General features: G+C 65.8%; 53 protein-coding genes and 1 tRNA gene (2 of these 54 running past the window's edge). 21 read left to right on the forward strand and 33 right to left on the reverse strand.

Translation table 11 applies throughout. From position 1 onward, the window contains the following. Positions 1-39: the 5' portion of an ACP S-malonyltransferase gene (gene fabD, locus IFR23_RS03100; RefSeq protein WP_192974685.1), read on the reverse strand. 921 nt of this gene lie to the left of the window's left edge; the window shows 39 of its 960 coding nt (coding positions 1-39); its start codon is at positions 37-39; its stop codon lies off the left edge, out of view. A gap of 200 nt (positions 40-239) precedes the next feature. Here fabD and IFR23_RS03105 point away from each other — a divergent pair, with 200 nt between their 5' ends. The 4 genes from IFR23_RS03105 to rplI all read left to right on the forward strand — a co-directional run bounded on the left by IFR23_RS03105 (position 240) and on the right by rplI (position 2,133). Then, the gene (locus IFR23_RS03105) at positions 240-599 is read left to right on the forward strand and encodes an RcnB family protein (protein ID WP_136189698.1); all 360 of its coding nucleotides are present in this window, start codon (positions 240-242) and stop codon (positions 597-599) included. A gap of 264 nt (positions 600-863) precedes the next feature. Then, on the forward strand, positions 864-1,298 hold the full coding sequence (gene rpsF / locus IFR23_RS03110; protein WP_056050884.1) for a 30S ribosomal protein S6: 435 nt from the start codon (positions 864-866) through the stop codon (positions 1,296-1,298). 2 nt (positions 1,299-1,300) lie between these two features. Further along, entirely contained in the window at positions 1,301-1,525 is a 225-nt protein-coding gene (rpsR, locus tag IFR23_RS03115) for a 30S ribosomal protein S18 (RefSeq protein WP_031393978.1), read from the forward strand. An 11-nt stretch (positions 1,526-1,536) separates the two neighbouring features. Next, on the forward strand, positions 1,537-2,133 hold the full coding sequence (gene rplI / locus IFR23_RS03120) for a 50S ribosomal protein L9 (protein ID WP_107952437.1): 597 nt from the start codon (positions 1,537-1,539) through the stop codon (positions 2,131-2,133). Between the two features lie 692 nt (positions 2,134-2,825). On the opposite strand, the gene rmuC is transcribed toward rplI, so the two are convergent. The 3 genes from rmuC to recR form a co-directional block, all read right to left on the reverse strand. Then, positions 2,826-4,277: a DNA recombination protein RmuC gene (rmuC, locus tag IFR23_RS03125; RefSeq protein ID WP_192974686.1), complete on the reverse strand. Its 1,452-nt coding sequence runs from the start codon at positions 4,275-4,277 to the stop codon at positions 2,826-2,828. Positions 4,278-4,730: 453 nt separating this feature from the next. Continuing rightward, complete coding sequence (gene def / locus IFR23_RS03130; protein WP_192974687.1) at positions 4,731-5,255, reverse strand: peptide deformylase; 525 nt, start codon at positions 5,253-5,255, stop codon at positions 4,731-4,733. Between the two features lie 48 nt (positions 5,256-5,303). Then, positions 5,304-5,900 carry a recombination mediator RecR gene (recR, locus tag IFR23_RS03135; protein WP_056052820.1) on the reverse strand — a complete coding sequence of 199 codons (597 nt, stop codon included), beginning with the start codon at positions 5,898-5,900 and terminating at the stop codon, positions 5,304-5,306. Positions 5,901-5,952: 52 nt separating this feature from the next. Between recR and fmt the strand changes: the two genes are divergently transcribed. Together fmt and truA are read left to right on the forward strand one after the other, a co-directional pair. Beyond that, positions 5,953-6,879, forward strand: coding sequence for a methionyl-tRNA formyltransferase (gene fmt / locus IFR23_RS03140; protein ID WP_192974688.1), 927 nt, complete (start codon positions 5,953-5,955; stop codon positions 6,877-6,879). Further along, positions 6,876-7,616, forward strand: coding sequence for a tRNA pseudouridine(38-40) synthase TruA (gene truA, locus IFR23_RS03145; RefSeq protein ID WP_192974689.1), 741 nt, complete (start codon positions 6,876-6,878; stop codon positions 7,614-7,616). The genes fmt and truA overlap by 4 nt, the downstream gene beginning before the upstream one ends. Positions 7,617-7,682: 66 nt before the next feature. On the opposite strand, the gene IFR23_RS03150 is transcribed toward truA, so the two are convergent. The 11 genes from IFR23_RS03150 to dapA form a co-directional block, all read right to left on the reverse strand. Continuing rightward, complete coding sequence (locus tag IFR23_RS03150; protein ID WP_192974690.1) at positions 7,683-8,879, reverse strand: class I SAM-dependent RNA methyltransferase; 1,197 nt, start codon at positions 8,877-8,879, stop codon at positions 7,683-7,685. Continuing rightward, entirely contained in the window at positions 8,876-10,369 is a 1,494-nt protein-coding gene (locus tag IFR23_RS03155; RefSeq protein ID WP_192974691.1) for an NAD(P)H-hydrate dehydratase, read from the reverse strand. Before IFR23_RS03155 ends, IFR23_RS03150 begins: the two co-directional genes overlap by 4 nt. After that, positions 10,366-10,773 (reverse strand): hypothetical protein, encoded by a 408-nt coding sequence (locus tag IFR23_RS03160; RefSeq protein WP_192974692.1) that lies wholly within the window; start codon positions 10,771-10,773, stop codon positions 10,366-10,368. Before IFR23_RS03160 ends, IFR23_RS03155 begins: the two co-directional genes overlap by 4 nt. Next, a complete protein-coding gene (gene ilvD, locus IFR23_RS03165) occupies positions 10,754-12,475 on the reverse strand; it encodes a dihydroxy-acid dehydratase (RefSeq protein ID WP_192974693.1) in 1,722 nt (573 codons plus the stop codon). The genes IFR23_RS03160 and ilvD overlap by 20 nt, the downstream gene beginning before the upstream one ends. A 321-nt stretch (positions 12,476-12,796) precedes the next feature. Continuing rightward, complete coding sequence (locus IFR23_RS03170) at positions 12,797-13,147, reverse strand: response regulator (protein ID WP_093399563.1); 351 nt, start codon at positions 13,145-13,147, stop codon at positions 12,797-12,799. Between the two features lie 59 nt (positions 13,148-13,206). After that, a complete protein-coding gene (locus IFR23_RS03175) occupies positions 13,207-15,588 on the reverse strand; it encodes a hybrid sensor histidine kinase/response regulator (protein WP_192974694.1) in 2,382 nt (793 codons plus the stop codon). Between the two features lie 337 nt (positions 15,589-15,925). Beyond that, positions 15,926-17,962, reverse strand: coding sequence for a M13 family metallopeptidase (locus IFR23_RS03180; protein WP_192974695.1), 2,037 nt, complete (start codon positions 17,960-17,962; stop codon positions 15,926-15,928). Between the two features lie 129 nt (positions 17,963-18,091). Then, the gene (locus tag IFR23_RS03185; protein ID WP_192974696.1) at positions 18,092-20,170 is read right to left on the reverse strand and encodes a M13 family metallopeptidase; all 2,079 of its coding nucleotides are present in this window, start codon (positions 20,168-20,170) and stop codon (positions 18,092-18,094) included. A 93-nt stretch (positions 20,171-20,263) separates the two neighbouring features. After that, a complete protein-coding gene (locus tag IFR23_RS03190; RefSeq protein WP_107963017.1) occupies positions 20,264-20,749 on the reverse strand; it encodes a DUF2062 domain-containing protein in 486 nt (161 codons plus the stop codon). 78 nt (positions 20,750-20,827) lie between these two features. Further along, on the reverse strand, positions 20,828-21,310 hold the full coding sequence (gene smpB / locus IFR23_RS03195) for an SsrA-binding protein SmpB (RefSeq protein ID WP_055879372.1): 483 nt from the start codon (positions 21,308-21,310) through the stop codon (positions 20,828-20,830). 159 nt (positions 21,311-21,469) lie between these two features. Then, positions 21,470-22,354, reverse strand: coding sequence for a 4-hydroxy-tetrahydrodipicolinate synthase (gene dapA, locus IFR23_RS03200; RefSeq protein ID WP_192974697.1), 885 nt, complete (start codon positions 22,352-22,354; stop codon positions 21,470-21,472). Positions 22,355-22,444: 90 nt separating this feature from the next. Between dapA and IFR23_RS03205 the strand changes: the two genes are divergently transcribed. The 4 genes from IFR23_RS03205 (at position 22,445) to IFR23_RS03220 (ending at position 26,401) form a co-directional block, all read left to right on the forward strand. Beyond that, positions 22,445-24,442: a lytic transglycosylase domain-containing protein gene (locus IFR23_RS03205; RefSeq protein ID WP_192974698.1), complete on the forward strand. Its 1,998-nt coding sequence runs from the start codon at positions 22,445-22,447 to the stop codon at positions 24,440-24,442. Positions 24,443-24,532: 90 nt separating this feature from the next. After that, positions 24,533-25,009 carry a transcription elongation factor GreB gene (gene greB / locus IFR23_RS03210; protein WP_192974999.1) on the forward strand — a complete coding sequence of 159 codons (477 nt, stop codon included), beginning with the start codon at positions 24,533-24,535 and terminating at the stop codon, positions 25,007-25,009. Between the two features lie 236 nt (positions 25,010-25,245). Continuing rightward, the gene (locus IFR23_RS03215; protein ID WP_192974699.1) at positions 25,246-25,626 is read left to right on the forward strand and encodes a DoxX family protein; all 381 of its coding nucleotides are present in this window, start codon (positions 25,246-25,248) and stop codon (positions 25,624-25,626) included. Positions 25,627-25,636: 10 nt separating this feature from the next. Beyond that, complete coding sequence (locus IFR23_RS03220; protein WP_192974700.1) at positions 25,637-26,401, forward strand: NYN domain-containing protein; 765 nt, start codon at positions 25,637-25,639, stop codon at positions 26,399-26,401. A gap of 152 nt (positions 26,402-26,553) precedes the next feature. Here the strand turns inward: IFR23_RS03220 and IFR23_RS03225 are convergent, their stop codons facing one another. The 6 genes from IFR23_RS03225 to IFR23_RS03250 all read right to left on the reverse strand — a co-directional run bounded on the left by IFR23_RS03225 (position 26,554) and on the right by IFR23_RS03250 (position 35,671). Then, the gene (locus IFR23_RS03225; RefSeq protein ID WP_192974701.1) at positions 26,554-28,065 is read right to left on the reverse strand and encodes an MATE family efflux transporter; all 1,512 of its coding nucleotides are present in this window, start codon (positions 28,063-28,065) and stop codon (positions 26,554-26,556) included. Positions 28,066-28,535: 470 nt separating this feature from the next. Then, complete coding sequence (locus tag IFR23_RS03230; RefSeq protein WP_192974702.1) at positions 28,536-31,469, reverse strand: valine--tRNA ligase; 2,934 nt, start codon at positions 31,467-31,469, stop codon at positions 28,536-28,538. 66 nt (positions 31,470-31,535) lie between these two features. Continuing rightward, a complete protein-coding gene (locus tag IFR23_RS03235) occupies positions 31,536-32,132 on the reverse strand; it encodes a DUF2497 domain-containing protein (protein ID WP_446740881.1) in 597 nt (198 codons plus the stop codon). A 26-nt stretch (positions 32,133-32,158) separates the two neighbouring features. Next, positions 32,159-33,688: a TolC family outer membrane protein gene (locus tag IFR23_RS03240; RefSeq protein ID WP_192238892.1), complete on the reverse strand. Its 1,530-nt coding sequence runs from the start codon at positions 33,686-33,688 to the stop codon at positions 32,159-32,161. Positions 33,689-33,696: 8 nt separating this feature from the next. Continuing rightward, entirely contained in the window at positions 33,697-34,410 is a 714-nt protein-coding gene (locus IFR23_RS03245) for a protein-L-isoaspartate O-methyltransferase family protein (RefSeq protein WP_192974703.1), read from the reverse strand. A 241-nt stretch (positions 34,411-34,651) separates the two neighbouring features. Continuing rightward, positions 34,652-35,671, reverse strand: coding sequence for a hypothetical protein (locus IFR23_RS03250; RefSeq protein ID WP_192974704.1), 1,020 nt, complete (start codon positions 35,669-35,671; stop codon positions 34,652-34,654). Positions 35,672-35,886: 215 nt separating this feature from the next. On the opposite strand from IFR23_RS03250, the gene IFR23_RS03255 reads away from it, so the two are divergent. The 3 genes from IFR23_RS03255 to IFR23_RS03265 all read left to right on the forward strand — a co-directional run bounded on the left by IFR23_RS03255 (position 35,887) and on the right by IFR23_RS03265 (position 39,284). Then, a tRNA-Cys gene (locus tag IFR23_RS03255) sits at positions 35,887-35,960 on the forward strand. A 347-nt stretch (positions 35,961-36,307) separates the two neighbouring features. Further along, the gene (locus IFR23_RS20510; protein WP_197978274.1) at positions 36,308-37,087 is read left to right on the forward strand and encodes a DUF4145 domain-containing protein; all 780 of its coding nucleotides are present in this window, start codon (positions 36,308-36,310) and stop codon (positions 37,085-37,087) included. Between the two features lie 1,207 nt (positions 37,088-38,294). After that, the gene (locus IFR23_RS03265) at positions 38,295-39,284 is read left to right on the forward strand and encodes a phosphatase PAP2 family protein (RefSeq protein ID WP_192974705.1); all 990 of its coding nucleotides are present in this window, start codon (positions 38,295-38,297) and stop codon (positions 39,282-39,284) included. Positions 39,285-39,882: 598 nt separating this feature from the next. On the opposite strand, the gene IFR23_RS03270 is transcribed toward IFR23_RS03265, so the two are convergent. After that, positions 39,883-40,323, reverse strand: a complete 441-nt coding sequence (locus tag IFR23_RS03270) for a (deoxy)nucleoside triphosphate pyrophosphohydrolase (RefSeq protein ID WP_192974706.1) — start codon at positions 40,321-40,323, stop codon at positions 39,883-39,885. Positions 40,324-40,375: 52 nt separating this feature from the next. Here IFR23_RS03270 and IFR23_RS03275 point away from each other — a divergent pair, with 52 nt between their 5' ends. Both IFR23_RS03275 and IFR23_RS03280 read left to right on the forward strand, forming a co-directional pair. Further along, positions 40,376-40,558, forward strand: a complete 183-nt coding sequence (locus IFR23_RS03275; RefSeq protein ID WP_107962853.1) for a Flp family type IVb pilin — start codon at positions 40,376-40,378, stop codon at positions 40,556-40,558. A gap of 128 nt (positions 40,559-40,686) precedes the next feature. Beyond that, complete coding sequence (locus tag IFR23_RS03280) at positions 40,687-40,857, forward strand: Flp family type IVb pilin (RefSeq protein ID WP_107963013.1); 171 nt, start codon at positions 40,687-40,689, stop codon at positions 40,855-40,857. A gap of 66 nt (positions 40,858-40,923) precedes the next feature. On the opposite strand, the gene IFR23_RS03285 is transcribed toward IFR23_RS03280, so the two are convergent. Genes IFR23_RS03285 through IFR23_RS20410 form a run of 4 tightly spaced genes read right to left on the reverse strand, consistent with a single transcriptional unit; the run spans position 40,924 to position 44,758 of the window. Then, entirely contained in the window at positions 40,924-41,871 is a 948-nt protein-coding gene (locus IFR23_RS03285; protein ID WP_192974707.1) for an acetyl-CoA carboxylase carboxyltransferase subunit alpha, read from the reverse strand. A 31-nt stretch (positions 41,872-41,902) separates the two neighbouring features. Next, on the reverse strand, positions 41,903-42,802 hold the full coding sequence (locus IFR23_RS03290) for a tyrosine-type recombinase/integrase (protein ID WP_342344860.1): 900 nt from the start codon (positions 42,800-42,802) through the stop codon (positions 41,903-41,905). Next, positions 42,799-44,640: a hypothetical protein gene (locus IFR23_RS03295; RefSeq protein WP_192974708.1), complete on the reverse strand. Its 1,842-nt coding sequence runs from the start codon at positions 44,638-44,640 to the stop codon at positions 42,799-42,801. The genes IFR23_RS03290 and IFR23_RS03295 overlap by 4 nt, the downstream gene beginning before the upstream one ends. Beyond that, positions 44,624-44,758, reverse strand: coding sequence for a hypothetical protein (locus IFR23_RS20410; RefSeq protein WP_258191373.1), 135 nt, complete (start codon positions 44,756-44,758; stop codon positions 44,624-44,626). The genes IFR23_RS03295 and IFR23_RS20410 overlap by 17 nt, the downstream gene beginning before the upstream one ends. A 102-nt stretch (positions 44,759-44,860) precedes the next feature. Here IFR23_RS20410 and IFR23_RS03300 point away from each other — a divergent pair, with 102 nt between their 5' ends. Genes IFR23_RS03300 through IFR23_RS03310 form a run of 3 tightly spaced genes read left to right on the forward strand, consistent with a single transcriptional unit; the run spans position 44,861 to position 46,661 of the window. Further along, positions 44,861-45,424 (forward strand): shikimate kinase, encoded by a 564-nt coding sequence (locus IFR23_RS03300; RefSeq protein WP_056062416.1) that lies wholly within the window; start codon positions 44,861-44,863, stop codon positions 45,422-45,424. Continuing rightward, positions 45,421-46,521: a 3-dehydroquinate synthase gene (aroB, locus tag IFR23_RS03305; RefSeq protein WP_192974709.1), complete on the forward strand. Its 1,101-nt coding sequence runs from the start codon at positions 45,421-45,423 to the stop codon at positions 46,519-46,521. Before IFR23_RS03300 ends, aroB begins: the two co-directional genes overlap by 4 nt. Then, positions 46,521-46,661 (forward strand): DUF2256 domain-containing protein, encoded by a 141-nt coding sequence (locus IFR23_RS03310; RefSeq protein ID WP_192974710.1) that lies wholly within the window; start codon positions 46,521-46,523, stop codon positions 46,659-46,661. Before aroB ends, IFR23_RS03310 begins: the two co-directional genes overlap by 1 nt. An 85-nt stretch (positions 46,662-46,746) precedes the next feature. Here IFR23_RS03310 and IFR23_RS03315 read toward each other — a convergent pair whose 3' ends face one another. The 5 genes from IFR23_RS03315 to radA all read right to left on the reverse strand — a co-directional run bounded on the left by IFR23_RS03315 (position 46,747) and on the right by radA (position 51,383). Next, positions 46,747-47,073: a DUF423 domain-containing protein gene (locus tag IFR23_RS03315; RefSeq protein ID WP_133030553.1), complete on the reverse strand. Its 327-nt coding sequence runs from the start codon at positions 47,071-47,073 to the stop codon at positions 46,747-46,749. After that, positions 47,070-48,830 (reverse strand): cation:proton antiporter domain-containing protein, encoded by a 1,761-nt coding sequence (locus IFR23_RS03320; RefSeq protein ID WP_192974711.1) that lies wholly within the window; start codon positions 48,828-48,830, stop codon positions 47,070-47,072. The genes IFR23_RS03315 and IFR23_RS03320 overlap by 4 nt, the downstream gene beginning before the upstream one ends. After that, positions 48,830-49,261, reverse strand: coding sequence for an iron-sulfur cluster assembly scaffold protein (locus IFR23_RS03325; protein WP_192974712.1), 432 nt, complete (start codon positions 49,259-49,261; stop codon positions 48,830-48,832). The genes IFR23_RS03320 and IFR23_RS03325 overlap by 1 nt, the downstream gene beginning before the upstream one ends. After that, positions 49,258-49,824 carry a CvpA family protein gene (locus IFR23_RS03330; RefSeq protein WP_192974713.1) on the reverse strand — a complete coding sequence of 189 codons (567 nt, stop codon included), beginning with the start codon at positions 49,822-49,824 and terminating at the stop codon, positions 49,258-49,260. Before IFR23_RS03330 ends, IFR23_RS03325 begins: the two co-directional genes overlap by 4 nt. 188 nt (positions 49,825-50,012) lie before the next feature. After that, positions 50,013-51,383, reverse strand: a complete 1,371-nt coding sequence (gene radA / locus IFR23_RS03335; protein ID WP_093399340.1) for a DNA repair protein RadA — start codon at positions 51,381-51,383, stop codon at positions 50,013-50,015. A gap of 103 nt (positions 51,384-51,486) precedes the next feature. Between radA and IFR23_RS03340 the strand changes: the two genes are divergently transcribed. Then, entirely contained in the window at positions 51,487-52,638 is a 1,152-nt protein-coding gene (locus IFR23_RS03340) for a glycosyltransferase family 4 protein (RefSeq protein WP_192974714.1), read from the forward strand. Positions 52,639-52,801: 163 nt separating this feature from the next. Here the strand turns inward: IFR23_RS03340 and IFR23_RS03345 are convergent, their stop codons facing one another. Together IFR23_RS03345 and IFR23_RS03350 are read right to left on the reverse strand one after the other, a co-directional pair. Further along, complete coding sequence (locus tag IFR23_RS03345) at positions 52,802-53,092, reverse strand: DUF2218 domain-containing protein (protein ID WP_192974715.1); 291 nt, start codon at positions 53,090-53,092, stop codon at positions 52,802-52,804. After that, positions 53,089-53,673 carry a PadR family transcriptional regulator gene (locus IFR23_RS03350; protein WP_192974716.1) on the reverse strand — a complete coding sequence of 195 codons (585 nt, stop codon included), beginning with the start codon at positions 53,671-53,673 and terminating at the stop codon, positions 53,089-53,091. The genes IFR23_RS03345 and IFR23_RS03350 overlap by 4 nt, the downstream gene beginning before the upstream one ends. Before the next feature lie 286 nt (positions 53,674-53,959). On the opposite strand from IFR23_RS03350, the gene IFR23_RS03355 reads away from it, so the two are divergent. Beyond that, the gene (locus IFR23_RS03355) at positions 53,960-55,279 is read left to right on the forward strand and encodes a replication-associated recombination protein A (protein WP_192974717.1); all 1,320 of its coding nucleotides are present in this window, start codon (positions 53,960-53,962) and stop codon (positions 55,277-55,279) included. After that, positions 55,272-55,881, forward strand: the 5' portion of a protein-coding gene (locus IFR23_RS03360) for a hypothetical protein (protein WP_192974718.1). Its footprint extends 263 nt past the window's final position; only the first 610 of its 873 coding nucleotides appear in the window; its start codon is at positions 55,272-55,274; the stop codon falls past the right edge of the window. Before IFR23_RS03355 ends, IFR23_RS03360 begins: the two co-directional genes overlap by 8 nt.

Genomic DNA, 55,881 nt, shown 5'->3' on the forward strand with positions numbered 1-55,881 from the left:
AGACTGGCTCCCCTGGCCGGGGAAGATGAACGCACGCATGGCCTCTCCTCTGTGTTGGGTCTTCGTTTGAGCGCGGGGCCTATAAAGGTGCGGGCTGAGTTGCAACCTGAACAAACCTCGCGGCCTTGCGACAATATGCGACCATTTCGCCGACCTTGCGACAAGCGCCTGCGACAATCGGCTCCCAGATTATGGAGGACGCCGCAGCAACGGCGCCGTGTTTCAAACGGGAGATTATCATGAAGAAGTTCATCCTCAGCGCGCTTGCCGCCACGCTCGTCGCCAGCCCGCTGCTCGCCGCCGCGCCTGCCGAAGCGCAGCAGCGTCGCGAAGTCACCACCGTGCGCCACAACGATAACAACGGCCGCACCGTCGTCACCAAGCGCACTGTCGTCCGCACGCCGCAGTATCGCAACTGGCGCGCCGGCCAGCGCTTCGATCGTCGCCAGGCGCAGAACTACCGGGTTATCACGACGTACCGCAACTATCGCCTCGCCGCTCCGCCGCGTGGCAGCCAGTGGGTCCGCTCGGGCAACGACGCGTTGCTGATCAACGGTCGCGGCAACGTGGTCCAGGTTCGTGGCGGCGCGTTCCGGTAACGCCACAACCCCGTCATCCTGACGCAAGTCAGGACCCAGGGTTACGAGATGCCGCCCTCCTTGGCTCTGGGTCCTGACTTTCGTCAGGATGGCGGAGGTAGGAAGACGGATGTCGACCTTGCCTTTCCCCGATAAACGGGTAAGGCCCTCTGCAACCGGGGTGAGAGATTCGCGTCTCTCGCCCCTGTTTGCATTCTAGACGACAGCCGGAGGGGTGCACGCATGGGGCGTGTATCAGCGATCGGCCAAGACGAAGGACAAGACATGGCTCTTTACGAGCACGTGTTCCTTGCGCGCCAGGATCTGGCACAAGCGCAGGTGGACGCACTGGCGGAAATCGCCACCAAGATCGTGAACGACAACGAAGGTCGGGTCGTAAAGACCGAGAACTGGGGTCTGCGTTCGCTGGCGTACAAGATCGCCAAGAACCGCAAGGCGCACTATGTCATGCTCGAGATCGATGCCCCGGGCAGCGTGATCGCAGAGCTGGAGCGCCAGACCCAGATCAACGAAGACATCATCCGTTACATGACGGTCAAGGTCGACACCCTCGAAGAGGGCCCGACCGTGATGATGCGCAAGCAGGATCGTGACCGCGAGCGTCGTGGCGACCGTGAAGGTGGCCGTGAAGGCCGTCCCGATCGTGGCGATCGTCCGGACCGTGGTCCCCGTCGTGACCGCGAAGAGGGAGCTGAATAATCATGGCACGTCCATTCTTCCGCCGCCGCAAGAGCTGCCCGTTCTCCGCCAAAGACGCTCCCCGGATCGACTATAAGGACGTCCGGTTGCTGCAGGGCTTCGTGTCCGAGCGTGGCAAGATCGTCCCGTCGCGTATCACTTCGGTGGCCGCAAAGAAGCAGCGCGAACTGGCCCAGGCCATCAAGCGTGCGCGTCATCTGGGCTTGCTGCCCTACATCGTTAAGTAAGGAGCGCCCACATGGACGTCATTCTGCTTGAGCGCGTCGAAAAGCTTGGTGCTATCGGCGACGTGGTGAAGGTCAAGGACGGTTACGCACGTAACTTCCTGCTTCCCAACAAGAAGGCGCTTCGTTCGAACGAAGCCAACCGCAAGGTGTTCGAGTCGAACCGTGCGAAGATCGAATCGGACAACGCATCGCGTCGCAGCGATGCCGAGACCGAAGCGAAGACCTTCAACGACGCGACCGTGACCCTGATCCGTCAGGCGTCGAACACCGGTCAGCTCTACGGTTCGGTCGCGGTTCGCGATCTGGTCGATGCGCTGGTGGCCGATGGTCACAAGGTCGGCAAGTCGGCGATCGTGCTCGACAAGCCGATCAAGGCGATCGGTGTGTACACCGTCAAGGTATCGCTGCACCCCGAGGTGTCGGTGGCCGTCAAGGTCAACGTCGCTCGTTCGCCTGAAGAGGCCGAGATGCAGGCTTCGGGTGTCGACGTGATGTCGTCGATGTTCGAGCGCGACGAGGCTGGCTTCGTCGAGGATTACGATCCGAACGCAGAGCCCGGCGCGACCGCCGAAGCACCGCGCGACCAGGAGGACGAAGCGCAGGGTTGATCCCTTCGCTTCCCTTCTAGCCGATACTGAAAAGGCCCGCCCGGAGCGATCCGGGCGGGCCTTTTCTTTTGTGTCTGCGCGACGGGCGTCAGGGGCAGGTTACGCAGGCGCCGATCATTGCTGCGAAGGGGATGAGGGCGCAAAGGACGGGGACTAGGTGTTTCATGACCGGGTGACTCTTGGGGGTGTTGTCCGGTTAATGCGCAGGGTCGGGAAAGGTTGCCGAGAGGTGAACGAATTTTGTACCGATCGGTTTTTGGGATGCCGGGGCTTTGCCATCGACCACTTAAAAACTCCTCCGTCACCCCGGACCCTTCGATAAACTTAGGAGAGCCTTGTTCCGGGGTCCACGGTTCCGCGATCTCTCGCGCCGCTGAATTCGCGGAAGGGTGTATGCCGGAACGAGCCCGGCATGACGGGATCGTGGGAGGATACGGGCATACCCGCCGTAGCTGTTCCCCCGCGAAGGCGGGGGTCCAGGGTAACGGAACGCAGCACGGCTTGATCCTGGGCTCCTGCTTCCGCAGGAGAACAAGGAAGAGGTCGCAATCTCAGGTACGCCGCCCCCTCCGTCATCCTGACGAAAGTCAGGATCCAGAATAACGGGCGGTGCGGGTTTGGCTCTGGGTCCTGACTTTCGTCAGGATGACGGGGGGTGTTGGTCGGGCGGTATCGAGCAGCACCCAAGATACTCAGGACTCCACGCTCTCCGGCTTCTCGATCAGGGCAGGCCCCTCGCCTAGCGCCAGTGCGTCGACCGAGGATACGTCCTCGAGATCTCGCGCACCCGTTTCGATGTTAAGATCCCGGAACTTGCGGCCGGTTACCATCAGGCGGCCGTTGAACGAGTTGGTGAAGCCGTTGAAGTTCTTCACTGCGCTGTTCAGGCCGACGCCTACCTTGCGGAGATCGTCGGCCACCTTTGCGAGGCGCTCGTACATTTCCTTGCCAAGCGTCCCAATTTGCTGAGCTTGCTTAGCCATCTTTTCCTGACGCCAAACAGCTTCCACAGTACGCGCTATTGCAATCAGATTAGTCGGCGTTGAGAGCAGCACGCGTTGATCGAATGCGTAGTCCCAAAGCGTCGGATCGTATTCTAGAGCGGCAGATAGAAAATGTTCACCTGGCACGAACATGACGACATAATCTGGGGCGTCAGCAAATTGATTCCAATACGCCTTCTGTCCGAGACTATTTACGTGAGCACGCATGGACGCGGCATGTGACCGCAATCCGATCTCCCTCTCTGCTTCATCAACAGCACCAAACGCGTCTTGATAAGCATTCAGTGAAACCTTGGCATCTATGACAAGGCTCCGCCCGCCAGGTACTTTGACAATCGCGTCGGGACGGAGGCGGGCGCCGTCGTCGCCTACTGCGACCGAGACCTCCGTCTGGAAGTCGGTGTGTTCGCTGAGGCCACAGGTTTCGAGGACGTTCTTCAGTTGCTGTTCGCCCCAGCGGCCGCGGGACTTGGGGGCGTTGCGGAGGGAATTGACGAGCTTGGCGGCTTCGGTGGAGACCTTTTCCTGGCCGAGGCGCATCTGTTCGATCTGGCCCTTGAGGTCGCCGAATGCATCGCGGCGCTCGGCCTCGACCTTGGCGACGCCCTCTTCGTAGCGTTGCAGGCGGTCGCTGACGGGCTGGAGCATCGACTTGAGGTTGAGGCCGGCGGATTCCTCCGACTGGCGGAAGCGGGCGTCGGCGCGTTCTAGGAAGGTCTTCTGCGCGTCGCTGAGCAGCTTGTTGGCGACGTCGCCGAACTGCGCGGCCATGACGTCCTTCGCCTCTCGGAGTTCGAGCAGGCGCGCTTCGAACGCCTCGCCTTGGGCTTTGAGCGTCGCGATTTCGGTGCGGGCGGCGTCGCGGTCGGTGCGGATCGTTGCAAGATCCAGGCGCAGGCGATCGGTGTCGGTGGCGCGCTCGGCGTTCTGCGCGCGGAGCGTGGCGAGGTCCTGCATCGCGGCGTTGCGTTCGCGTTCGACGGCGTCGCGGGCGGTGCGGATGAGGTCGGCGTCGGCGACCTTGGTCTGCGCGACAGCGAGTTCGCTGGCTAGGGTGGCGGCTCGGCGGGAGGCTAGGAGCCAGCCTAGGAGGATGCCGGCGGCTAGCGCGAGGACGGTGATGATGGCGAACTCAGCCATTTTGCGCGGCCGAAACTGGAGTGAAGTATAGGAAGTGCAGACGCTGGCGCAGCATTTCCTTGGGAGGAGATGTGGGCGTTAGCGGGCGGGTTTGGGGGGCGAATGGGGACGTCATGCGTGGAACATACGTCGAACGGCTGATGTAGGACAATCGGAATATTGTTTTGCCGAGAGGGCGGGAGTCCAGGGTTACTGTCGGTGGTGTTCGTGATCCTGGGCCCCCGCCTTCGCGGGGGAACTAGAAAGGGGGCGCTTCGACACCCTGGCCGAATAGCACCACCCCGGCGGAGGCCGGGGTCCAATTGGAAAGGTTTCAATAACGAGGGACTGCGCTCAGTTGGCGACGTTCCCCAATTGGGCCCCGGCCTTCGCCGGGGTGGTTGCGTGTTGGGTGAATAAGCCGCGCTTTCACTGACGCACTCTCAGCACAAAGAGCAGCGACGCCCCCGCCTCTCACCCCAGCTTGCGCTGCTTCGCCAGCTTCTTCAGCACCATGTCGCGCTTCAGCCGGCTGATGTGATCGATGAACAACACGCCATCGAGGTGGTCGATCTCGTGCTGCATGCAGGTCGACAGCAGACCGTCGAAATCCTCCTCATGCGCAGCACCAGTCTCGTCGAGCCACTTCACGCGGCACCGCGCCGGGCGCGCGACTTCGGCGTACTGCTCCGGGATCGAGAGGCAGCCCTCGTTATAGGTGGAGACCTCGTCGCTGACCGACAGGATCTCGGCGTTGATGTACGCCTTGGGGTTCTTGATCGGCTTGTCCTCCTCATCCTTCTCCTCCTGGAGATCGATGACGAGGACTCGCTGCTGCACGCCGACCTGGGTCGCGGCGAGGCCGATGCCGTTGAAGTCGTACATCGTCTCGATCATGTCGGCGACGAGCGTGCGGGTGGAGTCGTCGATCGTCTCCACCGGCTCGGCGACGAGGCGCAGGCGGGGATCGGGGACTTCGAGAACGGTCATGACGGTCATAGCGCGTCCGCTAAGGTACGCGTGGGCATCACGTCAAGCCGATGGGCGTCAAGCCATTGGCCTTCTGGCCCTTAGTGCCTGCGCCAGCGTGCCCTCGTCGAGATAGTCGAGCTCGCCGCCGACCGGCAGGCCGTGCGCGAGTTGGGTGACGCGGACGGGGAAGCGTTCGATGCGCTCGGCGATGTAGTGCGCGGTGGTCTGGCCCTCGAGCGTGGCGTTCATCGCGAGGACGACTTCGTCGATGCCGCCGGCTTCGATGCGGCGGACGAGGCTGTCGATGCTGAGATCCTCGGGGCGGATGCCTTCGAGTGCGGACAGCCGCCCGCCGAGCACGTGGAAGCGACCGGGGAACAGCCGCGAGCGATCGAGCGCCCAGAGATCAGCGACTTCCTCGACGACGCACAGCGAACGCTGGTCGCGGCGCGGGTCGGCACAGATCGCACACGGGTTGGTGGTGTCGACGTTGCCGCAGGTCGAGCAGTTCTCCAGCCGCTCGTCGACCGCGGTCAGTGCCTCGCGCAACGGGCCCAGCGCCGCGTCGCGCTTCTTGAGCAGATGCAGCACGGCGCGACGTGCGGACCGGGGGCCGAGGCCGGGGAGCCGGGCCAGCGCCTGCGTCAGCGCCTCGATCTCGGGGGATGCCATAGGGAACAGATAGGGGGTTGCGCGGCTCCCCGCCAGCGTGTTCGAGAGGGCCATGCGGATCATCTTCATGGGAACGCCGGACTTCGCAGTGCCGGTGCTGGAGGCCCTCGTCGCGGCGGGGCATGACGTGGCGGCGGCATATTGCCAGCCTGCCCGGCCAGGGGGGCGGCGTGGGCGCGAGTTGGTGCCCTCGCCGGTGCAGTTTCGGGCGGAAGCGCTGGGCATCGAAGTGCGAACGCCGGTTTCGTTCAAGGCGTCTTTGCCGGAGGGGCTGGAGGCTCGCGCGGCATTTGCGGCTTTGCACGCGGATGTGGCGGTCGTTGCGGCGTATGGTCTTATTCTGCCGCGCGCGGTGCTGGAGGCGCCTCGGTTGGGGTGTCTCAACGTGCATGGGTCGTTGTTGCCGCGGTGGCGCGGGGCGGCGCCGGTGCAGCGGGCGATCCTCGCGGGCGATGCCGAGACGGGCGTCGGGATCATGCAGATGGAGGCCGGGCTGGATACCGGGCCGGTCCGGCTTGAGGGGCGGACGCCGATCGTCGGCAAGACCGCGGGGGATCTGACGTCCGAGCTGTCCGCAATGGGCGCGCGGCTGATGGTCGAGGTGCTGGGCGATCTGGACGCCTACCCTGCCCGGCCGCAGCCCGAGGAGGGCGTCACCTATGCTGCGAAGATCGACAAGGCGGAGGCGCGGATCGATTTCGAGCGGTCGGCGGTCGAGGTCGAGCGGCTGGTGCGGGCGATGAATCCGGCGCCGGGGGCGTGGTTCGAGGTTGCCAGCGAGCGGGTGAAGGTGCTGGCGGCGGACGTGTTGCCGTTCTCGTTTCTTGGGTGCGAGGGGCTGACGGTCAATGCCGAGCTGACGATCGGGTGTGGCGATGGGGCGATCCGGCCGACCCTGGTGCAGCGCGCGGGGCGCGGCGTCACCTCGGCGGAGGAAATGCTGCGCGGGTTTTCGATTCGCTCGGGGACGCAGCTTTGACGCGGTTCGCGTTGACGGTGGAGTTCGACGGGCGGCCGTTCATGGGCTGGCAGCGGCAGAAGCATGGGCCGAGCGTGCAGGCGGCGCTGGAGGCGGCGGTGCTCAAGATGACCGGCGAGACGGCGTCGGTACAGGCCGCGGGGCGGACCGATGCGGGCGTCCACGGGATGGCGATGCGCGCGCATGTCGACATCGCGAAACCGCTCGCGGCGTTTCGGTTGATGGAGGGGTTGAACGCGCTGGTGAAGCCGGCGCCGGTATCGGTGCTGGCGTGCGAGGTGGTCGACGACGATTGGCATGCGCGGTTTTCGTGTGTCGGGCGGTCGTACGAGTACCGGATCGTCAACCGGCGCTCGCCGCTGACGTTCGAGGCGGGGCTGGCCTGGCAGGTGCCGCAGTTGCTGGATGCGGACGCGATGGCGGCGGCGGCCGGGGCGCTCGTTGGGCGGCATGACTTCACGACGTTTCGGTCGGCGCATTGCCAGGCGGATAGTCCGGTGCGAACTTTGGACCGACTGGAGGTGGTGCGCGAGGGGGAGCGCTTGTTCGTCTATGCGGCGGCGCGGTCTTTCCTGCATCACCAGGTGCGGTCGATGGTCGGGTGCCTGGCGCTGGTGGGTATGGGACGTTGGGCGGTTGGCGATGTTGCGGCTGCGCTCGCGGCGAAGGACCGGGCGATGCTGGGGCTGAACGCGCCGCCCGATGGCTTGTTCTTCGTGAGTGCCGTCTACCCCTGACAAGCTTGTTCCCCCGCGAAGGCGGGGGGCCAGACTGGGCCCCCGCCTTCGCGGGGGAACACGGGCTTAGCGGATGAACTTCGCGGCTAGCTCGACATGCGTCGACCAGCGGAACTGGCCGACCGGCTGGACCCAGTCGATCCGCCAGCCGGCGTCACACAGCTCCTTGGCATCTCGCGCGAAGCTCGCCGGATTGCACGAGACATAGGCGATCACCGGCGTCTTGCACTCCGCCAGCGCAGTCGCCTGTTCGCGCGCGCCGGAGCGGGGCGGATCGATCACCACCGCATCGAAGCGATCGAGTTCGGCCACCGTCAGCGGGCGGCGATAGAGATCGCGGTGTTCCGGGTAGACCGGGCGCTGGGTGCGGTGCGCGGCGGCCTTTAGCGAGCCGAGCGCGTCGCGCGCGCCTTCGGCCGCATAGACCTTTGCAGGAATCGCGAGCGTGAAGGTGCCGAGCCCGGCGAACAGGTCGGCGACCGTCGCGGGCTTGCCGATCGCCTCCAGGACGGCGGCGGTGAGTGCGGCCTCGCCATCGGGAGTGGCCTGGAGGAACGATGCGGGCGGCAGCGGTACGGGGACGCCGCCCAAGGTGATCGTGACCGCGTCGGGTTCCCAGCGAGTCTCGGGGCCAAGGCCGTCGTCGAACGCCACGCGGGCGATCTTGTGGTCTTCGCAGAATTTGGTGAGCGCTTCGGCGGCGGGCAGGCCTTCGGGGGCGAACCCGGTGATCAGGATGTCCGCGCCCTGGTCGGCGAGCGTCAGGTGGATGTCCGCGCGGCGGCGGAAGTTGAGGCGCTTGAGCAGTTGGCGCAAGGGCTGGACGAGCGCGAACAGGCGCGGATCGAGGATCCAGCATTCCTTGATGTCGACGATCGTGTGCGCCTTCTCCGCGGTGAAGCCGAGCGTGATCTTGCCGCCCTTGGCCTCGGCGTGGAGCGTCGCGCGGCGGCGGCTGCGTTCGGGGGAGATGTGCGGGGGGCGGATCGGGGCGGACAGGTCCTGGCCGTCGAGCGCGGAGGCGATGCGGTCGGTGACGAACTCGGCATAGGCCTGGTCGTCGAGATGCTGGAGCTGGCAGCCGCCGCAGGTCGGGAAATGCACGCAGGGGGGAGTCTGGTGGTGCGGGCCGGGGATCACGGTGCCGTCGGCGGCGAGCGTGTCGCCGGGTGCCGAGAAGGCGGCGTGGCGTCCGTCGGCGGTCATACCGTCGCCGCGGGCTGCGACGCGGACGATCGTGTCGATATTCGTTTCAGAGGTCATAGCGATGCTCTGGCGGACCGGAGCGCTTCCGCCAAGTCGTCGGCGATGAACGCGGGCCCCAATCGGCGGGCAGCGTCACCGTGGAGCCACACTCCGGCGGCGGCTGCGTCGAACGGATCGAGCTTCGCAGCGAGCATCGCGCCGATCGCGCCGGCGAGGACGTCGCCGGTGCCGGCGGTGGAAAGCCAGTCGCTGGCGCCCTGCCCGATGCGGACGCGGCCGTCGGGGGCGGCGATGACGGTGTCGGCGCCCTTGAAGACGACGATCGCGTTGGCGCGGGCGGCGGCGTCGCGGGCTCGGGTAATCTTGTCGGTGTCGGATTTGCCGAAGAGCGCGTCGAACTCCCCCGCGTGCGGTGTGAGGATGACGGGGGCCTTCAGGGCCTTGATCCGCTCGGGGTCGAGCAGGCGGAGCGCGTCGCCGTCTATGATCAGCGGGTGGCCCGAGGTCAGCGCGGCGTCGAGGCGGGCCTTGGCGATATCGTCGCGACCGAGGCCGGGACCGATCACGAGCGCACCGATACGATCGTTGGCCAGCGCGTGATCGGATAACGGCGTGCGGACGAGTGCGTGCGGGGGGCCTTGGCTGTCGCCGAGCAGGGTCACGTAGCCGGCGCCGGCGCGCATCGCGGCGAGTGCTGCGAGGTCGGCGGCGCCGGACATGGTGCCGGCGATGATCGCGACCATGCCTCTCGTATATTTGTGTGAGTCCGGGCCGGGGGCTGGGAGGCTTGGGGCCTTGAGGACTTCGGCTTGGCTGAGCATAGGGACGCCGATGTCGAGCAGGCGAATCTGGCCGCAATAGCGCGCGGCGGGTTGGAGAAGGTGCGCTGGCTTTACGGCGCCGAGCGCGAGGGTGAGGTTGAAGACGGGCGGCGTGCTGAGCGCCTTGCCGGAGTCGGTGGCGAGGCCACTGGGCAGGTCGACAGCGATGCTGAGCTGCGCGGCGTTCGCGAGGGAGTGTAGACACTCGACCACAGACCGTTCCCCCGCGGACGCGGGGGCCCAGGATAGGCCGCTAGATGAGCCCTTGGGATTTAGCTGGGCCCCCGCGTCCGCGGGGGAACGGTTGGGGGTCGGTGTTGTACTGGCGTCGAGCGGCCGTGTCAGGCCGGTGCCGAACAGCGCGTCTACGAGGATCGGGGCGGGCTTTGCCTCCGCCAGCGTTTCGACCGGGCCTAGCCACCCTGCCCTCGCCGCCTTCGCCGCCTTCGCCGCATCCGTCTTGGGCTCCGACAGCGCCGCAACCCTTACCGCGACGCCCAGTTCGGCCAGCACACGGGCTGCGACATAGCCGTCGCCGCCGTTGTTGCCGGGGCCGCAAAGGATCAGGACTTCTTTCGTACCCGCGAGCCGGCGGACTACCTCAGCGATCGCGGTGCCGGCGCGGTTCATCAAGGTTTCGACCGATACGCCGGTGGCGATCATCGCATCTTCCGCCGCGCGCATTTCGGCGGCTGTGAGGACCGGCTGGCCTTCGATGCCGATCATGAGGGGTTCGTCGTACCCTTGACGGTGGCCGGGAGGCGGTAGCGGTTGCCGCCGAGCGCGACCTCGATGCCGTCCGTGCCCGTGATCGTGACCTTCGCGACCTCGGCGCCGTCCGCGGCTATCACGCCGCGGCCGTCCTGCGTTACCAGCAACCGGCGGAAGGCTCCGTCGGGATGGCGGATCGTCAGGATCAGGCCGTTCTCGCCCTGCGCCTGCTCGATCGTGCAGGTCGACGCGAACGCGGCTCCACCCTGTGCACAGGCGATGCGGCTGTCCCCAGCGGTTTCGGTGCGCTGCTTTGCCGCGACCTGTTCGCTGCTCGGCTGCCCCCGCCCGCACGCTGAGAGCGGGAGCGAGAGAAGCGCGGCAACCGCCAGTGTTTGCTTAGATATCCGCGTAGACATGGGTTTCGGCTGCCGCTCCAGGGTGCGTGACGGCACCCTTGTACGCGGGGCCGACGGTCTTCGCATAGCGCCAGAGTGCGCCCGAGCCGTAATCGTTGGTGCGCGGCACCCACGCGGCGCGGCGCTCCGCCATCACGTCCTCGGGAACGTCGAGGTCGATCGTGCCGGCCTCGGCATCGATGTGGATGATGTCGCCATTCTCGACCAGTGCGATCGGGCCGCCGTCCGCCGCTTCGGGACCGACATGGCCGATGCAGAAGCCGCGCGTACCGCCCGAGAAGCGGCCGTCGGTGATCAGTGCGACGCTCTCGCCCATGCCGAGACCGTAGAGCGCGGCGGTGGTCGACAGCATCTCGCGCATGCCGGGGCCGCCCTTGGGGCCTTCGTAGCGGATGACGATGACTTCGCCTTCGTTGATTGCGCGGTTCTCGACCGCGGCGAAAGTGTCCTCCTCGCAATCGAACACGCGCGCCGGGCCCGAGAACTGGAGGCGGTGCATGCCGGCGACCTTCACGATCGCGCCGTCGGGGGCGAGACTGCCGCGCAGGCCGACGACGCCGCCAGTCGGGGTCAGCGGGGTCGTGATGTCGTAGATGACCTTCTGATCGGGGTTCCACGTCACTTGGTCGATGTTCTCGCCGAGCGATTTGCCGGTCACCGTCAGGCAATCGCCGTTGAGGAATCCGCCGGCGAGCATCGTCTTCATCAGCATGTAGACGCCGCCGGCCTCGTACATGTCCTTGGCGACGTACTTACCACCGGGTTTGAGGTCCGCGATGTACGGCGTTGTCTTGAAGATCTCGGCGACGTCGAACAGGTCGAATTCGATCCCGGCTTCGGACGCCATCGCGGGGAGATGCAGCGCGGCGTTGGTCGAGCCGCCAGTCGCGGCGACGACGCGCGCGGCGTTGATGAACGCCTCGCGCGTGCAGATGTCGCGCGGGCGGATGTTGTCGGCGAGGCAGTCCATCACCTGCGCACCGGCGGCGACCGCGATCTGTTCGCGCGTGGTGTAAGGAGCCGGCACCATGTTGCTGTTCGGGATCGACAAACCGATCGCTTCCGCGACGCAGGCCATCGTGTTCGCGGTATACTGGCCACCGCACGCGCCGTGGCCAGGACAAGCCACCTTCTCGATTGCGTGGACTTCGGAGAGCGGGCACGCGCCTGCGGCGTATTTGCCGACGATCTCGAACACGTCGACGACGGTGACGTCGCGGTCTTGATACCGGCCGGGCAGGATCGAGCCGCCATAGACGAATACCGACGGGATATTGAGGCGGAGCATCGCCATCATCATGCCGGGCAAGGATTTGTCGCAGCCGGCGAACCCGACCAGCGCATCGTAGCAATGGCCGCGGACCGAGAGTTCGACCGAGTCGGCGATAACTTCGCGGCTGACCAGCGAGGCCTTCATGCCCTGATGGCCCATCGCGATGCCATCGGTGACGGTGATCGTGTTGAAGCGGCGCGGCATGCCGCCGCCCTGGATGACGCCGGCCTGCGCGGCATCGGCCTGTGCGTCGAGCGTGGTGTTGCAGGGCGCGGAGTTGTTGCCGGCGGATGCGAGCGCGACGAACGGCCGCGCGATCTGCTCCTCGTCGAGGCCCATCGCGTAGTAATAGCTGCGGTGCGGAGCGCGCTCCGGGCCGACGGAGACGTGGCGGCTCGGCAGGCGCGATTTATCGAATGTGCGGGTCATGGCGAACGCCTATGTCGCGGGAGGGGGTATTTGCGCAAGAGAGTTGCGTTGATTTTTGCGCCTGGATGCGGCGCAGTGTTTTGGATGAGACCGAAACCGGTCACCTCCCCGGCGAAGGCCGGGGTCCAATTGGAAAGGCCATGGTGACTGACGACCGACCGTCGTTACTGCCGTCCCCCAATTGGACCCCGGCCTTCGCCGGGGGCGTCTTAAGCGCGAAATGTCTGTGCCAGACTCCCGCACGTATATTTGCGCAGCTTGGCGCTCACCCTTCCCACCGCTTTGCGGCGGGCCCCTTCCCTCTCCTGGTGAGAGAGGAAATCAGAGGCCTTCGAGGGCCTTCGCGACGCCGTCCATCGTGAAGGGCTTTTGCAACCGTGGGCGGTCGCGGAACTCTGGCGCGACACCATCATCGCCGCCGCCGGTAGCGAAGACGAAGGGGACGCCCTTTGCCGCCAGTGCCTCGGCGACCGCGGTGCTCTTCTCGCCGCCGCGCAGGTTCACGTCGAGGATCGCGCCATCGACGCCGCCCTCTTCGATCCGCTTGAGCGCGTCGGCGACGGTGTCGACGGAGCCCGCCACACCCTTGTCCAGCACTTCGAGAAAATCCTCGAGCATCATGGCGATCAACGGTTCGTCTTCGACGATCAGAATCTGCTGGGGAGCGGTCATGTCATGCGCATAGTCGGGATTGTTACGACTTGCCAACATCTTGTTCGGGTCAGCCCGGTTTAGGCTCGGCGCGTCGCCAGCACGTCTCGTGCCGCTTCGGCGAGTTCCTGGACCGAGAAGGGTTTCGGCAGGAACGCAACATTGTCGAGATCGATCGACTTGCGCAACTGCTCCTCGGCATAGCCCGACATGAACAGGATCGGCAGGTCGGGGAATTTCTCGCGCGCATGCCGCACCATCGTCGGGCCATCCATCTGCGGCATCACGACGTCGCTGATCAGCAGGTCGGGACAACCGTGTTTCTCCAGCACTTCCAGCGCGATCTCGCCGTTTTCGGCCGTGAGCACCGTATAGCCCTGCCGCGTGAGCGCGCGCTCGGCGACGGCGCGGACCATGTCCTCGTCCTCGACCAGCAGGATCGTGCCCGTGCCCCACAGGTCGACCGGCTTCGGCGTCGGCTTGATGACCACAGGGCGGGTCGCGGCGGGGGCCGAATGGACCGGCAAGTACATCGAGAAGGTCGCGCCCTGCCCCGGCTTGCTGTCGGCGAAGATGTAGCCGCCGGACTGTTTGACGATGCCGTAGACGGTCGAGAGGCCGAGCCCGGTGCCCTTGCCGAATTCTTTGGTGGTGAAGAACGGCTCGAAGATCTTGGGGAGCACGTCGGGCGGGATGCCGGTGCCGGTGTCCTGGACGATCAGCGCGGTATAGTCGGCGACGGGCAGGATGTCGGATGCCATCTCGCGCACTTCGGACGCGGGGACGGCGCGTGTCGTGATCGTCAGCACGCCGCCGCCGCGCACGTTCGCCGAGACGATCGCGTCGCGCGCGTTGACCGCGAGGTTGACGACGACTTGCTCGAGCTGGCCGGGATCGGCGCGGACGGGCCCCAGATTGCGGCCGTGCGTCATATCGAGGCGGACGTTCTCGCCCATCAACCGCTTGAGCAGGTTGGAGACCTCCGACACGACGTCGGGGAGCTGGAGGATCTGTGGGCGGAGCGTCTGCTGGCGCGAAAAGGCGAGCAGCTGGCGGGTCAGGCTGGCGGCACGGTTCGAGTTGGTGCGGACCTGCTGGATGTCGTCGTAATCGCTGTCGCCCGGCGAATGGCGCATCAGCATCAGGTCGCAGTGACCGATGATCGCGGTCAGGATGTTATTGAAATCATGCGCGACGCCGCCCGCGAGCTGGCCGACCGCCTGCATCTTAGTGGCCTGCGCCACCTCGCGCTTGAGGCGGCTTTCCTCGCTATTGTCCTTGAGGCTGAGCAGGACGGCGGCGTCGCCGAGCCCGCGCGCGCCGGCGATGGTGAGCGCGACAGGCTCGTCGGGGTGGTCCTTGAGGCGGACGGCCATGTCGGCGGAATGCGTCGCGCCGTTCGCGAACTTGCGAATCGCGTCGGCGACCGCGGCCTTGTCCTCGCGGACGACGAGGTCGCCCGGATAGAGCGGTGGCGCGACCGAATTGACGCCTGCCGCGCGCAGGAACGAGTCGTTCATCTGCAGGAAGCGGCCGTCGCGATCGACCAGCGCCATCCCGAACGGCATCATGCTGACCAGGCTGCGGACGTGCGCGGAGGCGCTGGCACCGAGCGCGGGGGCGTTCTCCTCCTCGTCGAGCAGCGCGACCAGCACGGGGGCGTCGTCGCCGTCGAGGAACGGGATCTGGAGGACGCGGAGTGGCGTGCCTTCGAGGCCTTCGCGCTCGAACCGGACGAGGCCGCGGCTGTCGGTGATGAGGAAGCGGGCGAAGTCGCGGCCTTCGATCGTATCGTATTCGTCGCCGCACGCACGCGCTCGGAGTACGCGGTTGGCGGTGCGGACGCGGCCGTCGGGCGAGAGCAACGCGGCCATGATGCCGCTGCTGCCGAGCCGGTCTCCGGTCGGGCCCGTCAGCAGCGCAGCGAGCGTTTCGGCGAGGTCGTGTTCCTGCGCGGTGACGAAGCGCCAGACAAGCATGTCGGCATCGTCGCCGGCGCGCGCGATCTGTGCGGACAGGCAGACGCCGCGGGCGTTGAGGCGCTCGACCTGCGCGGTGCCGTCGCGCCAGGCGGAGCGGCCGGCGTCGGCGAGCGCTGCGTTGCCGGCTTCGTCGAGCGGGAGGACGGGGGGCGTCGGGAAGCCTTCGAACAGCGCTTCGTAGGCGTCGTTCGCGCAAACCAGGCGCCCGGCGCGGTCGGTGATTGCGAGGGCGTCGGTGCCGGCTTCGGCGACGGTGCGCGTGAGGTCCCAGTCGACCGGGCGCGGCGCGTCCCGGGCGACGGGGTTGAGCAGGCGCCACGCGATCAGCGCGCCGATGACGATGACGGCGGCGGCGAAGAACCCGGCGGCGGCGATCCAGCTGCCGACGAGCAGGAGCACGATCGCGGCGGCGGCTACGCCCGAGGCTATGGCGACGAATGCTGCGTTGCGGGCGGGGGTGGGTAAAGCGAGCGATGCCATCGGCGACGTCATCCGCTTAAGCGGGGTTGGGCGTCAAGCGATGCGTGTGATGGGGGTGACGCTAACTCTGATCCCGCCGCTTCTAGAAACGGCACCACCCCGGCGAACGCCGGGGCCCAATTGGAAAGGTGGTAGTAACGAAGCGCCGTCCATCGTCAGAACCGTCCCCCAATTGGGCCCCGGCCTTCGCCGGGGTGGCCGCTATGATAGCTCGGTCACAATCACATCGCCCCTGCCGTTCCCCCGCGGAGGCGGGGGTCCAGGGTTACGGGTGTTGGTGTTTGTGATTCCTGGGCCCCCGCCTCCGCGGGGGAACCAGAAGTGTGCGATCCGTCCTTTACCAGATCCGGACGCGCTGCTCCGGCGTCAAATACAGCTTCTGCCCGGGCGTGGGCTTGTACGCCGCGTACCAGGGGTCGAGGTTCCGCACGACCCACGCGCGCTGCTGCGACGGCGAGTGAGGATCGGTCAGCAAGCGGTTACGAAGGTTGGCTTCGCGGTAGTTCCGGCGCCAGACCTGCGCCCAACCGAGATAGAAGCGCTGGTCGCCGGTGAACCCGTCGAGGACGGGCGCGGTCTTGCCGCCGAGCGCGGTGTGGTAGGCGTCGTAGGCCACCGTCAGACCCGCGAGGTCGGCGATGTTCTCGCCCATCGTGAGCTGGCCCTTCACGTGCATGCCGGGGAGCGGCTCGTACGCGTCATATTGCGCGCCGAGCTTGCCGGTGAGCGCCTTGAAGCCCGCGATGTCCTTGGCTGTCCACCAGTCGGTGAGCTGGCCCTTTGCATCGTATTTCGAGCCCTGGTCGTCGAAATGATGGCTCAGCTCGTGGCCGATCACCGCGCCGATGCCGCCGTAATTGACTGCGTCGTCGGCCTTCGGATCGAAGAACGGCGGTTGCAGGATTGCGGCGGGGAAGACGATCTCGACCATGCCGAAATTGGCGTAGGCGTTGACCGTCATCGGCGTCATGCCCCATTCCCAGCGCTGCAAAGGCTTGCCGAGCTTCGAAATATTATCCTGATGCTGCCATTCGTTCGCGCGCCATTCGTTGCCGAACGCATCGCCGGACGTGATCGTCAGTCCGGAGAAATCCTTCCACTGGCTCGGATAGCCGATCTTCGGGGTGAAGGCGGCGAGCTTGGCGTGCGCCTTGACCTTGGTCTCGGGCGCCATCCATTCGAGCTTGTCGATCCGGCGGCCCATCGCCGCGAGGACGTTCTTGACGAGCTTGTCGGCCGCGGCCTTGGTCTCGGGCGGGAAATACTGCGCGACGTAGAGCTTGCTGACCTCGTCGTCGAGCGCGCCGGAAGTGAACTGGACGCCGCGCTTCCAGCGGGCTTCCTGCTCGGGCGTGCCGCCGAGGACGGTGCCGTAGAACGCGAACTGCTCGGCGTCGAACGCCTTGGGGAGGACGTCGGCATAGCCGTCGAGCGAGCGCAGGATCAGCTGGTCCTTGAGCACGCCGATCGGCGCGGTCGCAACGAGCTTGGCGATGCCGGTGATCGCGGAGGGCTGCGCGACGATGACGGTCGGGACGGGCGTGCCGATGCCCTTGAAATACGCTGCGAAATCGAAGCCGGGCGCGCGCTTGGCGAGATCGGCGACGGTCATCTTGTTGTAGGTCTTGGTGGCGTCGCGGCTGTCGACTCGGGTCCAGCTGACCTTGGCGATCTCGGTTTCGAACGCGAGCAATGCGGTAGCGCGGGCTTCGGCATTGGGTTCGCCGGCGAGGCCCAGCATCTTGACGATGTGCGCGCGGTAGGCGTTGCGCGCCTCGACCAGTTTCGGGTCGGTGCTGAGGTAGTAATCGCGGTCGGGGAGGCCGAGGCCGGACTGGCCTAGCGAGAGCGCGTATTGCTCAGGGAGCTTGTCATCCTGGCCGACGCCGCCGCCGAACGGGCCGCCGATCCCGGCGCGGTCCGCTTCGGCGAGGAGGGCGGGATAGCCGGCGCGGTCGTTCAGCGCGGCGATCTTGCCGAGCCAGGGCTTGATCGGGGCGAGGCCCTTGCCTTCGATGGTGCCGGTGTCGAGGAAGGTCGCATAGGCGCGGCCGATCTTCGAGTTCGGGTCCTTCGCGGCGGTGTCGAGGATGCCGCGGGTGCGCGTCTCGGAGAGGTCGGAGAGGAGATTGAACGAGCCGTAGTTCGACTTGTCCGCGGGGATCGGGTTGGTCTTTGCCCAATTGCCGTTGGCGAAGGTGTAGAAGTCGTCGCCGGGCTGGACGGTCTTGTCCATGCCCTTCTCGTCGAAGCCGAAGCTGCCGTATTGCGCGCCGGTCGGGGCGGATGTGGGTTCGGAGGTTTGCGAGATGGCGGCGGTGACGCCGGTGATGGCGGTTGCGGCGAGTAGGCCGGCGACGATGAACGACTTCATGGGGTTCTCCGGGAGAAGCTTAGTCAAACAAGATTCCGTTCCCCTGCGGAAGCAGGGGCCCAGGGTCACACACGGTGTCTCTCGTGACCCTGGGCTCCCGCATCCGCGGGAGAACGGTAGGAGGTCGGGTTACCAGATGCGGACGCGATTGGCGGGGGCGAGGTAGCTGGCCTCGCCCGGCTTGGCGCCGAATGCGGCGTACCAGGGGTCGAGGTTGCGGACCGTCAGGACGCGCTGGTGGCCCGGCGAGTGCGGGTCGGACAGCAACGTCTGCTGGAGCGCGGCGTCGCGGAACTTGGTGCGCCAGACGCCGGCCCAGCCGTAATAGAAGCGCTGGTCGCCGGTCGTGCCGTCGATGATCGGCGCCTTCTTGCCGCCGAGCGACTTGTGGTACGCGTCGTAGGCGACGGTCAGGCCGGCCAGATCGGCGATGTTCTCGCCGAGGGTCAGGCCGCCCTGGATATGTTGGCCGGGGAGCGGTTCGTATGCGTCGTACTGCTTCACGAGCGCATCGGTGAACACCTTGAAACGCGCGACGTCCTGCGGAGTCCACCAGTCGGTGAGCTTGCCGTTGAGGTCGTATTTGCGGCCTTGGTCGTCGAAGTGGTGGCTGATCTCGTGGCCGATCACCGCGCCGATGCCGCCGTAATTGACCGCCGGGTCCGCCTTCGGATCGAAGAACGGCGGCTGGAGGATCGCGGCCGGGAAGACGACCTCGTTCATCGTCGGATTGGCATAGGCGTTGATCGTCATCGGCGTCATGAACCACTCAGCCCGATCGATCGGCTGGCCGAGCTTCTTGAGGTCGCGATCATATTCGAACGCGTTGGCGCGCGCGACGTTACCGACGAGATCGCCGCGCTGGATCTGGAGCGCGGAATAATCGCGCCATTTGTCCGGATAGCCGATCTTCGGGGTGAAGGCGGCTAGCTTGGCAAGCGCCTTGGTCTTGGTCTCGGGCGCCATCCATTCGAGGTTTCTTAGACGCTCGCCCATCGCGGCGATGACGTTCTTCACGAGGTCGTCGGCCGCGGCCTTCGACGCGGGCGGGAAATACTTCGCGACATATTGCTGGCCGATCGCCTCGCCCATCGCGCCCGACACGGTCGAGACGCCGCGCTTCCAGCGGACCTGCTGCTCGGGCGTGCCGGACAGCGTGGTGCCGTAGAACGCGAAGTTGGTCTTGTCGAAATCGCTCGAGAGATACGGCGCGTACGAGCGCAGCACCTTGAGCATCGCATAGTCCTGCAGGACGTTGATGGGCGTGTCAGCGAAGACCTTCGCCTCGCCGGTCACCGCGCTCGGCTGCGCGACGAGGTAGAACGGACGACCGGTGACGCCCATCGCGGTCATGTACTGCGCCCAGGGGAAGCCCGGCGCCTTCGCGGCGAAGTCGGCGGCGGTCCATTTGTTATAGGTCTTGTCGGCGTCGCGGCTCTCGATCCGCGTCCAGTGCGCGGTCGCGAGGCCCTTCTCCATGTTGAAGACGGCGGCGGCGCGGGCGGCGGCGTTGGGCTCGCCGGCGAGCGTCAGCATCCGCGTGAGATACGCCTCGTACGCGGTGCGGATCGTTGCGAGCTTGGCGTCGTCCTTGAGGTAATAATCACGGTCGGGGAGACCGATGCCGCTCTGGCCGAGGCTGACGACGTAGGTGGTCGGGTCCTTGTCGTCCTGCTGCACGCCGACGCCGACGAGGCCACCGACGCCCATGCGCTGGAGCTTGGCGATCTCGGTGACGAGCGCGGTCTTGTCCTTGGTCGCCTTCAGCGCGGCGAGCATCGGCTTGACGGGCGTGGCGCCCTTCGCGTTGACCGCGGCCTCGTCCATGAAGCTGGAGTAGAAATCGCCGACCTTGTCGCCGGGCGTCTTGGCGGAGACGTCGAGGATCGTGCGGGTGCGTTCGAGCGACAGGTCCTGGAGGACGTGGAACATGCCGTAGGACGAGCGATCTGCGGGGATCGGCGTGGTCTTCACCCAGCCGCCGTTCGCGTAATCGAAGAAGTCGGTGCCCGGCGTCACGCTGGTATCGCGGCCCGCCATGTCGAAGCCGAAATCGCCGATCTGCGGCTTGTTGGCGTCCTTGGCGGCGACGGGACCCTTGGCAGCCTTGGCGAGGGTCGGCGACGGGGTGTTCGGCCCCGTTTGCGTGTGCGCGAAAGCCGATGCGGCGGACGCGAGCAGGATCACGGTAACAATCGACTTACGCATCAAGAACCTCGGAGAAAGATCTTCAGGATGCGGTGTGTTCTACGCCGATAGGACGGTCCGTCAATTCGGGTAGGTCAATATTAGTGACGATTGTTACGATCCGCGATTGTCGTGGCGATTGCGCCACTTGCGCGCGATCCACAACCGCCAGCCGAGCGCGCTAAGCGCATAGCCGCCGACCGAACAGACGACCGTGATGACCAGCAGGCCGAGCGCCGTGGCGGGTCCCGCCTGCATCAGCCACGGAATCCATTCGGTGCGCGCCGCGGCGTCCGCGACGGGCTGGCCTGGGACATGCGCATCGAGCCGCAACAACGACGAGCCGATCCAATAGGCGGCGATCCAGAGCGGCGGCGTGGTCAGCGGGTTGGTGATGAAGGTGGTCAGCGCCGCGGTCGGCACGTTGGCGCGGAACGGCAGCGCGAAGATCGCAGCGACCGGGGTTTGCGCGACCGGGATAAGGATGCCCGCGACCATCCCGAGCGCGACACCGCGCGGAACGGAACGACGGGTGAAACGCCAGAGCTCGGGCGCGAGGACGCGGTGCGCGACCGGACGGAGAAGACGGTTCCGCTCCATCGATTCGCGGGTCGGCAAGTTGCGATGCGACCACGCCGCGAGGCGCCCGAAGATACTGCCCGGCGCCTTCGACACAGGCTATCCGCGATCCCGCATGATCCGGCCCTGCTCGCGCTTCCAGTCCTGTTCCTTCACCGAATCGCGCTTGTCGTGGTTCTGCTTGCCCTTGGCGAGCGCCAGTTCGATCTTCGCGCGGCCCTTCGAATTGAAGTAGATCATCAGCGGCACGAGCGTCATGCCCTGGCGCGCGACCGCACCGAACATCTTGTTGATCTCGCGCTCGTGGAGCAGCAATTTGCGCGGGCGCTTGGGCTCGTGGTTGAAGCGGTTGCCGTGGCTGAATTCGGGGATGTTCGAATTCACCAGGACGACGTTCTTGCCCTTCACCTCGGCATAGGCCTCGGCGATCGATCCCTCGCCGCCGCGCAGCGCCTTCACTTCGGTGCCGGTGAGCGCGATGCCCGCCTCGAACACCTGCTCGATGTAATAATCATACCGCGCGCGCCGGTTCTCGGCGACGATCTTGGTCTTCTCGAAGGTCGGGGGTTTGGGACGTGCCATGGGACGCGCGATGTAGGAGGTCGGAGGGCTTAGGGGAAGCGGTGGGGTGTTATTCGCGCAAACAAACGCCGTTCTCCTGCGAACGCAGGAGTCCAGGGTTACACGCGGCGGTCCTCTCGATCCTGGGCTCCTGCTTTTGCAGGAGAACACGCAGGGGGTTCAGGCCAGGCCGGCATGCGCCAAGGCAGCGTCGACGGCAGCGCGCGACGCGTCGCCCGCGGGGGTCATCGGCAAGCGGAGCGTCTCGGGGAAGCCCGCCCGCACCTTGGTCATCGCGTACTTCACCGGGCCCGGCGAGGCGTCGGTGAACAGCGCTTCGTGCAACGGATAGAGCTGATCCTGATACGCCAGTGCCTTGACGAAATCGCCGGCCTGGCATGCCGCCTGGAACTCAGCGCATAGCTTCGGCGCGACGTTGGCGCTTACCGAGATGCAGCCGGTGCCGCCCATGACGTTGAACGCCAGCGCGAGGTCGTCATTGCCCGACAGCTGGCAGAAATCCGGGCCGCATGCCGCGCGGTGCTGAGAAACGCGGGCGAGGACGCCGCTCGCATCCTTCACGCCGACGAACACGTCCGGGAACGCCGCGACGATCCGCGCGAGCGTGGCCGGCTGGATGTCCGTCACCGTGCGCGCGGGGACGTTGTAGAGGATGATCGGCAGCGGGGTCGACGTCGCCAGCGCCTCGAAATGGCGGAAGATGCCCTCCTGCCCCGGCCGGTTGTAATAGGGCGGGACCATCAGCGCCGCGTCTGCACCGGCCTCTTTAGCGGCGCGCAAATTGGCGGACGCGACGCGCGTATCGTTCGAGCCCGCGCCGGCGATGACAGGCACGCGGCCCTTCGCCTGGTCGACGCACACGCGGACGACGTGGAAATGCTCGTCGTACGACAGGGTCGCCGCTTCGCCGGTCGTCCCGCACGCGACCAGACCCGACGAGCCCTCGCCGATCTGCCATTCGATGAAGTCGCGATACGCAGCTTCGTCGAAGCTGCCATCGGCGGCGAACGGCGTGACGAGCGCCGGAATAGATCCTGAAAACATGCGGTGGCCTGCGGTCCTGTTGCGCCGGATGTCTTGCAAAATCCGGATTTCGTTCAGGACAGATACGGGTTCGGGGCGTATGCTGTCCACATGGTAGCATCGATGTTTAAAACGAGCCTTCTCCTTGCAGTCGTGGCGGGGACGGTCGCCGCGTCGGGAGGCGGGCAGCAGACGCTGGATCGCTACAGCACGCAACTGGCCAACATGGGCCCCAATGCGCAGCCGATGGCGACGGATGGCGCGATCGCCTCCACCATCGCGCAGTGGCGGGCGTTGCAGCAGACCGATGCGCTGCCGTTCGACAGCTATGCGGGCTTCCTGATGGCGCATCCGGGTTGGCCTAACGAGACGGCCAACCGCCGTGCGGCGGAGCGCAAGGCGGCGACCGGATCGCCGATGAGCGTCGTCGCGTTCTTCCGTCGTTACCCGCCACAGTCCGCGTCGGGCGGTGTCGCGTATGCGCGGGCTTTGCAGGCTACAGGCGCGCGGGATCAGGCTTATGCGGCGGTGCGGACGGCTTGGCGGAGCAGCGGCCTGACGCCGACCGACGAGTCTATGGTGCTGTCGGGCTTTCCGGGTGCGCTGACGCCGGACGACCAAGATGCGCGGATGGATGCGCTGTTGTGGGCGGGCCAGACCGGCACCGCGCAGCGGCAACTGGCTTGGACGAGCCCGGCACGCCGGCCGATTTTCGAGGCGCGGCTGGCGTTTCGGACGAATGCGCCGAACGCGTCGGATATCTCGTCTGCGACGCAGACCCTGTATGCGAACGATGCGGGCTATGTCGCGGACCGGGCGCAGTGGTTGCGTAATTCGGGGGCAAGCCCATCCGCCCGCGCGTGGCTGGCGCGGCCGCGATCGCTGGTGACGCGGCCGGGCAATGCGGCGGAATGGTACGAGGTGCTCGTCACCAACGCGAACGGCGCGGCGAACGATGGGCAATACCAGACCGCCTACGATATCGCGCGGCAGATCGACGATGCGTATCCGTATGGCGCGGACATCGCGGCGAAATCCTATGCCGAGCGCGACGAATATACCAACCTCGCCTGGCTCGGCGGGCGCATGGCGATGAAGCAGCTCGCACGACCGGCGGACGCGATGACGCTGTTCGACCGGTACGCGCGGGGATCGCGCTCGCCGCAGGTGCGGTCGAAGGGCTATTACTGGGCGGGCCGTGCGGCGGAGGCGGCGGGGTTGGCCCCGCAGGCGGCGGCGTTCTACGGCCAGGCGGCTGGGTACCGCGATCAATATTACGGGCAGTTGGCGAACGAGCGCACCGGCCGGGCTCTGGTTGCGCCGCCTTCAGTTGCTTCGGTGGCGATCGATCCGGCGACGCGCGCGGCGTTCGACCGGCGCGAAGTTGTGCGCGCGGTGAAGTTCCTCGGGCAGATCGGCGACTGGCAGGACCAGACCGCGTTCGTGCGCCAGATTGCCGCGGATGCGACGAGCGATACCGATCACCTGCTCGCCGCCGAACTCTCCAAGACGATCAACCGCCCCGATCTCGGCGTGATGGTCGGGCGGAGTGCGCTTTCGAACGGGCTCAGCGATTATTCCGCGGTCGGCTTTCCGATGGTCGCGGTGCCTGCCGGGTATGAGGACAACTGGACGATCATCCACGCGATCTCGCGGCAGGAGAGCCAGTTCGATCGCGCCGCGGTGAGCCACGCCGGCGCGCGCGGGCTGATGCAGCTGATGCCGGCGACCGCACGCGAGCAGTCGGGGAAGATTGGCCTCGCGTACAACCAGGCGGCGCTGACGACCGATCCGAACATGTCGATCATGCTGGGATCGAGCTATTTCCAACGGGTTTACGCCAATTACGGCAGTTATCCGCTGGCAGTAGCGGCGTATAATGCCGGCGGCGGCAACGTGAACAAATGGCTCCGCGCGAACGGCGATCCGCGGACCGGGGCTGTGGACATGGTCGATTGGGTCGAGGCGATCCCGTACCAGGAGACGCGCAACTATGTGCAACGCGTGCTGGAGAACGCGGTGGTGTATGACCTGATGAACCCCGCGCGGGCGAAGAGCCGGGGGGCGGCGCGGTTGTCGTGGTATCTGGGGAAGAACCGGCCGGGTTGAGGTCTCACTACCTTATAAGATTGTTCTCCCGCGAAGGCGGGAGCCCAGACTGGGCTCCCGCCTTCGCGGGAGAACATGGTAGGCAAGCGCATGGATCGCCCCAACTACATCACCCCCGCCGGCTACACGATTCTTCGCGAGGAATATGAGCACCTGCTCGCTGGCGAACGGCCCAAGCTGGTCGAAGTCATCTCCTGGGCGGCGGGCAACGGCGACCGGTCCGAGAACGGCGACTATATCTACGGCCGCAAGCGCCTGCGCGAGATCGACCGTCGGCTCGGCTGGCTGTCGAAGCGGATGAAGGCGGCCAAGGTCGTCGATCCCGCTGCGCAGGAAGATCGCACGCGCGTCTGGTTCGGTGCGTGCGTGTCGGTTGCCGACGAGAATGACGTCGAGCGGGTCCTAACTTTGGTAGGCGACGACGAGACCGACGCGAGCAACGGGCGGATCGGCTGGAACTCGCCGTTCGCACGCGCCTTGCGCGGCGCTGCGATCGGTGACGTGCGGCGCGTGGACCTTCCCGCTGGGGAGCGCGAATATGAGGTGATGGCGATCGCCTACCCCTAACGTCGCGATCCTCCCCCGCAAGGGGGAGGTGTCGCCGCAGGTGACGGAGGGGGCGGACGCACAACAGTGGTCACCCCTTACCTCCCCCTCCGTCTGGCAAGCGCCAGCCACCTCCCCCTTGCGGGGGAGGATCGTGAGAGCGCGTCCCGTCAACGATCCGTTTCGATCTACGCGAATTGACCTCGCGCCGCCCCCGTGTGACGTTTCGCCCACGCAACGACACCCGAGGAATCCCCATGCCGATACCCGCTACCTGGTCCAGCCGCCTGCTCAGCGTCATGCGCATCGTCGTCGCGCTGGTGTTCTTCAGCCACGGCATCTCGAAATTCTTCGGCCTGCCCCCCTTCCCGATGCCGATGAACCCGTTGCTGTACGCCGCGGGCGGTCTCGAAGTCGTCGGCGGCGGCCTGCTGATCATTGGCCTGTTCACGCGGCCTGTCGCGTTCGTGCTGTCGGGCATGTCCGCGGTCGCGTATTTCATGGCGCACATGCCGAAGGGCCCCTTCCCGATCGCCAATGGCGGCGAAGCAGCGGTGCTCTACTGCTTCGTGTTCCTGTACCTCGCCGCGGCCGGTGGCGGTGTCTGGAGCGTGGACGCAGGCCGCTCGCGCGCGTAACCTTGGGCGCATGATCGATACGACAACACGCAACATCGCCCTTCTCATCGACGCGGACAATGCGTCCGCGGCGACCCTCGACCCGGTGCTGACCGTCCTCGCCGAGCTCGGCACAGTCAACGTCCGGCGGGTCTATGGCAACTGGTCCAAGCCCGCGCTGAAGGCGTGGAGCGACATGTCGATCAAGCACGGCATCGAGCCGCAGCAGCAGTTCGACTTGACCAAGGGCAAGAACGCGACCGACATGAAGATGACGATCGACGCGATGGACCTGCTGTTCCGCGGGCGCATCGACGGCTTCGGCATCATGTCGTCGGACAGCGATTTCATGCCGCTCGCGACGCGCATCCGGCAGGACGGGATTCCCGTGTATGGCTTCGGGACGAGCCGCACGCCGGAGGGTTTCCGCCAGGCTTGCACACGGTTTATCGACGTGGGAGCGCTGAACGAGACGTCGCAGCCGATGCAGGTGCCCGCTCCTGCTCCGGTGGCTGGCGAGAAGCTCGCTACGCCCGCGCCGGTCGCTCGGCCGAAGACGGCGCAGCCGATCGATGAGCAGGTGATCAAGCTCCTGATCGACGCCTACAATGCGGTGAAGCGCGACGAGAAGGGGTATGCCAGCGTCGCCGAACTCGGCCAGCTTGCGGGGAACCGGTCGAGCTTCGATGCGCGGAATTACGGGTTCAACCGGCTGTCGGACCTGATCGAGACGATCCCGAACTTCCAGCATGAGCGCCGGGAAGGTGGACGTTCGTTCGTGAAACGGTTGCGGTAGGCACTCCTCAATAGCTCTCGTTACGCGCACCACCCCGGCGAAGGCCGGGGTCCAATTGGAAAGGTCGTAGTAACGAAGGGCTGCCCCCTAGTTAGCGTCGTCCCCCAATTGGGCCCCGGCCTTCGCCGGGGTGGTAGCTTAATACGAGCGCCTTACCCCGTGGGCTGCAACCGCCCACCCGGCTCGCTCATCCCGTGCGCCTGTTCCTCGCTATCGTCCGGCACGACCAGCGCGCCCTTCCGCCAATTCCCATAGCGGTAATACCCAACCGCGATCGCCAGCGTTGCAAGCGACCCGAGCGGAAAACTCCACCACAGCGCATCCGCCCCCAGCCACGGTTTCGCCAGCAGCGCGAAGCCGATCCGCACCGGATACAGCGCGACAATCAGCGCGATCAGCGGCGCGATCACTGCGCCGTTCGCGCGGACGGTCGAGAACAGCACCATCGTCATGCCGAACAGGATGAAGTTCCAGCTCGCGATCAGCTGGATATGCCGCGCGATCGGCAGCGCGGGGCTCGCGCCACCGATGAACAGCGTCATCACGGGTTGATCGAAAAGGATAACCACGCCGACCATCGCACCGGTCAGCGCGATATTAAAGAGTAGGCCGTATTTCGTGATGTCGCCGACCCGGTCCCAGCGCCCCGCGCCGATATTCTGCGCCGCCATCGAACTGACCGCCGCGCCGATCGCGAGCGCAGGCATCTGGATATACGTCCACAGCTGCTGCGACACGGCATAGGCCGCCGCGGTATCGACACCGAGCCGGTTGACCAGCCCCACCATCGCGAGGCCGGCGGTCGACATGACGAGCATCTGCGCGCCCATCGGCAGGCCTTTTCGGACGATCGTGCCGGTCAGTGCGCGCTCGGGGATGAGGTAGCGGAGTTCGTTGCCGCGCAGCCTCAGCGGCAGGTCGCGCCTGTAGATATAGACGATCAGCCCGAGCAGCGAGACATGGCTCGCGACCAGCGTCGCCATCGCCGAGCCGGCGATGCCCATCTGCGGCAACGGTCCGATGCCGGCGATCAGCAACGGATTGAGCCCGCTGTCGAGGATCGCGCTGAGCAGCATGAACCAGAGCGGCGTCATCGAATCGCCGGTGCCGCGTAAGCCCATCATCAGCAGCACCATCATCATCGACGCGGGCAGCCCGAGGAAGATCACCCGCAGATACGCGAGCGCGAGCGGCATGGCGTCGCCGGGGGTGGCGAGCAGATGCAGGATCTCGGGCGCGAACACCCAGCCGAGCGCAGCGATCACGATCGCGCCGCCGAGGACCAGGCCGACCGCGGAGCCGAACGCCCGGCGTGCGCCCTCCAGATCGTGACGGCCGAAGCTCTGGCCGACCAGGATCGTCGCCGCCATACCGAAGCCGAACACGGCGCCGAAGGTGAGGAACATGATGATGTTGGCGTTCGAGGTGGCCGCGAGTGCGCCTTCGCCGAGGTAGCGGCCGACCCAGATCGCGTTGATCGAGCCGTTGAGCGACTGGAGGATGTTCGAGCCGAGCGTCGGGAGCGCGAACGCGAGTAGCGTGCGGCCGATGTGGCCGGTGGTGAGGTCGCGCTGGCCGGGTTTGCCGCGGGGGCGATCGGCCTTTGCGCTGGATGGGTCTTGGGAAACGGCGCTGGTTTCGACGTCGGGTGGAAGGTCGCTCACACAGTCTCTCCGTTAGGCCGAACTCGGTCCGGCAACCACCGGCGAACGGTCAGGCGCCCTGTCATGTCGACTGCCTAGCCGCGGAGTGAACTCCGGAACAAGCCGGTAGGTCCGCCTCCGCCAACAACTATGCCGCCCCGGCGAAGGCCCGGGTCCAATCGGGAAGGTCATAGTAATGGAGCGCTGTCGCAGTCAGCCACGTCACCCAATTGGACCCCGGCCTTCGCCGGGGGGGAGCGGGGGAAACGGCGTTGCTGATTTGAGGGTCGAAGGCTCCCGCGCCTATGCTTGCCGATTCGCCATCCCGGCGGAACCTGGAGGCGGACCTTGGTAGGAGCGACGAGGTCTTCAACCACGCATTCCCCTCCCGCTTGCGGGGGGGTCAGGGGAGGGTGCGACGTACGTACTGGCGTCCGGCTATTGGGGCACGCCCCTCCCCCAACCCCTCCCGCAAGCGGGAGGGGAGCAGGTTAGCCCAGGCGTCCGAGTGCCGCCTGCAATCGCGCAGCCTCGGCGGCCTTGTCGGCGTGGTCGGCCTTGGCTTTTTCCACCGCTTCGGGTTTGGCGCGTTCGATGAAGCTGGCATTGCCCAAGCGGCCCGACAGCGCGTCGCGCTCCTTTTCCGCCGCCGCGATCGCCTTGGTCAGGCGGGCGCGTTCGGAGTCGAGGTCGATGACGCCTTCCAAAGGCAGGACGAACGTTGCTTCGTCGACCACGACCTGCGCCGCGCCGCCGGTGGCTTCACCGTCTGCGTGCGTGACGCGGGCAAGACGCGCGAGTGCCGGCGCTTGGCGTTCCAACCGCGCCAAGGTCGTTGCGTTCGCATCACGGACGTGGAGTGGCAGGCGTGCGCCCGGGGGCACGTTCAGTTCGTTGCGCGCGGTGCGGATTTCCTGAACCAGGCGGATCAGCCAGTCGACTTCCTTGCTCGCCTCGGGATCGAGCGCGCGCGCGTCCGCCATTGGCCATTTCGCGACGATCAGGTCGTGATCGCGCGGGCCCATCGCGTGCCACAATTCCTCTGTGATGAACGGCATGAACGGGTGGAGCAGGACCAGAATCTGGTCGAGCACCCAGCCTGCGACCGCCTTCGATTCGTCATCGATGACGCCGCGTTCGTCGCCGACCATCTGCGGCTTGATGAGTTCGAGATACCAGTCGCAGAAGCGGCTCCACGCGAACTGGTAGATCGCGTTGGCAGCGCCGTCGAAGCGGTAGTCGGCGAGCGCGAGGTCGACCGTCTGGACGGTCGCGATCGTCTCGGCGATGATCCACTTGTTGACCGCCAGTTCCGCGCGCGGCGCCTCGAGCGTGGTGCTGGCGACGATGCCGTTGGCCTGCGCGAACCGCGCGGCGTTCCACAGCTTGGTGGCGAAGTTGCGATAGCCCTCGACGCGCTTCTCATCCATCTTGATGTCGCGGCCCTGGCTCTCCATCGCCGCCATGAAGAAGCGCAGCGCGTCGGCGCCGTAGGTGTCGATCAGCCCGAGCGGGTTGACGACGTTGCCCTTCGACTTCGACATCTTCGCGCCGTCCGCCGCGCGGACGAGACCGTGGAGATAGAGCGTGCGGAACGGCACGTCCTTCATGAAGTGCAGCCCCTGCATCATCATCCGTGCGTTCCAGAAGAACAGGATGTCGAAGCCGGAAATGAGCACGTCGTTGGGGTAGCGCCCGCCTAACTGCTTCTGCTCCCTCTCCCCTGCGGGGAGAGGGTCGGGGTGAGGGGCGGTACCGAGCGCTGTGCTGCTTGGCTGCCCCTCACCCTGGCCCTCTCCCCGGGGGGGAGAGGGAACGGCACCCTCCTCGGGCCAGCCGAGTGTGGCGAAGGGCCAAAGTGCCGAGGAGAACCACGTGTCGAGGACGTCGCTATCCTGCCAAATTGCAATAGTATCAGTCGTGTCCGGTGAAGCCATCTCCCAGCGAACGACTTCTTCAAAGCTTTCGAACGTTCGAACCTTCTTATTTGGGAATTCGGCATAAGCCGCCTCCGCAAGGACCAGCGCGCCAGCTTTATCGATCGCGACAAACTGTTGAGTATCGCGTTGCTCGTACGAAAACTCATAACTTGAACGACCGCGCTCTATCTTCGGCCCGAACCAAGCGGGGATCCGATGCCCCCACCAGAGCTGGCGCGACACGCACCAGGGCTGAATGTTGTCCATCCAGTTGAAGAAGGTCTTTTCCCAGGTCTTGGGGACGATATCGATCGCGCCGGTGCGAACCGCCTCGATCGCCGGCTGCGCGAGCGTCTTTGCGTCGACATACCATTGGTCGGTCAGCCACGGCTCGATCACCACGCCCGAGCGGTCGCCATACGGCGTCTGGATCGTGCGCGGCTCGGCGTCGTGCTCTTCGCCGTCCTTGTCGACGTGCGCGATCAGGAAGCCTTCGGCCTTCAGCCGCGCGACGACGGCCTTGCGTGCCTCGGCAGTCGTCAACCCGAGCAGCTCGGCCGGGATCAGCCCGTCGGACACCTGGACGACGCGAGCCTTCGCATCGAGCATGTTGAGCATCGACCCCGCGGCCATCCCTGCCCGCTTGCCGACCTCGAAATCGTTGAAGTCGTGGCCCGGAGTAATCTTCACCGCGCCCGAGCCGAGTTCCGGATCGGCATGCTCGTCGGCGATGATCGGGATCAGTCGGCCGGTGATCGGCAGCTTCACCTGCTTGCCGATCAGCGCGGTGTAGCGTTCGTCCGACGCGTTCACGGCCACCGCCATGTCGGCGAGCATCGTCTCCGGCCGCGTGGTCGCGACCTCGATGAAGCCCGATCCGTCTTCGAGCGGATAGCGCAGGTGCCAGAAGCTGCCCTTGATCTCGCGCGTCTCGACCTCGAGGTCGCTGATCGCGGTGCCGAGGCCCGGATCCCAGTTCACCAGGCGCTTGTCGCGGTAGAGCAGCCCCTGCTTGTGGAGGTCGACGAACACCTTCAGAACAGCCTTCGAGAAGCCCGGATCCATCGTGAAGCGTTCGTTCGCCCAGTCCATCGAGCAACCGAGCCGGCGGAGCTGCTGCGTGATCTCGCCGCCGCTCTCTTCCTTCCACGCCCAGACCTTCGCGACGAACTCCTCGCGCGTCATGTCGGTGCGCTTCTGCGGCGGGGTCAGCGCGCCCATCTGGCGCTCGACCACCATCTGCGTCGCGATGCCCGCGTGATCGGTGCCGACCACCCACAACGCATCCTTGCCCTTCAGCCGCGCGTGACGCGTGAGGATGTCCTGCAGCGTGTTGTCGAGCGCGTGGCCGATGTGCAGCGAGCCGGTGACGTTGGGCGGCGGGTTGACGATCGTCCACGGCTCGGCGTTCGGACGGTCGGGGCGGAACTGGCCGCTCGCCTCCCAATGCGCATACCAGCGCGATTCGATGGAGGCCGGGTCGAAGGTTTTGGGAAGCTCGCTCATGCGTCGAGCCTTAGCGAGCGCGACGCGAGGAAACCAGCCTCGCGTCCGTGCCCGTCACTTCAGAGCCTAGGGCTGCTGGTTCATGATCTTGGCGATCTCACGCGAGACCATGTCCTCGACCATGTTGGGAAGGTTCGCATCGACCCACTCGCGCAGGATCGGGCGGAGCATCTCGCGGACCAGCCCTTCGAGCGTGCCGTCGCTGGTCGCATCGGGGGTTGCTTCGGGTTTTACCATCATGCGCGTCAACGCTTCGAGCGGCGCGCGCGTTGCAGCGGCCGTTTCACGAGACACGATCGGACGCTCGGCTGGCGCTTCGGCAACCGGCTGCGGGGCCGGCTGTGCCCGTTGCGGCTGAGGTGCGGCCTGGCGAGGCTCGGGTGCGGCATCGACGGAGGACAACACGGGCGATTTCGGCGTGCGGGGCGTACGATCGGCCATCGGCATCGGGTCGCTCAATTCGAGGATCTCGTCTTCGTCCATCTCGCCGTCCAGATCATGCGGATCCAGATAGGCGGGTTCGCGATCGACCGCCGACTGCATGGCGCGCGACGGGCGGCGCGACCGACCCGGCACGTCGCCTTCCTCGGCGATGATGCGTTTGATCGACGAGAGGATTTCCTCCATCGACGGCTCGCCGTTCACGTCCCCCATCCGGACCATCCCAAACCCCGTAGCCGCACGCGTCCCTATTGACGGCTCGGCGCGTCCATACCTTTGGTTAAGGTGGGGTTCCTGTCAACCGGCGTATCGAGCAACGGGTCGCGTTGCGGCGCAACGCTGGCGTCCTGCGCAGGCGACTGCGCGGTGCGGGTGCCGACCGGGAGGGGCTCGCCATCGCCGCCGAAATCCCAGGTCTTGTGATGGACGCGCTGATAATTCGCGACCGGATCGTACAGCACGCCGCCATCGAGCCCGAGATCGCGCGCCTCGGCCTGCCCCATCGCGGCCAGCAGCGCGAACCCGGCAACGTACGCGTCGCGCCGCGCGGTCACGAGCGTCACCTGGCTGTTGAGCAATTCCTGCTCGGCGTTGAGGATGTCGAGGATCGTGCGCGTGCCGACGCTGTTCTCGGCGCGGACGCCTTCGAGGCTCAGCTTGTTGGCGTTGACCGCGGTCTCGGACGACTGGATCACCTGCTCGGACGAGCGCCAGACGGCAAAGGCAGAGCGCGCCTGCGCGATGACGTTGCGCTCGGTCGCGGTGACGTTCTCGATCGCGCGCGCCTGGAACGCTTCCGCCTGGCGAACCTGCGCCGCGGGGCGCCCGCCCTGGAATAGCGGCAACGTCAGCGACAATCCGGCCTGGACCGCCTTGTTCCCGTTCGGGATCGTGCTGGCACTGCCATCCGCCGTCGAGATCGAGCCGAGATAATTGGTGTAGCCGGCGCCGCCGACGGCGCTGATCTGCGGCAGCCGGCTCGCGCGGGCGACACCGACGTCGTAACGACTCGCATCGCGCTCCTTGGCGGCGGCGATCAGTACCGGATTATTGTCGATCGCGACGGTGACGGCCGAGGCCGGGCTGTCCGGCAGATGCGGCAATGTCGGCGGCGTATCCAGCGTGCCGGCGGGCGTCCCGACGAACCGGATATAATTCTCGCGGCTCGAAATCAGCTGCGCCTGCGCGGACTGGAGCTGCGCGCGGGCAAGCGCGAGACGGGCCTCGGATTGCGCGACGTCGGTCCGCGTCAGGTCGCCGACCTGGAACCGGTCCCGGCTGGCTTGTAGGTTGACGTCGAGAACGCGGACGTTCTGCGTGTTAAGCCCGACGATCGCCTCGTCGCGGATCACGTCCATGTACGCCGCGACGACGTTGGTGAAGAGATCGGCTTCGGTGCCGCGCAGGGTCGCGCGACCACCCTCGACACGCGTCTTGGCCGCCGCGACCGAATTGCGGACCTGGCCGCCAAGGTACAGCGGCACCGACACGTTGGCGCGCGCGGTCGCCTGACGCGGCAACGCGACGAAGCTGTTCGCGGCCGTGACGAGAAATTCGGTATAGTCTGCGGTGGCGTTTACCGACGGCAGACCGGCCGCGCGGGCGATCGGGACGTTCTCGTCCGTCGCCCGCAGCGTCGCGCGCTGGCCGGTCAGCGTCGGGTTCGTGTTGTAGGCCTTGGCCAGCGCCTCGCGGAGCGTTTCCGCCTGCGCTGGTGCACCGATATACACCAGCGCAACACTCAAAAGCAGAGGACGGAAGCGAGTGGTGCGCGGCATGATGTGGCTCAGAACTTGAAGGGTTTGGGCGCGTCGAAGCCTGGCAGGCCGACGCATTCGACATCGACGAACGCCGCCAGCGCAAAGCCGCCGTCGGTCTTGCGACCCGACGCCAACCGGGTCAGCCCGCGCTCCGCGATCCCCGTGACGACACGGCCGCCCGAGCGGACCTGCGCGATCAGCGCGTCGGGCACGGTCTCGATCGCGCCGTCGACGATCAGCACGTCATAGGGCGCGCCGGCGGCATGGCCGTCCTGCATCGGTGCTCCGACGAGATCGACATTGCCGATCCCGGCAAGCGCGGCGTGTGCCACTGCGAGCAAGGCCGGATCGCTCTCGACCGCGACCACCGATCCGACGATCTCGGCGAGCACCGCGGCGGTGTAGCCGGTCGCCGCGCCGATCAGCAGAACCCGGTCGGTCGCGGTCAGATACGCTTCGGTCAGAAGACGCCCGGTTGCCATCGGCAGATTGGCGTAACGACCGCCGCCGAGCGGAATGGCGGTGTCGCGGTAGGCCAGTGCACGAACGTCGGCGGGCAGGAACTCTTCGCGGGGGACGCGTGCCATCGCCGCGACGACGCGCTGATCGCTGACCGCGTTGGTCCGCAACTGGCTCGCCACCATCGCGTGACGCATCGTCTCGAACGAGGCCGATGCGCCGCCGTCGGTGCGCAGGGTGCCGGTTTCGAGAGCAGGAGTATCGAGAATTGTCGTCGTCATGGCCTATCCTGTCGCACAACTGTTTTAGCCACGCAATACACTAGTTTCGCGTCGACCGATCGCGCGGCGTGATATCGCGGGGTTGCCGCAACGCCAAGCGCCGGTTGGTCGGTTTCGATAGCTGAGGTCGCGCGCACCCGTGTCGGGAAGACGCCCCGCCCGCCCGTGTGACACCGAAATGCCGCGAACGGGGCGCCGAGGGTGCACGTGGAAATCCCCGGCAACACCTCTGCCCGCGACCTTAGCACCCTATTGCGGGACCGTCGCCGGAAATGACCGGGCGCGACGCGGACGTCCTCACCGATTCGCGGGGCGGCGCGTTGCGGGCCGGTGCCGTCTCGATGTCGTGCAGCACCTGGGTCGGCGATCCCAGCACGGCATCGCGGGCGCGCAGGCTCGCGTCGAGGAAGGGCTTGGTCAGGGCCATGAACCGGCGCGGCGTCATGCCCAGAAACGTGCCCGAATCGCGCAGGAAATGCGATGCGTCGAAATAGCTGCCGTCGATCCGGGTGTAATCGGCATCGGCACCAGCCGCCATGAACCGCACGAACGAGCGCAGGAAACGCGCACGCATCAACAGCATCTTGGGTGGAAACCCGAAATGCCGGACCGACAATCGCCGCAGGCCGTGCGTCGGGATATCGAGCTGATGCGCGGCGGACACGATGTCGGTGGGCCCGTCGGTCGCCAGGATCTCCATCAATTGCCGGATCTGCGGCGCGTCGGCATGTGGTGTACCGAGTCGCGCAAGCAGCAGCGTATCGAGGATGGGCGCGATCTCGGCGTCGCTAGGCGCCTCCTGCAACGCAGCGACGAGGCGGCGGGTGAAACCATGGCCCAGCACGTCCTGCAACGGCACGATCCGGTTGCGATAGTCTCCCGCCGGACGGTTGAACAGCCGCGCCCAGCCGAGTGCGCTGATCCCGAAACCGATCATCGTGCCGCCGTGCGTCGTCGCCTTCAGCGCCTGGCTGGTCGGGCCGAACAGGCTGGCAGGCGGTAGGGGATCGTAGGTCCGTCGCCCGATCGTCACGGCGATCGGCCCCGCATCGATCGCGATCCGCACGTTCGCGGTCGCAGGCAGGAACCAGTCGACCTGCCCTGCCGCACTCGCGTCGATCGATCGGTAGACGTGATAGCCGGTGATGTAATCCGCGAGCACCGCGGCCGGGCGGTCATACCGGATCGCCATGCCATCCGGCATATCGAACACCGCATCGTCGACGCCGACCGTATTCGTGCCGCCCGCTAGCCTGTCCATCGTCAAACGCCCCGCCCCCAAGCCGTTATGCTGTTGCGCTGCACTGTAGGCAAAGAACCATTCCGGTGCGAGTCTCGATACCTCCGATCCCGACGTGCAGGATGGCCGCTCACGAACCGCGCGGATCGCTCGACAAGATTATTCCACATCCGATCGCAACTGCCGGTTGACCGCGTGCCAAAAACGAAGCATTTGCGCCGCCTTCACGCAATCGGGGCCCGATGGCGGAGTGGTGACGTAGAGGACTGCAAATCCTCGCACCCGGGTTCGATTCCCGGTCGGGCCTCCAAATCGTCTAACCGTTGGTTTTCAATAACTTAGACTTGTCTAACTAGGTCTCGTCGCGAATTTTGCCGACCGTTGGCTGCCTCGAATGTTCGAGACGGGCGAAGTCCGCCGTCCATTAACAAATGAACCCTATTCCCAAGAAGCACCCGCATCGGCGCGGCCGAAACGTCAACGCCGATGCCCCCAGTGGTACAAGCCATTGATATCGCTTACGCCGCCATTAAGCAGCGATCGGGCAACCGTCATTGATAACAAACGGCTTTACCGCTCCACGGCTAAAGGGCGGTTGTGAAGCTGCTGTTGGATAGGCAGTGTGCGTGAAATAATTGAACACGGCCCGGAGGAAGCGTGAAGTACGTCGATCCAAGCGTTGATGAAACTGCATTCAATTGCCCTCATTGCGGAGCGTTAGCGACGCAAAGCTGGTATGAATTACATGCCAAGAAGCGGACAAAAGGCGGGAAGCCCGCGGTCTGGTCAACCGAAGACGCTGAGACAACCGAAACTCCCGAGGGGATAGACAAAAAGGATGCTGACGAAATCCGAGAAAACTGGCGGCATATGGCTTCAGGTGATGTCTATTTATACGGTGGCGAAAACAGCCAATATGCTTACTGGCTAATCAACCTGAACGTCTCACAGTGCTTTAATTGTAACTCGCTAACAGTATGGCGTCACAACCAGATGGCATGGCCTACAGTCGACACCAAATACATTCCTGCCGATGATATGCCTGCGGACGTTCGTATTGATTTCATTGAAGCTGCACAGATTGTACAACACTCTCCGCGAGGAGCGGCAGCATTATTGCGCCTCGCAATTCAACGACTTTGCGTCACACTTGGCGGTAGCGGTGACAACATAAATAAGGATATTGGCGACTTAGTGAAAAAGGGCCTCGACGTTCGGGTCCAGCGGGCGCTTGATGTGGTACGAGTTGTCGGAAACAACGCAGTGCATCCGGGGGAGTTAGATGTACGCGACGACCGATCAACAGCTGCTCAGCTGTTTTCGCTAATCAACCTCATCGTCGAAATAATGATATCCCAGCCTGCCCACGTCGCAAGAATGTACGAGGCGCTGCCTGCTGGAGCGTTAGCGGCCATCGAGCGGCGAGATGGATCTTAGCATATTCGAACCAAGCGATTTGGTATCGCGCTGGTATCGCAAACCGCCCTTCCCCGCCTCGAACAAAAGCAATTTAGCTGCACTCCCCCCTCATAAGCCGGGCGGAAGTGCAGCATCGGGAGCAATCGCACTGCTGCACGCTCCCTTCAGATCAACTCTCTATCCTCCACCCGATGCCGTTAGCTGAGAATGTTCAGTACCCACTTGGAGAGGTAATACCGATCCCCGGTTGAAATAGGGCGTACGGCTCTTATCGAACCCGTTGGCAGCAACACTGCGCCACTACGCGTGGCTAGCACAGTCACACGATCGTCTTCCGCGAGCAGAACCGCGACGACCTGCCCACGCGAAGTTCTGTAAAAAAAGCAGGTTTTGCAGTGGTCCTGAATTCGCGAATTGACCAACATCGTAGTACGTACCGCGCCTAAATGGCCCGCTAGGTAACCATAGCCCGCCGCTCCAAAGGCTAAGTATACCCAAATCCCAAGCTGGGCGAAATTCCGTGGACGCGCCACAGCTCGGCCTGTCACGTGAACTACTTTTCTACCCGCACTGAAACTCATAGCGATTGCAGTGATTATAAACGTCGGGATTGTCGTCGCGACCAACGTAGCAAGAACGACCATATATCCCTGCGCGATTACTCCCTGCAAAGAAAGTTGTACGGTTGCACCGCTGAAACCGTACTCACTGAGAAGTCTTTTTTGATAAATTGTGCCGGCGAAGTAGCATGTGGACCCTATCAAAAGCGCTAAGGGTGCAGCGATTGTCGCCGTACGACCGATTATACTGAGCGGAGCAGGCGACTGATCGGACATCCCCTAACATTGCGGCATCGCCGCTTGGCCGTCCAGTCCCGAGAGAATGGCACCGTCACTAAGTAGCAATAACGCTCAAACGACCTCGTCAAACTTGATCGCATTGGGTTAGCCATCACGCGCGGGAGGCCGCAGAATGCCGTACAGAGATTGGGCAAGGTTATACAGATCAGCACGTTGAATTTGCTGGATTATTCAAGGCCCGGTCGGGCCTCCATCTTTGGCTAACCTGTTATTTTACAGTTACTTAGCAATGGCTAATTGGGCCTCATCACGAACTTTGCCGATAGTTAAGCCCCATGGAGCGGCTAAGATTGGTGGAAACCGGACATCTTCTTATCGTTAAGGATTGCGCGCTAACGTCACTCCAGGAACAGCAGGAGGTAACAATGTTTTCGGCACGCGGGCTTGCCCAAGGTTCCATTCTGCTCGGTGGCCTTGTGACAGCGGCGCTGTTCCGTCTTACCGGACTTTCCATGTCCTGTTCGGTGATGTCGGCCGCGCTGCTGGCATGCTGCGCGTTCTCGGCACTGCTTTCGCTCGGCTACATCCCGCAACATACCGCCATGGATCGCGCCGTCTGCTGCCTAGAGAATTTCAGCCTTCTTTCCTTGGCTACCGTGATCGGCGGACTGGCAACCTATCCGCTCGCCGCCGTAAGTCATGGATGGCTCGACAGCGAGCTTCTCGCCGGCGATGCCATTCTAGGGCTCGACTGGCTTACTTACTGGAATTTCGTTCAGGAGCATCCCTTGCTGTACGATACACTGGGATTTTCATACAACAGCATCTTCTTCACACCGACCATATTGGTCATCGCCTTAGCGGCCTCCGGGGAGACCGAGAAATCCTATCGGTTCATTGCGGCGTTCATCACTGCGTTGCTCGTGACCGATCTGTTGCTGGCACTCATACCGGGAAAGTCCGCTGCGGAGCACTTCCTGGCGATCACGGCGCCCAACCTTCCGACGCCCGGGCTGATGCACATTCCGATCATCGAACGGCTTCGGGCCGGGGCTTTCGGACCAGTTGTGGTCGAGCATCTCTCCGGATTGATAGCCTTTCCCAGCTTCCATGCCGCGGCCTCGGTCCTGTTCGCTTGGGCGGCTTGGTCGGTACGGTGGCTTCGCCTGCCGGGCTTAGCCATCAACGCGCTGATGCTGGCCTCCACCCCGATTCAGGGCGGTCACTATTTTGTCGATACGATCGCGGGTATTATAGTCGCGGGCCTCGCCATCATTCTAGTTCAGCGTCTTCCCGCGACCTACGCCTTGCACAATCACGATCGTGCATGCCGTCCCGTCAAACACTCCGCGACGACGGTGTGGCTGGCCGGAGCGCCGGCAGCACCGTCGCTCCAGATCGCCGACGACCGCTGACCTCTCGCCCGCCCAGCCGGTTCCGCGGCCGGCTGCTTTCGGTCGGAAATTAGGCGAAAGCCGCCATCTATAACCGCAGAGAACGGTTAGCCACCGCACGCCGGACAGGAGTGATACTCGTCAGCGCCTTTAACAAGTTAGACAGGATAGGTCGTTGATATTGCTGCGTTAATCAAGGCCCGGTCGGGCCTCCATCCTCTTTGTCCGAGGTGGCGTAGAAAACGCCTGCAGCTTGAGGGTTTGGCGGCCTTGGCCACGAACGGCCTTTTCGCCCATCGCTGGCTAAGAGCCTTGAGATTCTAGAAAAATTTGAGCGCCACCGCTTGTCACCTCGTGACAGCGGAAACGGCTCGCGCGAGAAAAGGGAATAACGCGTGCGAGCCGTAGTCTGGCTAGCCGGATACGGTCTTGGGGACGTAACCGGCACCGCCGACCATGCGCGTGCTCGACGCTCCGATCAAGTCGAAATTTGAATAGGGAGTATGCCGACCCGCCATGGTGACGAGCCAAAGGTTGAGCGGCGCGCCGACATACCCTTGCATCAACCATCAGGCCCCCTGTTCGGATGCATGCAGGCGCGCCTGTGCCCGCCTGGTCCTCAGATCAGCGCGTCGAGCAGACCGATCAGCGGTCGATCAGCGGGCGGCATAGGCAGGGCATGCATGTCCGTCGGCCTGACCCATCGCAGCGCGGTCGCCTCGATCGCGCGAGGCACCCCACTCCATTTGCGCGTTATATAGAGCAACAGCAGCAGGTGACGATCGCCGAGAGGGGCGCTGGCGAAGGCGGCAGGCGCGAGGCAGGCGTGCGGCACGGCAATCGCCAATTCCTCCTCCAGCTCGCGAATCAGCGCTGCCTCCGGTGTCTCGCCGGGCTCGACCTTGCCGCCAGGAAACTCCCACAGGCCCGCGAGCGATTTGCCCTCGGGCCGCTGCTGGAGCAGGACGCGCCCCTCGATATCAACGAGCGCCGCAGCGACGACCGGCAAGATCAGGTCGTTCGAAGACGGCCGGCTGCGACCCGGTGGATCGTTGGTCATTCCTTAATTCCCCCGTGAATAAATAGCAGCCATGAGCCCGATACGTAACGCAATGAGCGAAGTCACCCGAACGATCGTGCGCGCGTTGCGCGAGCCGCGAGCGGCGACGGCCATCGAATACGGGTTGATCGTCGCTCTCGTGGTCGTTGCAATGTTCGCGGGCCTGACGGCGCTTGCCGGTTCGACCACTGGCATGTGGAACAATGTGAGCAGCAAGGTGACGAAAGTGCGCTGACGCCAGGAAAAAGAATCCGCGTCCGCCTTAAACCTTTCTCAACCCACCACTTGTATTTCTCGAACTGCTGATCCGGTCCGTCCGGTGCAGCCGGGTGACACTGAAGCAATCCAACGATGGAGACCGGAATGAAGACGATTCGCAAGTTTTTCAAGGACAGCAAGGGCGCGACCGCTATCGAGTACGGCCTGATCGCCGCGCTGATCGCCGTTGCCGCCATCGCCACGATGACGACGCTGGGCTCCAACCTGAACAAGACGTTCAACAACGTCTCGAACGGCCTTGCCAAGACCGGCTGATCGACGGTCCTGAGAACGAGATTTGGGCGGCGAAACTCCGGTTTCGCCGCCCTTTTCATGTCGTCGTCAGAGCCGTCCCATCTTCAGGAACTTCGCCTGTCGATCCCGGCGCAGGTCGGCGGGACCCAGTGCATCGAGATCGCCTAGCGCGCGGGACAGCGCATTCCCCAGAGCATCGATCGCCGTCGCCCAGTCGCGGTGCGCGCCACCCAGCGGTTCAGGCACGATATCGTCGATCACGCCGAACGACTTCAGGTCCTGCGCGGTGATCCGCATCGCTTCTGCGGCCTCTGGTGCCTTGTCGGCGGTGCGCCACAGGATCGAAGCGCAGCCCTCGGGGCTGATCACCGAATAGACCGCGTGTTCGAACATCAGCACGCGGTTGCCCGCAGCGAGCGCGACCGCGCCACCCGAGCCGCCTTCGCCGACGATCGCCGAGACGATCGGCACGCCTGCATTGAGGCACGCTTCGGTCGACCGGGCGATCGCCTCGGCCTGGCCACGCTCTTCGGCCTGAATGCCTGGGAATGCGCCGGAGGTGTCGACCAGCGTGACGATCGGCAGGCCGAATCGGTCGGCGAGTTCGACCAGACGGATCGCCTTGCGGTACCCCTCGGGCTTGCCCATGCCGAAATTGTGGCGGAGGCGGCTGGCGGTGTCGTCGCCCTTTTCATGGCCAAGCACCATGATCTTGCGACCCCGGAACGTCGCGAAGCCGCCGATGATCGCCTGGTCGTCGCCGAATGCGCGATCGCCGGCGAGCGGCACGAACTCGTCGAACAGCGCGGCGACGTAATCCTTGAAGTGCGGACGCTCGGGATGGCGTGCGACCTGCGTCTTCTGCCACGGGGTCAGGCGCGCGAACGTGTCCTTCAACAGCTTGTCTGACTTCGCCTGCAAGCGGGCGATGTCGGCAGCTAGGTCGACGCTGCCTTCGGCGGCGGTGTCGCGGAGTTCGTCGATCCGGCCCTGGAGTTCGGCGATCGGTTTCTCGAAGTCGAGGAAGCTTGGCATCAGCGGCGGTTACGGTGCGCCGCCGTCCGCGTCAACGCGGCGGCAAGTCCGCCAGCGGGTGACGCGTGTTGACGAGCTCGACAAGGCGGCTCGAATCGACGTGCGTGTAGATCTCGGTGGTGGCGATATCGGCGTGGCCGAGCATCGATTGCAGTGCTCGCAGATCCGCACCGCCGGCGAGCAGATGCGTGGCGAAGGCATGACGCAGGACGTGCGGGCTGACGCGATCGGGGGGGATGCCTGCCTCGGCGGCGATCGCCTTCACGAGTTGATACAGGCGGATGCGCGAGAGATGGCCCTTGCCCGAGGGGAACAACCAGAGACGGTCGGTCGCGACGTGGGTGCGCCAGATCGCGACGGCGGCGCGCGCTCGGTCGGAGATGGGGACGAGACGCTCGCGCCCGCCCTTGCCGCGCAGGATCAGGAATGGGCGGTCGGGATGCACCGCGTTGCGCGGCAGGCTGACGAGTTCGGTCGCGCGCAGGCCTGAACCGTAGAGAAGCTCGAACAATGCGGAAAGACGCAGGTCGTTGGGGTCGAGCGGATCGCGGGCGGCGCGCTCGGCGATCGCGGTGAACAGGCGGTCGACGTCGGCGTGGCTGAGAATCTTCGGCAAGGTGCGTGCTGTGCCCGGCCGCGGGAGCGCCTTGCCTGGATCGTCGGCACGGTGGCCTTCATCGGCGAGGAACGCGAAGAAGCGGCGGAGCGAGGCGGACTTCCGGCCCACGGTCGAGCGCGACAAGGCCGACCACCCGCTCGCCTGCTTGGCCAGCGCGTCGGCATCCGCGTCGGCCAATCCGCCTTCCAGCGCCTGCGAGGCGAGCGTCAGGTCACTGCGATACGCCGCCACCGTGTTCGCCGCGGCACCAACCTCCGCAGTCATCATTTCCAGGAACCGATCGATCAGCGCACGATCGCTACCGTGGCTCACGCGCGCGCGATCGCCTCGGCCGCGATCATCCGCGCCTCGCCGTCGAGACCGACGCCGCGCAACGCGCCGACGATGCGGTACAGCGCTTCCGGGGGGATGTCCTTCCAGCTCCCCGCCTGCATGCCGACGGCTGCGAGCAGGACGACGGTCCCGGCTTGACCGTCACGGGCGGCACGATCGAGCGCGCGAGTCCACGCATTGTCTGCGCCGATCCGGACGCCGAGCGACTGCGCCGCGCGCTCGATATCGCCTTGGTTAAGGCGACCGAGGCCTGCCAACCCTGCGAACAACATGCGCTGCTTCAACGCCGAATCGCCTTCGCCACCGGTATAGGACGCAAGGTCGGAATAACTCAGGCGGCGATACGCGTCGGGATCGCTGAGCATTATCATTGCCCAGGCGTCGCTGCCAGCGGGTACCGAGCCCAGCCAGCGCGCTGCGGTGCGATCGAGTCCGGCGGACAGCATCGATGCGACCAGATGATCGGCTTCGGCCTTCGCCAGCGCCGGGTTCATCCGTGCCGCCGCCCGCGCGGTCAGCACGAGCCGCGCATAGCTCGGACGCGTGTTCGCGCCGCCCCACAGCTGACGCAGCGCGGTTAGCCGCGAATCAGGACTGCGGTCGGCATAGGCGGTCTGGAGATCGTTGGCGGTCGCGGTCGCGCCACTCTGCGTATCGTCATCCGTCGCGGCCGCAGAGTAAAGATCGACGAGTGCCGCGCTGGACAGCACCCCCTGCCCCGCCGCAGCCTCGGCCGGGGCCAGCCGATCGCCGAGCGCGACGGAGGGCGACAGCGCCTGCCAGTATTTCACCTGCGGACCTGCCGTGCCGTACAGCTCGTCGGGCACGGTGACGCCGGTCGCCATCGCGAGGCCAAAGCGCCATGCGGTCAGCCGGTCGACGCCGTCCCATTCGATCGTCACGGCCTGACGCCCCTGCGCGCCGGCGCCGACGACTTTCTGCGCGAGCAGCAGGTCGACGCCGCTGGCGACATTGCGACGCTTGGCGGTCGCGATCAGCGGGCTCGCCTGCGCGGGATTGCCCGACAGCCCGGCGCACATCGCCTGCGCCATCGTCCAGCCGCGCGCCGGGGCGTAGCGCATCGCGCCGGTCACCAGCGGACAGAGGCCCGCCGGATCGCCGGTCGCCAGCGCGGTGTTCATCGCGACCTGATAGAGTTTCGGCGTGTAATTATCGGTGTCGACGGTCTGCGCAACCGCACGCGCCGCGACCGATTCGCCCATTCGCAGCAACAGCCACGCGCGCTCGGCGGCGAAGTCGGCGCCGTTGGTGCGGCTGGGCGTATCGACATGCGACACCAGCGCGCGCCGCAACAGGATCGACATCCAGCGCGACGGCAGCGGCGCACTGAGGCGACGCATCAGCGTCTCGACATACTGGCCGTCCGCTTCACCGAAGGCGTCGGTATCGAGGCCGCCTTCGCTAGCCGTGACTGGCCCTACCGTCGCGAGCGAGCGCCGCGCGGACGCCGGCATCTCGTACTGCGCGAGCACCGCGGGATCGACCTGCGCCGGCGTCGCGACAGTTGGCACCAACGGCGTGTCGCCCGGCGTCGTCGGCGGCAGCGGCTGGATCATCGCGCCCGGCTGTGCGGGGGACGGAGCCGGCTGCGGCGCGCTCGGCTGCGTCGGACCCGTCGGACGGGTCGGCTGCGTACCGGCAGGCGGCGTCGGTCGCGGTGCGGGCGCAGGCGTCGGTTCGCCGAACCCCGGCGGCAGGATCGATTCGGGCCGATCCTGCCCGATCGCCGGTCCCAGCGCGACCAAGGCTCCGACGGCAACCGCTGCCGCTAGGGATGCCTTAAGAGAGGTTCGCAAGCGTCACGGCCTTTTCGACGTGGCTCTGCGGACGCTCGGTCGCGCGGCCTGCCAACAGGAACAGGCCGCCGACCACGACCACAAGAACGACGACGACCGAGACGATGAAACGGGACATACGACGTAACCTTGTAGTGAACGGGGCAATGGACGATCGGCGAAATATCGCGCGCCAAGAGCTTTTGTCCTCGCGCGGAGCCGCTGTATAGCGCGGGCTACGATGTTGCAAAGCCACAACCCTTCAGGCGGACCTTCGGGCGGTCGCCGCCCTGCCCCGATCGATCGCCCGATCGTGCTCGTCGGGCTGATGGGCGTCGGCAAGACCACCGTCGGCCGCCGCCTCGCGCTGCGCATGAACCTGCCGTTCGTCGATGCCGATCACGAGATCGAGGCCGCGTCGGGGATGACCGTCGCCGAGATCTTCGCCAAATACGGCGAAGAGTATTTCCGTGACGGCGAACGCCGCGTGATCGCGCGGCTGATCGACGGTACGCCCAAGATCATCGCGACCGGCGGCGGCGCGTTCATCAACGACGACACGCGGGCGTTGATCCTGCGCGACGCGGTGTCGGTGTGGCTCAGCGCGCATCCCGACATCCTTGTCGAGCGCGTCGGCCGGCGCGACACCCGCCCGCTGCTGCGCAACCGCGACGCGGGAAAAGTGCTCGCCGAACTGGCGCGCGTCCGCAACCCGATCTACGCGCAGGCGCACATCCATATTGTCAGCAACAAGACGCCGCACGAAGCGACCGTCGCCGCTATCCTGAGAGCGCTTGGCCGATGAAGACCGTTACCGTCGAACTGGGTGCGCGGACCTATCCGATCCATATCGAGGCGGGGATTCTCGCCCGGGCGGGCGAGTTCCTTGCCCCGCTTGCGAAGGGTCGGCGGGTCGCGATCGTCACCGACGAGAATTTGTCGGTGCATCTCGCGACGTTGCAGGCTTCGCTGACTGCGGCGGGGATTGCATCCGAGGCGATCGTGCTGGCACCCGGCGAAGGCAGCAAGAGCTGGGCGACGCTGGAAATGCTGTGCGACCGGCTACTCGAACTCGGTGTCGAGCGCGGCGATCACGTCGTGGCGCTGGGTGGCGGCGTGATGGGGGATCTGGTCGGGTTCGCCTGCTCGATCCTCAAGCGCGGGTGCAACTTCGTGCAGATTCCGACGAGCCTGCTCGCGCAGGTCGACAGCTCGGTTGGCGGCAAGACCGCGATCAACACGAAGGCCGGCAAGAATTTGATCGGCGCGTTCCACCAGCCGGTGATGGTGCTGATCGACCCGCAGGTACTCGACACGCTGCCGATCCGGGAACTGCGCGCAGGTTACGCCGAGGTCGTGAAATACGGGCTGATCGACGACTTCGCGTTCTTCGAATGGTGCGAGGCGAATGGCGCAGCATTGCTGGCGGGCGACATCGGCCTGCGCGAATACGCAATCGGACACAGCGTTTCGGCGAAGGCGCGGATCGTCGCGGCGGACGAACATGAGACGAATGGGACGCGGGCTCTTCTCAATCTCGGCCATACGTTCGGGCATGCGCTGGAGGCGGAGACCGGGTTCTCGCAGGCGTTGATCCACGGCGAAGGCGTCGCAGCGGGTTGTTCGCTCGCGTTTGGGTTTTCCGCCGCGCAGGGGATCTGCTCTGGACAAGATGCGGAGCGCGTTGCGGCGCATTGGCGTGACGTCGGACTTCCCGACGGTCTGGCGGCGGCGAAGGTCGGCTCGAGCGGTGCGCGGTTGGTCGACCATATGCGGCACGACAAGAAGATGGCGGCGGGCACTCTGCCCTTCCTGCTCGCGCGCGGGATCGGCCAGACGTATCTCGACAAGACGGTCGACCTCGCCGACGTCGAGACCTTCCTCGACGCGCAGCCCCGCTGATGCCCAACGGTGTCGCCAAGCAAAACTTGCCGACCAAAGTGTGTCCGGCGTGCGAGCGGACGTTCACGTGGCGCAAGAAATGGGCGCGAGACTGGGACAGCGTGATCTACTGCTCCGACGCCTGCAGGAAGAAGCGGTAGCGCCAGAGGACTCGGAGCAAGTTTGTTCACCCGCGAAGGCGGGTGCCCAGACTGGGTCCCCGCCTTCGCGGGGAAACAATTTTGCCTAGCCGCGCGCACTCCAAGCCAGCCACAACCAGCCTCCGATCAACAACGCCCCACCGATCGGCGTGATCGCCCCGAACCAGCGCGGCGCACCCAGCGCCATCGCATACAACGTCAACGCGAAGATCGCGGCGCCAACGACGAACAACCACGCCGGCCCCCGCGCCTCCATCCGCACGGCAACAAGCGCCGCGACCACGTGGACGAGCTGATACTGCGCGCCGGTCTTCAACCACTCCGCCGCCGAGCCACTCGCGCCATGCGCCCCGAACGCCCCCGCCGCGACTGCGATCGCCCCCGACAAGGCCGCAAGAATGGCGATAATCATTGCGTATCATTCCCCCAGGGAAAGCGTTTCGCCGTCTCGGCACGCGCCGCGCGCATGTCACCGGAGTCGATCTGCAACTGCAACCGCTCCTTGTCGCGCGACCGGTATTGCTCCTCCGCACGGTCGATATCGGCCGGCGACACATCCAGCCCGCGCAGCGCGAGCCGCGCCATCTTCACCGCGGACTCCATCACTTCGCGCACAACCGCGGTCGCCGAGGTATTCTTCAACTTCACCAGAGCGCGGCGATCGAACGCACGCACGTAGATGGCAGCATCCGGGAAGGCCTCATGCACACCCTCGATCGTATCCGGATCGAGCTGGTCGCCATCCATGCAGAAGCAGATGATCTCCGCCTCCGCCGCGCCCGCCTGCCGCAACAGGTCGAGCCGCGTGCCGTCGCCGTAATAGACCTTCGCGCCGAACTCGCCCGCGATGTCGATCATCTCGATATCGGTGTCGATCAGCGTCACCGGGATATCCTGCGCGAGCAGCATCTGGCCGACCGTCTGGCCGAACCGCCCATAGCCGACGATGATCGCGTTCGCGCCGTCGACCTTGGGGCCGTCGCGCTCCTTCCCCGCGGCGATCGGCTCGGTCCGGAAGCGCCGCGTGATACCCATCAGGAACGGCGTCGTCGCCATCGACAGCGTGATGATCGCCCCGAACAGGCTGGCCGCCTGCGGTTCGATCAGTAGCCCGGCCTGCGCCTGCGCGAACAGCACGAAGCCGAACTCGCCCCCTTGGCTCAGCAACAACCCCAGCGCGAACGCCTGCCGCCACGTCATCTTGAACGCCATGCCGATGAGCATGATCACGCTGGTCTTGGTCGCGATCAGCGCCGCCGCCATCGCCATCACGAAGAACGGGCGCTCGGCGATCGCGTTGAGGTCCAGCACCATGCCGACCGCGAGGAAGAACAGGCCGAGCAGGATCGATCGGAACGGCTCGACATCTGCCTCCAGTTCATGCCGATACGGGCTGTCCGCGAGCATCACGCCGGCGATGAACGCCCCGAGCGCGGTCGACAGCCCGAGCCATTCCATGATCGCGGCGCTGGCGATGACGGTAAAGAGGCCGGCGAACACGAACATCTCGCGCTCGCCAAGGTTGCCGATCAGGCGGAAGAACGGGCGCAACAGGAAACGTCCCGCCACGACGAGGCCGACCACCGCGAGCACCGTGTAAATCGCCAGCAGCCAGCCGGGAGGTGCGTTGGCGTCCGCGGGGTTGCGGCTCATCGCTGCCACGATCGTGATGAGCGGAACAATCGAGAGGTCCTGGAACAGCAGGATTGAGAACGCCCGCTCCCCGAACGGGGTCTTCATCCGCCCCGACGAGCGCAGCATCGGCAGCACCTGCGCGGTCGACGACAGCGCGAGCGGCAGCCCGAGCGCGAGCGCGGCGGGAAGCGAGAACTTCGCCCCGACCCAGACGATCGCGGTGATCGCGAGCCCGCAGATCGCGACCTGTAGAAGGCCAAGACCGAAAATCTCCTCCTTCATCTTCCAAAGGCGTGACGGGTTTAGTTCGAGGCCGACGATAAACAGCAGCAGCGTGATGCCGAGCTCGGCGAACCCGAGCTTAGATTCCGCATCGCCGACCAGGCCAAGCACATGCGGCCCGACGACCGCACCCGCGACCAGATACCCCAGCGTCGCGCCGAGCCCGAGCCGGCGGAACAGCAGCACGAACATGAGACCGAACCCGAGCAGCACGACGCCGTCCCGCAGCAGCGACGGCGAAGCCTCCGCCATCAGACCTTCGCCTTTGCAGCGGTGTCGGCAGCCTCGGCCGCGGCCTCAAACGCGAGCCGGATCGAAGGGTGGCGCGCGGTGTAGTCGAGTGCGGGGGTGAAGATATCCATCCCCGGCCAATCGGGCGCATCGCCCTCGCGCGCAAGCCATGCCGTCAACGCGTCGCGCACAGCGGCGAGTTCGACGGGGGTGCGGCCGAGGATGTTCGCCGCCAGCAACGACGACGATGCTTGGCCGAGCGCGCAGGCGCGAACCAGCAGACCTACCTCACTGACTTTGCCGGCTTCGTCGACCGCGACATCGATCGTCACGCGGCTGCCGCAGATCGGCGAGCGTCTCTCCGCGGTCGCCATCGGCTCGGGCAGGCGTTCATGGTGCGGCATCGTCGCGGCGAGGCGTAGGATCTCAGCATTGTAGAGGGGCGCGCTCATGATTTCGGCTCGCTTGCGTTATCGGATCGGGAAGGCGGCGTGGTTGCGCCGAAAACAGGTTTGCCGCGGCGGCGGCGGTCGACGAAATCGGCAATCCCTGCGCTGGTCGCGTTGAGCAGCGGATAGGTTCGCGACGTCGTCATCCAGGCAGGCCGGCGCGACGGGCCGCCACTCATCGTGTCGATGACGAGCGTCGCGAGCAGGAAGACGAGGCTGGCGAGGATAAGTCCCTTCAGCGCGCCGAACCCGAAGCCCAGCGCACGGTCGACCGGGCCGAGGATCGAGGTCCGCGTCCGCGCGCCGATCGCGTTGGCGACCAGCCGCCCGCCGATATACGTGACGCCGGTGATGATCGCGAACGCAAGCACCGCGGCACCACCGACTGTGCCGACCATCGGCGACAGCGCGGCGGCGAGCGGGATGTGGAACAGCTTCAACATCGCCACCATCGCCACCCAGGCGAACATCGACAACACTTCGGTGACGAACCCGCGCAGCAGCCCCAGCACCGCGGACCCGGCGACGGCAATCAGGACAACGATGTCTAGGGCGGTGAGGTTCATGCTCTCTGGAATAGGGACGCGAGGCGCGAACCGCTAGTGCGAGCGTTCCCGCCGGCGCTGCTCAGTCCCGTCATTCCCGCGGAGGCGAGAACCCATAACCGCGAACGACGCGATCCATGCCTTCCCCTCGAGGTTATGCATCCCCGCCTTCGCAGCGGAACGACGCGCCGCTGCCCCCTGCGATAAACTTACCCCCGTCCCATCATGTGATCGACGAACGACGCGAGCGTCTTGAAGCCCGACAGCTTCATGCCGCTCTTCTCGCCCGTCATCGACGCCGGCACCAATGCGCGTTCGAAACCGAGCTTGCTCGCTTCCTTCAAGCGCAGCGGGCCATGTGCGACCGGGCGGATCTCGCCCGACAGCGCGACTTCGCCGAACGCCACCGCATCGACCGGCACGGGACGCTCCGACATCGCGGAAATGAGCGCCGCCGCCACTGCGAGATCCGCCGCCGGGTCCTGCACGCGATACCCGCCGGCGATGTTGAGATACACTTCGGCGTTGGAGAAACTCAGTCCGCACCGCGCTTCCAGCACCGCCAGGATCATCGCAAGACGCCCCGAATCCCAGCCGACCACGGCGCGTCGTGGCGTCGCGCCGGACGCCAGCCGAACGGTCAGCGCCTGGATCTCGACCAGTACCGGCCGCGTTCCCTCCAGCGCCGGGAACACCGTCGCCCCCGTCATCGCATCGTCGCGGTGCGTGAGGAACAGCGACGACGGATTGCCGACCTCCGCCAGTCCTTCCGTCTGCATCGAGAATACGCCGATCTCGTCGGTGCCGCCGAAGCGGTTCTTGATCGCGCGGAGGATGCGGTATTGGTGGCTGCGCTCGCCTTCGAACGACAGCACCGTGTCGACCATATGCTCAAGCACGCGCGGACCGGCAATCGAGCCGTCCTTGGTGACGTGCCCGACCAGAACGACCGCAGTCCCGCGCTCCTTGGCGAACCTGATCAGCTCCTGCGCCGACGCGCGCACTTGGCTGACTGTGCCGGGCGCGCCCTCGATCAGGTCGGAGTGCATCGTCTGGATCGAGTCGATCACCAGCATCGCGGGCGGCCGCGTCTGCAACGTCGTCAGAATATCGCGTGTCGAGGTCGCCGCCGCGAGCTGAACCGGCGCATTGCCAAGCCCGAGCCGCCGTGCGCGCAGGCGGACCTGGTCCGCGGCCTCCTCACCCGAAACATACGCGACCGATTGCCCCGCCAGCGCCATCTTCGCCGCCGCCTGCAACAGCAGCGTCGACTTGCCGATACCGGGATCGCCGCCGATCAGCGTCGCCGAACCCTCGACGAACCCGCCGCCCAGCGCACGATCGAGTTCGGCGATCCCGGTCGCCATACGATCGGGCAGCTTGATCTCGGCATCCAGCCCGACGAGCTGGATCGCGCGGCCGCCGGTCTGGAGGTTATGCTTCGAATGGAACGGGGTGGCGGCGGTGTTTGCCTCCTCGACCAGCGTGTTCCACTCGCTGCAATCGGCGCATTGCCCCGCCCAGCGGTGCGACACCGATCCGCAGGCCTGACACACGTAACGCTTCTGGGGTTTCGCCATGCCGCCGATGTACGAGAACGATACGGGAACATCAATGGGGCGCGCGTGCGACAAGTTGCGGATTTAGTGGCGCTTCGGGAAACCCGGCGTTATCCGCGCGACGATGCAAGCCACCGACCTGCGCATCGCCCTGTTCAGCGGCAACTATAATTACGTACGCGATGGCGCAAACCAGGCGCTCAATCTGCTCGTCGGCCATCTGTTGGCGAAGGGCGCGACGGTGCGTGTCTATTCGCCGACCAATGCCAGGCCCGCCTTCCCGCCGACCGGCGATCTGGTCGCGGTGCCATCGCTTCCGCTGCCGGCGGGGCGTGGCGAATACAAGATGGCGCGCGGGCTGCCCGCCGCGATCCGGCGCGATCTGGATGCGTTCGCGCCGAACATCGTCCATGTCTCGGCACCCGATTTCCTCGGCCACCGCGCGATCAGCTATGGCCACCGCAACGGCATCGCGACGGTCGCGTCGCTGCACACACGGTTCGAGACGTATTTCCGCTACTACAAGATGGCGTTCTTCGAGCCGATCATGGTGAGGATCCTGACGCGCTTCTACAACCGCGTCGACGAAGTGCTGGTGCCCGGGCGCGGCATGGCGGAGATCGTCCGCGACTGGGGCGTGACGACGCCGACCGCGATCTGGTCGCGCGGGGTGAACCACGACCGTTTCACGCCGACGCGCCGCGATCTCGAGTGGCGCCGCGCGCGCGGCATTGCCGACGGAGAGGTCGCGGTCGGGTTTCTCGGGCGGCTGGTGAAGGAAAAGGGTCTCGACGTCTTCGCCGACGTCGTCCGCGAGCTGGAACAGCGCGGCGTGCCGCACAAGGTGCTGGTGATCGGCGAAGGACCCGCGCGCGACTGGTTCGCCGCGCGCGTGCCGGGTGCGGTGTTCGCAGGGTTCCAGTCTGGCGATGATCTGGGACGCGCGGTCGCGTCGATGGACGTGTTCTTCAATCCGAGCGTGACCGAAACGTTCGGCAACGTGACGCTTGAGGCCATGGCGGCGGGCGTTCCCGTCGTTGCCGCGCGGGCGTCCGGCGCCGTCGGATTGGTCGATGACGGCGTGACGGGATTTCTCGTGCCGCCGAGCGATATCGCCGGGTATGCGGATGCTATCGGCCGGATCGTCTCGGAGCCGGGGCTGCGCGAGACGATGGGATGGGCCGGGCACGACAAGGCCGCCGGGTATCTGTGGGATACGATCAACCAGTCGGTACTGGATACGTATCTCGAGGTGATGGTGCGGCGGGGAGGCTAGCCCCGCCTGCCACGCTTAGCGTAATCGATTCCCATACCTCGAAACCGTCACCCCAGCGAAAGCTGGGGTATTCCCGTTGGCGGACGATGCGACCCGAAGGGGGAGATCCCAGCTTTCGCTGGGATGACGGCTTGGGGGGTAGGATGACGGTTTGGGGACGCTGTCAGACCATAGCCCAGTCGAACGTCAGCGGCGCCTCGCGGAAAGCAAACCGGTCGAGATGGCTCGACACCACCCCACGCATCCGCTCCACGTCCTCGGCCTCCGGCACGGTCAGCGCGACGTCGAGCGTTTCGCTGTCCGCACGCATCTCCAGAACCGCCCCGTTCGGGAAGGCGATGCGACCCTCTTCCTCCGAGAAGGTGACCTCCATCTTGTGGCTCCAGTGCTTGGCGAGCTGCTGGAGATACTTGCTGGCCGAATGCGTCGGCACTCTCGCGACCGAGACGCTCACTTCAAGCGCTCGATCTTCTGCGCGGCTTCGTCGAGCAAGGCCGCGACTTCGTGCAGCGTATCCTCGTTGACGTCCTCGCGCATCAACCGGTGCTGGAGCACCTGCCGAAGATTGCCCATCGCCCGCCGGATCGGCGCGCCATCGGTCCGCTCGGACTCCGCACCGACCGCCGCCAGCCGCGCGAACAGGCCGTCCACCACGGCCGCATTCTCGGCCAGATGCGCGCGGCCCTCGTCGCTCGCCGCAAAGCGCTTCTTCGCGCCTTCCGACTGCTGCTCCTCGATCAACCCCATCTCGTCGAGCATGCTGAGCGTCGGATAGACGACGCCCGGGCTCGGCGCATAGCCGCCCCCGGTCAGCCCCTCGATCTCGCGGATCAGGTCGTAGCCGTGGCGCGGTGCGTCCGCGATCAGCTTCAGCATCACGAGCTTCAGCTCGCCGCCATCGAACAGACGCCGCCGACCACCAGGGCCGCCGCGGTGGCCGTGGCGACCATGACCTTCGTGGCCGGGGCGACCGCGGCCTTCGCCGTCAGCCCGCGGACCACCGGTCCAGGCTCCATATCCCATACCAAAACGCATTTGAGTGTTCTCCGATATATCTTCGTTCATGAGTTGCGATATATCGCAGACTGTTTCTTGTTCAAGAGGGCCGCGGCAATTTTATGTTTCCCTCCTCCGTCATCCCCGCAGAGGCGGGGACCCAGACCCTCGGACCGGACGAGCGTGCCAAGCCGTCAGCCAGTATGGATCCCCGCCTGCGCGAGGATGACGATGCGTATGAAGCTGACGAGGTGTGCCAGGATGCACAGCGCGCCTGGATGGCGGACGGATGGGCAAACCGGCCCCCCGACCCTATCTTGCCCGAATGGCCGATCTCTTCGCGGGCTTCGAACCCGCCGCCCCCACCGAAACGCATCCCGAAAACGCACCGCTGGCCGACCGCCTGCGTCCGCGCACGCTGGGCGAGGTGGTCGGGCAGGATCACATCACCGGCCCCGAAGGAGCGATCGGACGGATGGTGTCGGCGGGACGCCTGTCTTCGATCATCCTGTGGGGCCCGCCCGGCACCGGCAAGACGACGATCGCGCGGCTGCTCGCAGACGCGGTCGACCTGCGGTTCGTCGCGATCTCGGCGGTGTTCTCGGGCGTCGCGGACCTCAAGAAGTCGTTCGCCGAGGCACGCGAGCACGCCAAGATCGGCAAACGCACCTTGCTGTTCGTGGACGAGATCCACCGCTTCAACCGCGCGCAACAGGACGGCTTCCTGCCCTATGTCGAGGATGGCACGGTGACGTTGGTCGGCGCGACCACGGAGAACCCGTCGTTCGAACTCAACGCCGCGTTGCTCAGCCGCGCGCAGGTGCTGATCCTCGAACGGCTCGGTCGCGGTGCGCTCGAACAATTGCTCGACCGCGCAGAGACGGAGATGGAACGTCCCCTGCCCCTCACCCCGCCCGCCAAGGACGCGCTGATCGCCAGCGCCGATGGCGATGGTCGCTTCCTGCTGAACCAGGCGGAGACGCTGTTCTCGGTGAACCTCCCCGAACCGCTCGATCCCGCAGGCCTCTCGAACTTCCTGCAACGCCGCGTCGCGGTGTACGACAAGGATCGCGAGGGGCATTACAACCTCATCTCCGCGCTCCACAAATCGATCCGCGGCTCCGACCCGCAGGCCGCGCTCTATTACCTCGCGCGGATGCTGACGGCGGGCGAAGAACCACTGTTCCTGCTCCGCCGCCTGACCCGCGCCGCGGTCGAGGATATCGGGCTCGCCGACCCGCAGGCGCTGGTCCAGTGCATCGCCGCCAAGGACACCTACGACTTTCTCGGCAGTCCCGAAGGCGAACTCGCGATCGCGCAGGCGTGCGTCTATCTCGCCACCGCGCCGAAATCGAACGCGGTCTACAAGGCGCAGAAGGCGGCGTGGAAATCGGCGCGCGAGACGGGCTCGCTGATGCCGCCAGCGTCGATCCGCAACGCACCGACCAAGCTCATGCGCGATATCGGCTACGGCAAGGGCTATGCGTATGATCACGATGCGGAGGATGCGTTCTCGGGCTCGGATTACTGGCCCGACGAGATGAGCCCACAGACCTTCTATACGCCGACCGAACGCGGGTTCGAGAAGCGGCTGTCGGAACGGCTCGCCTATTGGGACGCCTTGCGCGCCGAGAAGAATGGCTGACCCCCGCTTCACGCGGTTTGCGGCGATCGACTGGTCCGGCGCGCAAGGGCATCGGCACAAGGGCATCGCGGTCGCGGTCTGCGAGACGGGCGATGCCGCGCCGGCGCTGGTTGTCCCACCAAGCGCCAGTGCATGGTCGCGCGACGATGTCCTCGACTGGTTGCTCGACCAGGATAGGCCGACGCTGATCGGCCTGGACCTCTCCCCCGCCTTCCCGTTCGTCGACGAAGGCGGATACTTTCCCGGTGCGCCCGACGGTCCGCCCGACGCCCGCGCCCTGTGGAAGATGGTCGACGATGCCTCCGCAGCCGACCCGCACCTTGCCGTCTCCAGCCTGCTCACCGACCCCGAAATCCGCCGCCACTTCCGCCAGCACCGCGATTGCGGCGACCTGTTCCCCGGTGGCGCAGGGCGGATGCGCGTCTGCGAGCACGGGCAACGCGCGATGGGCCTGTCCCCGACAAGCTGCTTCAACCTCGTCGGCGCGGCGCAGGTCGGCAAGTCGAGCCTCACCGGCATGCGCGTGCTCCACCGCCTCGCCGGCCGCGTACCGATCTGGCCGTTCGACCCGCTCCCCCCCGAAGGCCCGGTGATCGTCGAGA

The organism is Sphingomonas sp. CFBP 13603 (assembly GCF_014892665.1).
In the GTDB taxonomy this organism is placed as follows: domain Bacteria; phylum Pseudomonadota; class Alphaproteobacteria; order Sphingomonadales; family Sphingomonadaceae; genus Sphingomonas.

What these genes read in the sequence shown, in the direction of transcription:
- IFR23_RS03105 (WP_136189698.1), top strand. Translation starts at nt 240, where the DNA reads ATGAAGAAGTTCATCCTCAGCGCGCTTGCCGCCACGCTCGTCGCCAGC.
- rpsF (WP_056050884.1), top strand. Translation starts at nt 864, where the DNA reads ATGGCTCTTTACGAGCACGTGTTCCTTGCGCGCCAGGATCTGGCACAA.
- rpsR (WP_031393978.1), top strand. Translation starts at nt 1,301, where the DNA reads ATGGCACGTCCATTCTTCCGCCGCCGCAAGAGCTGCCCGTTCTCCGCC.
- rplI (WP_107952437.1), top strand. Translation starts at nt 1,537, where the DNA reads ATGGACGTCATTCTGCTTGAGCGCGTCGAAAAGCTTGGTGCTATCGGC.
- rmuC (WP_192974686.1), bottom strand. Translation starts at nt 4,277, where the DNA reads ATGGCTGAGTTCGCCATCATCACCGTCCTCGCGCTAGCCGCCGGCATC.
- def (WP_192974687.1), bottom strand. Translation starts at nt 5,255, where the DNA reads ATGACCGTCATGACCGTTCTCGAAGTCCCCGATCCCCGCCTGCGCCTC.
- recR (WP_056052820.1), bottom strand. Translation starts at nt 5,900, where the DNA reads ATGGCATCCCCCGAGATCGAGGCGCTGACGCAGGCGCTGGCCCGGCTC.
- fmt (WP_192974688.1), top strand. Translation starts at nt 5,953, where the DNA reads ATGCGGATCATCTTCATGGGAACGCCGGACTTCGCAGTGCCGGTGCTG.
- IFR23_RS03150 (WP_192974690.1), bottom strand. Translation starts at nt 8,879, where the DNA reads ATGACCTCTGAAACGAATATCGACACGATCGTCCGCGTCGCAGCCCGC.
- IFR23_RS03155 (WP_192974691.1), bottom strand. Translation starts at nt 10,369, where the DNA reads ATGATCGGCATCGAAGGCCAGCCGGTCCTCACAGCCGCCGAAATGCGC.
- IFR23_RS03160 (WP_192974692.1), bottom strand. Translation starts at nt 10,773, where the DNA reads ATGTCTACGCGGATATCTAAGCAAACACTGGCGGTTGCCGCGCTTCTC.
- ilvD (WP_192974693.1), bottom strand. Translation starts at nt 12,475, where the DNA reads ATGACCCGCACATTCGATAAATCGCGCCTGCCGAGCCGCCACGTCTCC.
- IFR23_RS03170 (WP_093399563.1), bottom strand. Translation starts at nt 13,147, where the DNA reads ATGACCGCTCCCCAGCAGATTCTGATCGTCGAAGACGAACCGTTGATC.
- IFR23_RS03175 (WP_192974694.1), bottom strand. Translation starts at nt 15,588, where the DNA reads ATGGCATCGCTCGCTTTACCCACCCCCGCCCGCAACGCAGCATTCGTC.
- IFR23_RS03180 (WP_192974695.1), bottom strand. Translation starts at nt 17,962, where the DNA reads ATGAAGTCGTTCATCGTCGCCGGCCTACTCGCCGCAACCGCCATCACC.
- IFR23_RS03185 (WP_192974696.1), bottom strand. Translation starts at nt 20,170, where the DNA reads ATGCGTAAGTCGATTGTTACCGTGATCCTGCTCGCGTCCGCCGCATCG.
- IFR23_RS03190 (WP_107963017.1), bottom strand. Translation starts at nt 20,749, where the DNA reads ATGGAGCGGAACCGTCTTCTCCGTCCGGTCGCGCACCGCGTCCTCGCG.
- smpB (WP_055879372.1), bottom strand. Translation starts at nt 21,310, where the DNA reads ATGGCACGTCCCAAACCCCCGACCTTCGAGAAGACCAAGATCGTCGCC.
- dapA (WP_192974697.1), bottom strand. Translation starts at nt 22,354, where the DNA reads ATGTTTTCAGGATCTATTCCGGCGCTCGTCACGCCGTTCGCCGCCGAT.
- IFR23_RS03205 (WP_192974698.1), top strand. Translation starts at nt 22,445, where the DNA reads ATGGTAGCATCGATGTTTAAAACGAGCCTTCTCCTTGCAGTCGTGGCG.
- greB (WP_192974999.1), top strand. Translation starts at nt 24,533, where the DNA reads ATGGATCGCCCCAACTACATCACCCCCGCCGGCTACACGATTCTTCGC.
- IFR23_RS03215 (WP_192974699.1), top strand. Translation starts at nt 25,246, where the DNA reads ATGCCGATACCCGCTACCTGGTCCAGCCGCCTGCTCAGCGTCATGCGC.
- IFR23_RS03220 (WP_192974700.1), top strand. Translation starts at nt 25,637, where the DNA reads ATGATCGATACGACAACACGCAACATCGCCCTTCTCATCGACGCGGAC.
- IFR23_RS03230 (WP_192974702.1), bottom strand. Translation starts at nt 31,469, where the DNA reads ATGAGCGAGCTTCCCAAAACCTTCGACCCGGCCTCCATCGAATCGCGC.
- IFR23_RS03235 (WP_446740881.1), bottom strand. Translation starts at nt 32,132, where the DNA reads ATGGTCCGGATGGGGGACGTGAACGGCGAGCCGTCGATGGAGGAAATC.
- IFR23_RS03240 (WP_192238892.1), bottom strand. Translation starts at nt 33,688, where the DNA reads ATGCCGCGCACCACTCGCTTCCGTCCTCTGCTTTTGAGTGTTGCGCTG.
- IFR23_RS03245 (WP_192974703.1), bottom strand. Translation starts at nt 34,410, where the DNA reads ATGACGACGACAATTCTCGATACTCCTGCTCTCGAAACCGGCACCCTG.
- IFR23_RS03250 (WP_192974704.1), bottom strand. Translation starts at nt 35,671, where the DNA reads ATGGACAGGCTAGCGGGCGGCACGAATACGGTCGGCGTCGACGATGCG.
- IFR23_RS03265 (WP_192974705.1), top strand. Translation starts at nt 38,295, where the DNA reads ATGTTTTCGGCACGCGGGCTTGCCCAAGGTTCCATTCTGCTCGGTGGC.
- IFR23_RS03270 (WP_192974706.1), bottom strand. Translation starts at nt 40,323, where the DNA reads ATGACCAACGATCCACCGGGTCGCAGCCGGCCGTCTTCGAACGACCTG.
- IFR23_RS03275 (WP_107962853.1), top strand. Translation starts at nt 40,376, where the DNA reads ATGAGCGAAGTCACCCGAACGATCGTGCGCGCGTTGCGCGAGCCGCGA.
- IFR23_RS03280 (WP_107963013.1), top strand. Translation starts at nt 40,687, where the DNA reads ATGAAGACGATTCGCAAGTTTTTCAAGGACAGCAAGGGCGCGACCGCT.
- IFR23_RS03285 (WP_192974707.1), bottom strand. Translation starts at nt 41,871, where the DNA reads ATGCCAAGCTTCCTCGACTTCGAGAAACCGATCGCCGAACTCCAGGGC.
- IFR23_RS20410 (WP_258191373.1), bottom strand. Translation starts at nt 44,758, where the DNA reads ATGTCCCGTTTCATCGTCTCGGTCGTCGTCGTTCTTGTGGTCGTGGTC.
- IFR23_RS03300 (WP_056062416.1), top strand. Translation starts at nt 44,861, where the DNA reads ATGTTGCAAAGCCACAACCCTTCAGGCGGACCTTCGGGCGGTCGCCGC.
- aroB (WP_192974709.1), top strand. Translation starts at nt 45,421, where the DNA reads ATGAAGACCGTTACCGTCGAACTGGGTGCGCGGACCTATCCGATCCAT.
- IFR23_RS03310 (WP_192974710.1), top strand. Translation starts at nt 46,521, where the DNA reads ATGCCCAACGGTGTCGCCAAGCAAAACTTGCCGACCAAAGTGTGTCCG.
- IFR23_RS03315 (WP_133030553.1), bottom strand. Translation starts at nt 47,073, where the DNA reads ATGATTATCGCCATTCTTGCGGCCTTGTCGGGGGCGATCGCAGTCGCG.
- IFR23_RS03320 (WP_192974711.1), bottom strand. Translation starts at nt 48,830, where the DNA reads ATGGCGGAGGCTTCGCCGTCGCTGCTGCGGGACGGCGTCGTGCTGCTC.
- IFR23_RS03325 (WP_192974712.1), bottom strand. Translation starts at nt 49,261, where the DNA reads ATGAGCGCGCCCCTCTACAATGCTGAGATCCTACGCCTCGCCGCGACG.
- IFR23_RS03330 (WP_192974713.1), bottom strand. Translation starts at nt 49,824, where the DNA reads ATGAACCTCACCGCCCTAGACATCGTTGTCCTGATTGCCGTCGCCGGG.
- radA (WP_093399340.1), bottom strand. Translation starts at nt 51,383, where the DNA reads ATGGCGAAACCCCAGAAGCGTTACGTGTGTCAGGCCTGCGGATCGGTG.
- IFR23_RS03340 (WP_192974714.1), top strand. Translation starts at nt 51,487, where the DNA reads ATGCAAGCCACCGACCTGCGCATCGCCCTGTTCAGCGGCAACTATAAT.
- IFR23_RS03350 (WP_192974716.1), bottom strand. Translation starts at nt 53,673, where the DNA reads ATGCGTTTTGGTATGGGATATGGAGCCTGGACCGGTGGTCCGCGGGCT.
- IFR23_RS03355 (WP_192974717.1), top strand. Translation starts at nt 53,960, where the DNA reads ATGGCCGATCTCTTCGCGGGCTTCGAACCCGCCGCCCCCACCGAAACG.